This is a genomic window from Moellerella wisconsensis ATCC 35017 (assembly GCF_001294465.1).
Classification (GTDB): domain Bacteria; phylum Pseudomonadota; class Gammaproteobacteria; order Enterobacterales; family Enterobacteriaceae; genus Moellerella; species Moellerella wisconsensis.
Window position 1 is genome coordinate 115,344 of the sequence record NZ_LGAA01000009.1, and the last position, 53,774, is coordinate 169,117.

Below are 53,774 nucleotides of genomic sequence, written 5' to 3' on the forward strand. Positions count from 1 at the left end.
TAAGATTATGATAACTTTATGTTTACTATATAATACCTTTCATATCATCGGATGAGCAGGTTTATAACTGTTGATATTGCTATCGACAAAATAGATTTTCAGATATTAACGATATAATAAAAACAGCCGTATTATTATTTCTGGAGTTACTTTATGAACGAAGCACTTATTGCCAAATATTCTATTGGCGCGGGAATTATCGGTGCCTGTTTTGTGGCTTTTTTAGTTTTAGAATATTTTACGCATTTACGAAAAGCGAGAAGTCGCAATATTATTGTCCACATTACCCAAGCGATTATCTTATGTACGCTGGTTATGGTAATGGGACAATATGCACAAATGGCGATTACCGATTTTAATCTGCATTTAATTACGCCTCAACTTATTAATTTAATTACTGTTTCACTGATCGCCTTAATTTTAGTTAAGAAACTGTTTTTGCTGATTAATCGACTGGAAAAGTCACAGATTAAAAAAGGTAGCGACCCCACTTCGGCACGTATTATTTCCCGAGTATTTAAAATCACGATATTGGTAGTGATTATTTTATTATTCGGTGAACATTTTGGCATGAGTTTATCCGGTTTGATGACCTTTGGCGGTATTGGCGGTATTGCTATCGGTATGGCGGGTAAAGATATTCTAAGTAATTTTTTCTCCGGTGTGATGCTGTATTTCGATCGCCCATTTAATATTGGCGACTGGGTACGCTCTCCAGACCGACAAATAGAAGGCACTGTGGTCGAGATTGGCTGGCGTTTAACAAAAATTATGACGTTTGATCATCGCCCTTTGTATATTCCTAATTCAATTTTTTCATCTATTAGTGTGGAAAATCCGGGACGAATGACTAATCGCCGGATCGAAACAGAATTAGGTTTACGTTATGAAGACGCTGATAAAATTGGCGCTATCGTCGAAGATATTCAAACTATGTTAAAACAGAACGACAAAATTGATGGGAGTCAGACATTGCTGGTTTATTTTAATCAATTTGCCGATTCGTCACTTAATATTATGGTTTATTGTTTTACTAAAACCACCGTATGGGCAGAGTGGTTAGCCGCACAGCAAGAAGTATATTTAAAAATTATTGAAATTGTTCATAGTCATGGGGCGGATTTTGCTTTCCCGTCCAGAACTCTATATATCGAAAAAGATAATTAATTTCCTCCGCGTAGGGTCATAAATTAATGCCAATCTAGGATTAATTTATGATCTTGCGATTGGTTCTAATCATTTGTATTCCTCATATATAAATATTCATTTTTATTGGATAAATTACTAATTTTAATCTTGTTGGCAATCAAGTACATTGAGATCAAAATTTTCCCCTAATAATCATGAGCCAAATTAAAATGAAGCCAACTAAATGTTATCGATCTCGCAGATGCCCCATTAACTTAGATTGCGGCAGTGGTTCTTTCTATTGAAGATGCGTTAGCAGGGGAATAGCAACAGATAAATAATCATAGTTTTCAAATCCCCATATTTATATTGGCGCAGGTTTTTAATGCTAACCGCGCTATAACGGAGTAGCGATATTGCTGTCTTATTTCCCGTCATCGTGCCATATCGCACAGTCGCATCTGCTCTGATTGTTTGGTCTATGCTATAATCAGCCATCTTAATATTACTCATGACATTAGACACCAAGCATTAGACACTACACTCACTTTAAGGTGTCCTCAGCGGTGTCCGGATCAAGCTCAAATATACCCAAATAGGTCAAAATGCACGGAAATACGACAAATACAAACAACAGCGAAAACACGCTCCTCCAAGGTATTACAGGTTATAAAAATTTAAATCGTTTTTCTGTAGCGCCTATGCTCGATTGGACGGATCGTCATTGCCGCTATTTTCACCGAATTTTGACTAAAAATAGCTTGCTGTATACCGAAATGGTGACAACTGGCGCGATTATTCATGGCAAAGGTGATTATCTGGCTTACAGCTCTGAAGAGCATCCGGTTGCTTTACAATTGGGCGGAAGCGATCCGATGGCATTAGCGACCTGTGCTAAATTGGCGCAAGAGCGTGGTTATGATGAAGTTAATTTAAATGTCGGTTGCCCATCAGATAGAGTACAAAATGGGCGTTTTGGTGCGTGTTTAATGGGAGATGCCAATTTAGTCGCTGACTGTGTGAAAGCCATGCAAGATAGCGCTTCGATTCCTATTACGGTAAAAACTCGGATTGGGATTGATGAACAAGATAGTTATCAATTTTTATGCGATTTCATTGATACGGTCTCGACCAAAAGCGAATGTGAAATGTTTATTATTCATGCACGTAAAGCTTGGTTGTCCGGATTGAGCCCAAAAGAAAATCGCGAAGTTCCGCCGTTAGATTATCCGCGAGTTTATCAATTAAAACGTGATTTTCCTCAGTTAACCATGGCGATTAATGGGGGGATCAAAACGTTGGAAGAAGCCAAGCACCATTTAGCCCATCTGGATGGCGTGATGATAGGGCGTGAGGCTTATCAGAATCCGACTATATTGACCCATGTTGACCACCAGTTATTTGATCCTCAGCTGCCAGTGACTGATCCGATAGATGCGGTACGTAAAATGTATCCGTACATTGAAGCTGAATTATCGAAAGGGGCTTATTTAGGCCATATAACTCGACATATGTTGGGAATTTTCCAAGGTATACCTGGTGCCCGCCAATGGCGTCGATATCTCAGTGAAAATGCCCACAAAGCGGGCGCTGATTTAGCGGTGGTAGAACAAGCGCTACAATTTGTTATTCGTGATTAATTCATCCGTGGGATTTTGTATTTATTCTCAATGATTTTTCATGTAAATCAGCTAATGGGGCCTTCAGTAATATAATCTGCAGGCCTCAATTTTATTCTTCTATTCTTCTATTCTTCTATTCTTTTATGGTTATTTGATTATTATCTACCAGAGTTTCAAATTGTTGTCTGAAACTGGAAAATTGATAGAACATTTGACTGAGCATCGCCATCTTCATTATTTGTTGTTCTGCCACGGGCATGTTAGCGCTTTTTAGGGTTAAAAATGCACTGTCCATACTTTTTAAGGTTAAATTCATCGATTGTTGAATGGCGATAAATTGCGGCAATACGTTCTCTTGCTTCAGTAATGTCAGATATTTTTGTTGGGAAAAATCGTGAATTATTTCTATATCTAGGGCAGCGAGTTTTTTATTGGCATATAAATGGTCAAGCAGATGGCTTAATTTCGCAGAAGAGTTCATCAGGTTAATTCCTTTTAACGTGGCTGAAAATATTATTGCCATTGAAATCATGGAAGGAAAAGAAACTACTAAAAATGCGGACGATAAACAATCTGAAAACTAAGATAATCAACCGCTGTGATGACTATATGATGGGCTATTTCATGACAGCGGTTCACTCTATTTAGGGGGTTTTATCTTTAGTTACGGGATCAGTAAACACGCCCCTTGGGTTTGACGCTGTTCTAATAATCGGTGGGCGCTAGCCGCATCTTTTAGGGCGAACTTTTGGCGCTCAGGCACATCGACATTGATATGACCGCTGCTTATCATGTCAAATAATGCGCGACTGGCTTGATTGAGTTGTTCTCTGTTAGTCACATAGCCTGAAAGTGAAGGGCGAGTCACATACAGCGAGCCTTTTTTATTTAAGATGCCTAAATCGACCCCAGTAACCGGCCCCGAAGCGTTACCAAAGCTAACCATCAGTCCGCGTTGGTTTAAGCATTCCAGTGAATCAAGCCAAGTAGCTTGACCGACAGAATCATAAACTACATTAACTTTAGCGCCTTGTGTGAGTTCGAAAACACGCTGAGGAATATTTTCTTTTTGGTAATCAATCACCTCCCAAGCCCCGGCGGCTTTTGCTCGTTGCACTTTTTCGGCGGATCCTGCGGTGCCGATCATTTTTGCTCCCAGTGCTTTCGCCCATTGGCAAGCAATTAACCCCACCCCACCTGCGGCAGCATGAAAAAGAAAAATTTCATCTTGTTTAATCGCATAAGTTTGATTGAGTAAATAATAAACAGTCATGCCTTTGAGGAAACTGGCTGCGGCTTGCTCAAAGGAAATATGGTCAGGTAAATGTGCAACCGCATGTTGATCAACTTGATGGATCTCGCTATAAGCCCCTAAAGGAGATTGGGCATATACCACGCGATCACCGGGGTTGAAACCGAGCACATGCGCTCCAGTTTTAACCACCACGCCTGCGGCTTCTGTCCCCAAACCGCTAGGAAATTGTGCGGTAGGATATAATCCATTACGGACATAAGTATCGATATAATTGACCCCAATCGCATAGTTTTCGATGCGGATTTCATCCGGGCCTAAAGGTGCGGGAGTATATTCACAGAAAGATAATACCTCGGGGCCACCATACTCAGTAAATTCAATACGTTTAACCATTTCGCCCTCCTGAAAAAAACTGTCTGCATTAACCATATCAATAGAATAATAATAACGCGATTTTATTTAAGATTATCTTTAGCTCTGGTTTTACCGACGGCGTTACCAAAGTGGGGTTAGGGGTGAAAGAACATCCCTTAACAGATTAGATTAGCGTATACTATTGCGCTGTTATCAGTATTGAAATATGGGTGAAAATGTATGGCTAAAAAATATCCTTCAGATAAATCGATGAATGGACCCAGAGACCAACAGATGGAAGGGCTGAAAATGCCGCCTCATTCTCTGGAAGCAGAGCAATCGGTGCTGGGAGGGTTGATGCTGGATAATGAACGCTGGGATACCGTTTCCGAGCGTGTGACTCCGGCAGATTTTTTTAGTCGTCCGCACCGGATTATCTTTGCTGAAATGCAGCGTCTGCTTGAGCAAGGAAATCCGATAGATTTAATCACCTTGTCAGAGTCTTTAGAGCAACGGGGTGAGTTAGAGGGCGTGGGGGGGTTCGCTTATTTAGCCGAGCTTTCGAAAAACACCCCAAGTGCGGCTAATATCAATGCGTATGCAGATATTGTGCGTGAGCGCGCGGTGGTCAGAGATATGATCTCGGTTGCCAATGAAATTGCCGATGCCGGTTATGATCCTCAAGGACGCAGCAGCGAAGACTTATTAGATTTGGCCGAAAGTAAGGTGTTCCAAATTGCGGAATCCCGCGCCAATAAAGAAGATGGACCGAAAGGCATCGAAGCTATCTTGTCTGAAACGGTAGAGAAAATCGAGCAGTTGTACCAACAGCCGCATGATGGCGTTACCGGGGTTTCTTCGGGCTATCATGATCTCGACAAGAAAACCGCGGGTTTACAAAAATCAGATTTAATTATTGTGGCCGCACGTCCATCGATGGGGAAAACCACCTTTGCGATGAACCTGTGTGAAAATGCTGCCATGACAGAAGATAAACCGGTATTAATTTTTAGTCTTGAGATGCCCGGCAATCAAATTATGATGCGTATGCTGGCGTCGTTATCGCGGGTCGACCAAACGCGGATCCGTACTGGACAGTTAGATGATGAAGATTGGGCGCGTATTTCCAGCACCATGGGGATATTGATGGAAAAACGCAATATGTATATCGATGATTCTTCAGGATTAACCCCGACAGAAGTGCGTTCTCGAGCGCGACGCATCTATCGCGAACACGGTGGATTAAGTCTGATCATGATAGATTACCTGCAATTAATGCGAGTTCCTTCATTATCTGATAACCGTACGTTGGAAATTGCGGAAATCTCACGTTCATTAAAAGCTTTAGCTAAAGAGTTACAAGTGCCGGTAGTCGCACTTTCTCAGTTAAATCGTAGCCTTGAGCAACGTGCGGATAAACGCCCAGTAAACTCTGATTTACGTGAATCCGGTTCTATTGAGCAAGATGCTGATTTAATTATGTTTATTTATCGCGATGAAGTTTATCATGAAGGCAGTGATATGAAAGGTGTCGCCGAAATTATTCTTGGTAAACAGCGTAATGGCCCAATTGGTACCGTACGTCTTACCTTTAATGGGCAGTGGTCGCGATTTGATAACTATGCCGGCCCTGCTTATAGTGATGAATAGACTCAAGTTGATATAAATTTGTTATCGATAAGTCAGAGGCTCAGTCGTTGTAGATTGGTGGTGATCAGAGATTTAGTAGACTAAGTTCGCTCTGTTGATGAACTGATGTTTGTGTGCCGCGTTTTGCTGATTGAATTATTTTGACGCTAGAATCGATCTTTAATCAAATACTAGATCTTTAACCAAATAATAGATATTTAACCAAATAATAGATATTTAACTAAATAATAGATATTTAACTAAATAATAGATAGGAACAACGGTAAAATCATGAAAGCGGCAACCGCATCAATTGACCGCCGCGCTCTGCGACACAATCTGCAACGCGTTAAAGAACTGGCACCGAATAGCCGTCTTATTGCAATTGTTAAAGCAAACGCTTATGGCCATGGGTTAACAAAAGTAGGTTTGGCGGTACAAGATAGTGTGGATGGTTTTGGTGTTGCCCGGCTAAAAGAGGCGATTGCGCTCAGAGACCATGGAATAGAGAAACCGATTGTTTTACTTGAAGGTTTTTTTGAAGCTGACGATTTACCACACATTATCGATTTACGCATTGATACTGTGGTTCACAGTATCGAACAGCTTGAGATGCTTGAGCAATTACCGCTGAAATCGCCAGTAAAAGTGTGGATGAAGTTGGATACGGGCATGCATCGTCTGGGGGTTCTGCCGCAAGATGCAGAGGCATTTTATCAACGCTTAACTCAGTGCCATAATGTGCATCCCGCCGTAAATATCGTGAGCCATTTTTGTCAGGCTGACGATCCTAAACTCATCACTACAGCCAGCCAACTGGCTTGTTTTGAGCAATTCATTCGTGATAAACCGGGCGAAAAATCAATCGCTGCTTCTGCCGGGATTTTGCTGTGGCCACAAGCACATTACGATTGGGTTAGGCCGGGGATCATGATGTATGGTGCGTCGCCGCAAGAAGGCAAACTTGCGACTGATTTTGGTTTACAGCCAGTGATGACCCTGAAATCTACCCTAATCGCAGTACGTAAACATGCGGCTGGTGAATGTGTGGGTTATGGCGAAACGTGGTGCAGCCGACAGGATACCCGTCTAGGCGTTGTTGCAATCGGTTATGGCGATGGTTATCCACGTTGTGCGCCCTCGGGGACGCCAGTAATGATTAACGGGCGTAAAGTGCCGATTGTTGGTCGTGTTTCGATGGATATGATCACCGTTGATTTAGGGGTAGAGGCCACCGATAAGGTTGGCGATGAAGTGATCTTATGGGGTAAATCTCTGCCGGTAGAAGAAATCTCAGCACATACTGGGGTTATCGATTACGAGTTATTGACTAAATTAACATCAAGAGTATCAATGGAATATCTGGACGAATAGCTAGCAAAGCGTTATTTTCAAATAACGAAGTTAAAAAAATAAATCAGGGGAAATTTCTGTGTTCGAAAATATTGAAGCCTATCCGGGTGATCCGATCCTCTCGTTAATGGATGAGTTTAATAAAGATCCTCGCCGCCATAAAATTAATCTAAGTATCGGATTATATTATGATGGTGAAGGTCAAACACCGCAATTAGCCACGGTAGGTGAAGCGAAAGCGGCATTAGCACGACAGCCTGCTTGTGCCTCCCTGTATTTACCCATGGAAGGCTTGAAAGATTACCGAACAGAAATTCAAAAATTATTATTCGGGGATGATTGCTCGCTCATCGCCGAGCAGCGTATTGCGACAGTGCAGACCATTGGTGGCTCTGGGGCATTAAAATTAGGCGCTGATTTTTTAAATCGTTATTTCCCTGATTCCGAGGTGTGGTGCAGCAACCCAACCTGGGAAAACCACGGCTCAATTTTTGCCGGTGCGGGCACCAAAGTCCATTTTTATCCGTACTTTGATGAAGCGACTAAAGGGGTGAAATTTGCTGAAATGCTGGCAACTTTCCAGAAATTACCGGCTAATAGTATTATTTTACTGCATCCTTGTTGCCATAATCCAACCGGTTCAGATTTAACTTCTCGCCAATGGGATGAAGTCGTCAAAGTCGCTAAAGAGCGTCAATTAATTCCGTTTATGGATATTGCTTATCAAGGCTTTGCTGAAGGTATACAGCAAGATGCTTATGCCATTCGAGCGATGGCTCAAGCCGGTTTACCGGTGTTTGTGAGCAATTCATTTTCCAAAATTTTTGGCATTTATGGTGAGCGAGCAGGGGGACTCTCGGTTATCTGTAAAGATAAAGATGAGTGTGAACGTGTCTTAGGGCAATTAAAAGCCGGAGTGCGTCGTCTTTATTCTAGCCCACCATCTAATGGCGCAAAAATTGTGGCGCAGGTGTTGACTAATGACAAATTAAAAGCGCAATGGTTACAAGAAGTTGAACAAATGCGTTTGCGTATTATTGAAATGCGTACGGTTTTGGTCGATGAATTGAAACGCGCCTTACCCCACATGAATTTTGATCATCTGCTGCAACAACGCGGAATGTTTAGCTACACCGGTTTTAGCCAAGCACAGGTTGATAGACTGAAAAATGAACATGCCGTTTACTTAGTCGGTACTGGCCGAGTTTGTATGGCGGGAGTTAATCGGCATAATGTTCAGCGTATTGTCGAAGCATTTGCTGCGGTGTGCTAAGATAACTTTAAGTAATTAATTTAACTATAAAATTCCCCGCGTGGCGGGGAGTTTTAATAGTCACATTCAAGCCAAATTAATGCGGGCTTATACTGATTAGTATCCGCGCTGTAAAATAGGTTTTAAGAAACGTGCGGTATGTGATTGTTCACATTCAGCAACCTCTTCGGGAGTGCCCGCAACCAAGATCTGTCCGCCTCCGCTTCCGCCTTCAGGCCCGAGATCGATAATCCAGTCAGCGGTTTTGATAACATCCAAGTTATGCTCAATGACGATGATGGTATTGCCTTGGTCTCGCAGCTGATGCAGTACTTTGAGTAATTGCTGAATATCCGCAAAATGCAATCCAGTGGTTGGCTCATCCAGAATATACAATGTTTGCCCAGTGCCACGTTTGGATAATTCGCGCGCTAGTTTTACGCGCTGAGCTTCCCCGCCAGATAAGGTAGTCGCTGATTGCCCTAAACGAATATAAGACAAGCCAACATCGATAAGCGTTTGCAGCTTACGTGCCAGCGCCGGAACCGCATCAAAGTATTCACGCGCTTCTTCGATAGTCATATCCAGTACTTCGTGAATATTTTTACCTTTGTATTTAATTTCTAAGGTTTCACGGTTATAGCGTTTGCCTTTACATTGGTCGCACGGCACGTAGACATCCGGTAAAAAGTGCATTTCAACTTTGATAACACCGTCACCTTGGCAAGCTTCACAACGGCCACCTTTCACGTTAAAACTGAAACGCCCAGGCGTGTAACCTCGGGTTCTTGATTCTGGAACACCGGCAAACAGCTCGCGGATCGGGGTGAAAACGCCGGTATAAGTTGCTGGATTTGAGCGTGGTGTTCTGCCTATCGGGCTTTGATCAATATCGATAACTTTATCAAAATTTTCTAGCCCTTCGACATCGCGATAAGGCGCGGGAGTAATCGTTGTCGCGCCATTTAGCTGACGTTGAGCTATCGGGAAAACAGTGTCATTAATTAATGTTGATTTACCCGAACCTGAAACCCCTGTAATACAGGTAAATAATCCAACGGGCAGCTTGATGGTGACATCTTTGAGATTATTTCCTGTCGCCCCAATGACGGTTAGCATTTTGGATGTATCAGCGATAGCGCGTTGCTGTGGGATATCAATTCGTCTTTCGCCGCTCAGAAATTTACCGGTCAATGACTCAGGGTTGCCAATAATATCTTGCAGATTACCTTGGGCGACCACTTCACCGCCGTGTACTCCCGCGCCCGGGCCAATATCAATAATATGATCGGCGGCGCGAATCGCATCTTCATCGTGCTCAACCACGATGACGGTATTGCCTAAATCACGCAGATGGACCAGGGTTTCTAGCAGTCTATCATTATCGCGCTGATGCAAACCAATCGAAGGCTCATCTAATACATACATCACGCCGACTAAGCCTGCACCAATTTGACTCGCGAGGCGAATACGCTGAGCTTCTCCACCGGATAATGTATCTGCAGAGCGTGAAAGACTGAGATAATTTAGCCCGACGTTGACTAAAAATTTTAATCGATCGCTAATTTCTTTTAATACTTTTTCAGCAATTTGAGCTCGCTGTCCGCTTAATTTGAGATTACGGAAGAAATCCAGTGCATGACCGATGCTATATTCTGAGATTTCAGGCAAGGTGGTATTTTCAATAAAGACAAAGCGGGCTTCTTTACGCAAGCGGGTTCCGCCGCAAGAGACACATGCACGATTACTAATATATTTAGCCAGTTCTTCACGTACGGCTGAGGATTCAGTCTCTTTATAACGGCGATCCATGTTATTTAGCACCCCTTCAAAAGGGTGGTGGCGAACGGTCATATCACCACGATCATTCTGATATTTAAATTCAATACTTTCTTTACCCGAGCCATACAAAATAACTTGATGGATAGCGGGATCAAGAGTGTTATAAGGTGCTTCAATATCAAATTTATAGTGTTTGCTTAGCGATTGTAGCATTTGAAAATAATAGAAATTTCGACGATCCCAGCCCTTAATTGCGCCACCCGCGAGCGATATTTCCGTATTTTGGATCACCCGCTCAGGATCAAAAAATTGTTGCACACCTAAGCCATCACAGCTAGGGCAAGCCCCGGCGGGATTATTAAATGAAAATAAGCGCGGCTCTAATTCTGTCATGCTATAGCCACAGACTGGGCAGGCAAAATTAGCTGAAAATATGAGCTCCTCAACTTGAGGATCGTCCATATCAGCAATTACCGCAGTACCGCCGGATAATTCTAACGTAGTTTCAAAAGATTCAGCTAAGCGCTGGGCGATATCGTCGCGCACTTTAAAGCGATCAACCACGACTTCAATGGTATGTTTTTTCTGCAGTTCTAACTTAGGGGGATCAGAAAGATCGCACACTTCACCGTCGATCCGAGCACGGATATAACCTTGTGCTGCCAGACTTTCTAATAATTTAACATGTTCACCTTTACGATCCTTCACCACCGGCGCCAATAGCATCAAGCGCTGACCTTCAGGCAGGGCGATGACATTATCCACCATTTGGCTAACAGTTTGTGCGGCTAACGGGATATCATGATCTGGGCAGCGAGGCTCACCCACACGGGCAAACAATAAACGCAGATAATCATGAATTTCAGTAATAGTCCCAACCGTAGATCGCGGATTATGCGACGTAGATTTTTGCTCGATAGAAATTGCCGGCGATAAACCTTCGATATGGTCGACATCCGGTTTCTCCATTAATGAAAGAAACTGGCGGGCATAGGCAGAAAGCGATTCTACATAGCGGCGTTGACCTTCGGCATACAGTGTATCAAAAGCTAATGATGATTTTCCTGAGCCAGACAAGCCAGTAATGACTATCAGTTTGTCCCGGGGGATGATGAGATTGATATTTTTCAGATTATGGGTGCGGGCACCACGAACTTCGATGTTATCCATTTACCACTTCCCAGATGATTTGATAGTAAGCAGTTATAAGCGAACTATTATTATACAGTTAAGACTGAATGAATATACAGTGCTATTAGTGAATTTGGTTGAATTCTCACTCTATTTTCAAACGACAACTGCATTGATTATATTTTATCTAAGTATAAGGCTACCCTGATCATCAGCGGTTGTATACTTATCGAGATAATAGCTTGTGTCATCAGTGACAGCTTAAATTACAGAGTTAGTTTTTTTAATTTATCACCGATGCGAGTTAGTGAATAATGAATACTCAATAAATTTTTGCCATCCGCTACGCAAACTGAATTGTTATCATGTTCAATATCAGGCTCGCGTGATAAACTTAATCATCAAGCTATACCCATCATAGGTCAAATTGCAGACTGCTATTATAAATGTTGTGGTGCTCATCAGGCAGGCAACTTAGTGATGCATTTACTAAGTTTTATCTTCTTGAGACGCCGCTATTTTGGGCTTTCTAATGCGTTGGATTATTTAGGGTATGAACGATCTATTTTATTGCATCAGGAGTGTTAAATGGCCAGCAGAGGCGTAAATAAAGTTATTCTTATCGGTAATCTAGGACAGGATCCAGAAATCCGTTACATGCCAAATGGTGGCGCTGTAGCCAACTTAACTCTGGCAACTTCTGAAAGCTGGCGTGACAAATCGTCTGGTGAAATGCGTGAAAAAACCGAATGGCACCGTGTGGTAATCTTCGGAAAATTAGCCGAAGTAGCTGGTGAATATCTGAAGAAAGGTTCTCAGGTCTATATTGAAGGTTCTCTGCAAACGCGTAAATGGACAGATCAGAGCGGTCAAGATCGCTATACAACAGAAGTTGTTGTTAATATCGGCGGCAGCATGCAAATGCTGGGAGGCCGTGGTTCAGAGTCATCATCACAAAGCCAAGGCAATCAAGGCGGATGGGGACAACCTCAGCAGCCACAAGCTCAACAGCCGTCTGCGCCACAATTTAGCGGGGGTAGTGCACCATCTCGTCCGCAAGCATCAGCGCCACAGAGCAATGAACCTCCAATGGACTTCGATGACGATATTCCATTCTGAGTTAAATGTAAAAATATTGGCTTAATAATATTGTATGAAACCCCGATTTATCGGGGTTTTTTATTGAGGGCGTAGATAAAATAATCATCTTATGGCTTGAGATAGTTATACCGTGTTGAATATTTTTAGTGATAGAATTTATCACTAAATTATTTAATTTATTTGGTTATTTAATTGTCTGCATTATTTATGTTTTTTATTTAATGGTTTTCATACAATCACTATTATTTAATTAAAAAAATTAATAATTATTAATTTTAATCTGTGAAAAATAATTTTTTCATTAAAGACAATATCGTTAATATTATTAAATATAGAGGAATGAATATGCCGATATCTATACCGATGCCTACAAAGTCGATACCTACCAAAATAACTTTTTTTGAATGGTTGCTGCCATTAGTTATTTCAGGGAAAAAGATTATCACTATTCGTGATGAAGCAGAAAGCCACTATGTTCCGGGAACTATAGTTGAAGTTTCTGCATTAGAAACAGGAAAGTTTGCTTGTTTTATCAAAATACTCTCTGTTGCACCTTTAGCATTTGATGAGATTTCTGAATTTCATGCGGAGCAAGAATGTTTGCCGTTAGATAAATTAAAAACATTAATTAGTGATATTTATCCTAATATTGAAAAACTGTATGTCATCAATTTTGAATTAGTGAATGACTGATTTATCCATTATCTTTTCGTGACTCGATATTTTATATCGAGGTAGGAAGTGAATAATAAATGTGATGTTCATCGTGTTTTTTAGTTTATTTTTTATGGATGCTAAAAAAGCATTGTCATTGCCAAGAAGATGTGTTTTTTTAGTACAAGATTAAGTAACTAATACCATTAAAATTAACGCCATTAAAACAGGATTGACCCGTGAATTTAACGCCCCATCATTCAGCTCTACTATTCACCGCACCACGTGCTGCGGTAGTCGTGCGCGTGGTGGTGGTGGTCGGCAATGCGCCGTAACGGGTTGGATCACTCAGATTTCGAAACCCCGCCGGCGCACACCGAGCGGGGTTTTTTATTTTTATCCCCCCGCAAAAATGTGCCGGCCAGCGTGAAAGGATAGTAACTATGAGCGAGTCGGACATAACATCAGAACAGCGAAAACAGTTTACCGGTGCAGAGTTAATTGTTTATTTACTGGAACAGCATGGCATTACCACGGTGTCAGGTATTCCTGGTGGGGCCGCATTACCGTTTTATGATGCTTTAGGAAAAAGTAAAAAAATCCGTCATATTCTTGCAAGACATGAGCAAGGCGCTGGATTTATCGCGCAGGGAATAGCCAGAACCACAGGCAAGGCGGCGGTGTGTATTTCGTCCAGTGGCCCCGGCGCGACCAATTTAGTTACTGCCATTGCGGATGCTAAATTAGACTCGATTCCTTTGGTTTGTATTACTGGGCAAGTTCCTTTATCGATGATAGGTACAGATGCTTTCCAAGAGGTTGATACCTATGGTATTTCAATACCAATTACTAAACATAACTATCTGGTTCGGGATATTAAAGATTTACCGCAAGTGATAACTGATGCTTTCCGTATTGCGGAGTCAGGGCGTCCGGGACCGGTATGGATAGATGTTCCGAAAGATGTACAAACTGCGACTATCACCAGTGATCAATGGGCTAAAGTTCAAGAAAAGGATAAAGCCCCAACCTTTGATATGGAAGCAGTGATCCGCGCGGCCAATATGATCAACACCGCCAAATCTCCGGTGCTTTATTATGGCGGAGGAATTATTAGTTCTAATTCAACCAAGATGGCGATTGCTTTAGCTGAAAAAGCTAATTTACCGGCGACGATGACATTAATGGCGCTGGGTATTTTACCCAATCAACATCCTTTATATTTGGGAATGTTAGGGATGCACGCAGCAAGAAGTACCAATATGATCATGGAAGAATCGGATTTATTAGTCGTTATTGGTGCACGCTTTGATGACCGAGCGATAGGCCGCGCCGAAAAATTTTGCCCGAATGCTAAGATAATTCACGTTGATATTGATAAAGCTGAAATCAGTAAAATTAGAAAGCCAGATATTGCGATTAATGCTGATGCGGGGCAGATTTTGGCGCTGTTATTACCCTTAGTCAAACGTAATTCACGTGCGGAATGGTTAGCTCGGGTGAATAGATTAAAACAAGATTATTCGCTTGATTTATCTGAGGCACATAATCCCTTGCATCATTATGGTTTAGTGTTAGCCGCGGCTCGCGCGGCGGGTGATGAGGCCATTATTACCACGGATGTTGGCCAGCATCAGATGTGGGTTGCGCAGGTATATCCTTTATCTCGCCCCCGGCAGTGGTTGACGTCAGGAGGATTAGGAACGATGGGATTTGGATTACCTGCCGCAATAGGTGCAGCATTGGCAAATCCAGACGCTACCGTGCTGTGTTTCTCTGGTGATGGTAGCTTGATGATGAATATTCAAGAGTTAGCTACTGCTGCGGAACATCGATTGAATATCAAAATTATTTTAATGAATAATCAGGCATTAGGTATGGTACATCAGCAGCAAGAATTATTTTTTGAAAATCGAATTTATGCTGCTGCTTATCCTTATCAAACGGATTTTATTAAAATTGCTGCGGGTTTTGGTCTGGAAACTTGCGATTTGAATCAGCAAGAAAATCCTGAAACCGCGTTAAAAGAGATGATGAATAAGCCGGGACCGTGTTTGATCCATGCGTTAATTGATGTTAAGCAAAATGTTTATCCTATGGTTCCGCCGGGTGCCGCAAATATTGATATGATTGGAGCATAATTATGACGATAAAATCGACCGATATACAAAAAGCTGACGCTATGATTGCCGATTCGGTAGATCTCCAATCTGTAGATTCGCGCGCTATCGCTCTCGAGCTGATTGTGAGTAATCACCCCGGTGTCATGTCGCATATCTGTGGGCTATTCGCTCGTCGTGCCTTTAACGTCGATGCCATTTTATGTTTACCGCTAAAGCACACTAATCAAAGTCGTATTTGGTTATTAGTACAGAATGATGAGCGATTATCTCAGATGGTTAATCAGGTAGAAAAACTTGAAGATGTAAAGCAAGTTAGTTTTAGTGATGACTTAACTGTTTTTGACATCATGGAAAATTATCTGCACTAATTCCTAGTTTGGATATTCTTACTTGGATGGATAAAAATATTTTGCTATTCACTATTATGGATATAGGCCACTAATAAAATAAGGCGTAAATCTCTACTAGATTATGGGATCGGTTAAATTAATATTTATATATTTGATCGAGCCTTTAAATAAATGCTTTATTTTCTATTCTATTTATTTTATCGCTCTGGTTACTGATGCTTTACAGTGATCAGAGTGATATTATGACCGACATATTCTCTTAATTAAAGATATTTCCCCTTTGATATTGCTGGTAATGGCATTATTAATGGAATAAAAAACTATAGGTACTTGCTGGATAAGCAGGTTTATTTCAAAATGAATAGTGATAGTCGTCGTTTTCAGAATTTCCGTCGTTCCCCCTTTTTTGCTATTTTTACCATCACCGCCAGTATTGCTGTTATCGGCATCGTTATTGGATTAAGTATTCCAATGGTTGCCTTACGGCTCAATAACAACGGTATTAGCGAATTTTATATTGGGCTTATTTCTGCGGCGCCGGCATTTGGGATGCTACTCATTGCGCCCGCGGTACAAAAAATAGCCCAATTATCGGGCAAGCGTTACGCCATGTTAATTGCGACGATTATATCGGCGATTAGCTTATTACCTTTATTAAGCTCATTACCACTTTGGCTGTTATTCCCTTTACGTTTGATTACAGGATTAGCCAGTGGCGTGATGATTTGTTTGGGAGAAACGTGGATTAATGAGTTATCGCCAGAAAATCGTCGTGGGCGGATTTTGGCTATTTATACGACAGTATTTACCATTAGCCAGTTATTAGGCCCTTCTTTTATTGCATATTATGGCGTTGAAGATAAATCCCCTTTATTTATCTGTACGCTAATTCATCTATTCTCCGTCGTATTATTTTTATTAATGGAGCAAAAGGTTGGTGATAAAATTCCTGCGACCGCAACCCATGCTCAATTTTCTATTATTCAATTTATCAAAGTTGCGCCTGCGTTGTGTGCGGGGATCCTATTTTTTGCCTTTTTTGATGGCACTATTTTATCCATGTTCCCGATTTATGGTATCAGTATGGGGCATACCGAGACGATAGCCGCAATGATGATCAGTGCAATTTTAGCCGGAGATGCAGTAATGCAAATGCCGTTTGGTTGGCTGGCTGATCATATGAACCGCGGGAAATTATACCGCTGGTGCGGGGTCATTACGTTGCTAGCCAGTTTATTATTACCGTTTGTTATCACCAATCATTATCTTATTTGGCCGTTGTTAATTATTTTAGGCGCGACTGCTGGGGCTATTTATACGATTGCTCTGGTACAAATAGGACAATATTTTAGCGGTAATGATTTAATTGTAGCTAATGCGGCGGCGGCGATGCTATGGGGGATTGGTAATCTTTCTGGTCCATTATTATCAGGTGTTGCAACTTCGGTTTCACCGAGTGGTTTACCTATTTTATTAATTATTATGGCTGGATTATTTCTGTGGATAGTGCGAGGAAAATGTAGTCCAACTATAGAAGTTTGCCGTTAATAAATCTAGAAGCTTGCCGTTAATAATCAATCATTTTCATCATTACAGTTCTTCAATTAGGCCCCTATTTTTATTTAAAGTAGGGGCCTGATATATTTTTATGGCGTTATAGTTTGATAAACCACCAAATTTTCATGTTCTTCATCTGGTCGATGACCGGCCCAAATTAATTTCATACCTTCAGGCGCTGGCTGGATATATTTTGAAAAAGTAATTAGCCAGCGGCAGTGTTGTGGGCGATTAAATTGCGGTTGTCGATGATGTAAAATACCCGCAAAATAATAGAGCATAGGCGCTTCAGATTCGCCAATATTGTATGAAGCCATACAGTCGGTATCTTGATAATGCGTGGCGATATGTTGCTTCATATCGATAAATACTTGCTTGTAGCCTTTGGCATAATCAATCCAACCAACCAACAAAATATAAATAATTCCCCAGACCACTGTCATTCCCAGTAACCAATGCTGTATTGATTTTAATGCTGGATCGGCTGAAATAAAATAACGCCGAAATAGCCAAATCAGGGAAAGTAATAATGCTCCCCCACAAGCTAAAACAGAGAAATGCATTTCGTAACTCATCGGTAGCCATTTTTTGAATATTGATAATAATGGTTTGGTTGAATCTGATAGCGATAAAAAATATAAAACCCATACCAAGATGATCAATATAGACCAGAAAATAGTACTAAACCGGGTTACAGCAGTTAACATTTTTCTCGGTAATTGGCTAACAGGGAGTACGGCTAAAATTGCCATGGGGGCGATAAAAGGTAATAAATACAGTGCGCGTCCTGAGGCCGATATTTGCAATAAGATCACCCCTAAAATCGCAAAAATAGCCAGTAGAGATAATGATGAGCTTAATAAAATTTTTCGCGGCGAACGTAATAAAGCCCAAATAGCTAAGATGCCTGAGGGAAAAGCAAAAAATAACACGGCCGCAGGGATACGGGTTAGGTTAGCTTTTGCGCCTAGTTTATCGACGGAAAAACCGAAAAAACGGCCGAAGTTATTGATCCAAAACCATTCATAAAACTGTTCTGGATGTGAAAGATACAACATGACAGGCCAAGGTAAAATCAAGATTAAGGCGATAATTCCGGCTATTAATGCTGATAACCAGTAGCTCTTGCGACGACAACCAGGCTGGAAAATAGGGATAATTAGCAGAGTTAACCCAATAACACCGGGAACAAAGACTCCTTTTGCCAGCATGGCGAGGGTTAGGCCTAAGCTGAGCCACAGGATGGAATAGCCTAATTTTTGGCTTTTTATTAGCCCAGATAAACCATAAAGCGCCATGGTAGCGCCTGCAATAAGCGCAGTATCGGTAAACATATCGTGGCTATGGCGCAATAAACCTGGGGCACAGGCATATAAAGAAAATGCGAGCCAAATCCGTGGATCATTAAAGCTGCTGGCATCAAAGACACGGCGTGCCAGCAGAATAAAGAAGCTAAAATTGAGCAGAGAAAATAATAAAGTCGCGGTGCGTGCGGCATCATGCATTGGCATAATATCTGACAATAGATGAAGCATGATGGTCGCCGTCCAATAATAGATTGGCGGTTTTTCCATAAATGGCTCGCCAGCATTAGTGGGTACTAGCCAATTTGAGGTTTCATACATGGTTTGGATAATGCCAAAACTATAATTCTCATCTTGCTTCCAGGGGGTATGACCATAAATCCCAGGCAGTAAATAGATCATTAAAAATATAAAAAATAAAACCAGAACGAATATTTCTTTAGTCGTTAATTTCTTTATATTGGCTAGCATAACGATATTGAGTCAGTTAATTAGGTGGTATGTTTTGCGCACATTATAGGGAGTGAATTTATATTATCTATCAAAAAAATCCGTTTATTTTTATTTTTAAGACATTCTTTTATTGATTTTAAAGGTTATTTTTTTATTTATGTAAGTTATTAGTTAAATAGAGCTAATTATCTCTAATAATACTTAGAGGCGTTAACTAGAGGCGCTAACTATTTATTTTACGCCTCTGGCTGTCTTGTTTTTTATATAAAATCAATCAAATAACAATCAAACATGCTATTAATTATCCATAAAACATTAAATAATTAGGGCAGATAACACGGTATAAGTTTTTTTAGCGCTAGACTGACAGTTTTTTTACTGACACGGCATCTTTTTGAGTTAAAACACTTGATCATTGGGTGCGGTTCAACCGATAATTATTCGCCTCACGATTTATTCTCGTTTTTTATCGCTAAAGCCAAACGATTGCGTAGAGTGGTGAAACTGAATTTACCTCGGTTTCACTGATTTGATATTTAACCACGTAATCGATTCCGTAGTAGATATCACGGTTGTTATTTCGACATTGAACATTTAAGCAGGGGAACACCATGTCTGGTCATCAGGCTCCAACAAATTGCAAGCTGGATAAGTATTTTAAATTGACTGAACGCGGTACCACTGTACGCCGTGAAATTGTTGCTGGGCTCACAACATTTCTAGCGATGGTCTATTCCGTTATTGTGGTGCCAGGAATGTTGGGGCAGGCCGGTTTTCCGCCGACTGGCGTATTTATTGCCACCTGCTTGGTGGCAGGCTTTGGTTCTTTATTGATGGGGCTGTGGGCCAATTTGCCGATGGCAATAGGCTGTGCGATTTCATTAACGGCTTTTACCGCTTTTAGCTTGGTGTTAGGCCAGCAAGTTAGTATTCCTGTCGCATTGGGGGCCGTGTTCTTGATGGGGTGTATTTTTACCTTGATCTCAGTAACGGGGATACGTTCATGGATTTTACGCAATATGCCGATGGGGATAGCGCATGGTACTGGAATCGGTATCGGGCTGTTTTTATTATTAATTGCGGCTAATGGCGTTGGCTTAGTGGTTAAAAATCCACAAGCTGGTTTACCGGTGGCATTAGGTGAGTTTGTCTCTTTCCCGGTATTAATGTCATTAGCGGGTCTGGCGGTTATTTTTGGTTTAGAAAAGCGTCGAGTACCGGGCGGTGTGCTGCTGGTGATCATCGCTATTTCGATACTTGGACTCATTTTTGATCCCAACGTGAAATATCAAGGATTTTTTAAATTGCCATCATTGGGTGATGACGGGCTTTCTTTGCTGTTCAGTATGGATATTATGGGCGCGTTACAGCCGGTTGTGTTACCTAGCTTATTGGCGTTAGTTATGACTGCCGTATTTGATGCCACAGGAACTATCCGTGCCGTTGCAGGGCAAGCAAATCTATTAGATAAAGAAGGGCAAATTATTGATGGTGGCAAAGCACTGACCGCCGATTCTGTTAGCAGTATTTTTGCCGGTGCAATTGGTGCTTCACCTGCCGCGGTATATATTGAATCAGCCGCAGGTACTGCCGCCGGAGGCAGAACAGGATTAACCGCGACCGTCGTCGGCATTTTGTTCCTAATGATTTTATTTTTATCTCCGTTATCTTATTTGGTGCCGGCTTATGCAACAGCTCCGGCGTTGATGTACGTTGGCTTATTGATGCTTAGCAATGTATCAAAACTTGATTTTGATGATTTTGTTGATTCAATGTCCGGTTTATTATGTGCGGTGTTTATTGTTCTAACGTGCAATATTGTGACTGGGATCATGCTAGGATTTGCGGCTTTAGTGATTGGGCGTATTTGTGCCGGTGAGTGGAAGAAACTTAATCTGGGTACTGTGATTATCGCTGTGCTTTTAGTGGCATTTTATGCTAGTAATCTAGCTATATAATAAATATTATCGGGGGGATGATGATTTCTAAACACATCCCCCCATCTATTATCGCGATTAATCTTAAAATTCAAATTATTTCCCCGCCAAAGTCGTCGTTAAGGATAGAATATTAGTCAGCAGTGAAAAGCGTGGGAAAATTCGTTTTCCATCCCTTCCTCGCTTTACTGAAGTTTCATGGCTGGATTTTGCTATCTTAGAGGCAATCGTCAGGTCACAATTCATGGTTTAAGTCGTTGTATCGTTATCAGTAAGGGCAACATGGAAATTTTCTTTACTATTCTTATTTTAATTTTGGCCGTCTCTATTTCTGGAGTGGTAACTAAGGTTCTTCCCTTCCGTATACCGTTACCCATTGTACAGATTGCTATTGGTGCTGCATTGGCTTGGCCTCAGTTTGGCCTACATGTGACTTTTGATCCCGAACTTTTCCTCGTATTGCTTATCCCGCCACTGTTATTTGTTGATGGCTGGAAAACTCCGACCCGTGAATTTTTCCAAAATGGTCGTGAAATATTCATTTTAGTGCTAGTGCTGGTTTTAGTGACAGTCGTCGGAATTGGTTATTTAATCTATTGGATGATGCCAAGTATTCCGCTGATCGCTGCATTTGCACTGGCTGCTGTATTATCCCCTACTGATGCGGTGGCATTGTCTTCGATTGTCGGTAAAGGTCGAATGCCTAAACGGATGATGAGCATTGTAGAAGGCGAAGCATTAATGAATGATGCTTCAGGCCTGGTGGCGTTGAAATTTGCCGTTGCTATAGCCATGGGAACCATGGTGTTTACGGTCACTGGCGCGACCATTGAATTCTTTAAAGTCGCGGTCGGTGGCTTGCTGGCCGGGATAGGTGTTACGTGGATTTACAGTAAATCGTTGCGTTTAATGAGCCGCTGGAGCGGGGATGAGCCAGCGACACAAATTGTTTTCATGCTGCTGTTACCTTTCGCCTCTTACATGATTGCGGAACATATCGGTGTGTCAGGAATTTTGGCTTCTGTAGCTGCGGGTATGACGATTACTAAATCTGGGGTTATTCGCAATGCACCTTTGGCGATGCGTTTACGTGCTGATAGCGTATGGTCGATGTTGGAATTTGTGTTTAACGGTTTAGTATTCATCATGTTAGGGCTGCAATTACCGGGCATTTGGGAAACCTCGGTTATCCAAGCGGAGCTTGACCCAAGTGTAGAAACATGGATGTTGTTTACTGCGGTAGTCGCTATCTATTTTGCCTTATTAGTATTGCGTTTCAGTTGGTTATGGTTGATGAAAAAATTCAGCCTACTGTTCTTGAAAAAGAAACCGCTGCAATTTGCTAATTATACCACGCGTGAATTACTACTCTCCTCGGTTGCGGGAGTCCGTGGGGCGATAACCTTGGCAGGTGCCCTCTCTGTACCGCTATTTTTACCGGATGGTTCACCGTTTCCAGCGCGTTATCAGCTAATATTTATTGCTGCCGGTGTTATTTTATTTTCTATTTTTATCGGGGTTATTGCATTGCCACTGTTGCTACGTAATTTCAAATTTGGTGATAAAGAAGCCGATATTAATGAAATTCGAATGGCGAAAGCGGCTATGGCCGAAGTGGCGATCGTCAGTATGAATAAAATGGAAGAGCGCTTATCGGCGGATGCGGATGAAAAGCTCGATCCAGAAGATATCAGTGAAGTTGCTTCTAGAGTGATAGGGAATCTCCGGCGGCGAACCGCTGGTCAGGACGAAATGGAGCGTAATTTACTGATTGAAGATTTAGAGCGCAGATTCCGACTAACCGCACTGAGAGCTGAGCGAGGGGAACTTTACCATTTACGCGCAACGCGAAAAATTAGTAATGAAACTCTGCATATGATGTTAACAGACTTGGATTTACTCGAAGCGCTGTTAGTTGAAAAAGAACATTAACACGAGCTGTATATAGAATGTGGTTATTAGTCATCACGACGCTGCTTTGGGCAGCGTCTTTTAGTCTGATTGGCGAGTATTTAGCCGGTCAAGTTGATAGTTGGTTTTCAGTCTTAATGCGGGTCGGTTTGGCGGCGTTGGTATTTTTACCTTTTTTACGTTGGCGTGGTATTGCGTTTAAAGTGATTGCGTTGTACATGCTGGTAGGCGCTTGCCAATTAGGAATTATGTATTTATTCGTATTTCAGGCTTATAACTATCTAAGTGTGGCAGAATTCCTACTTTTTACTGTGTTAACACCGTTATATGTGACCTTAATTTATGATCTGCTTGAGAAGCAACGATTACGTTGGGGTTATGTGTTTAGTTCCTCATTAGCGGTAATTGGTGCGGCGATTATTCGTTATGATCAATTGAGTGAATCATTCTGGCTCGGTCTTATGTTTGTGCAGCTAGCCAATATTTCATTTGCGATAGGTCAAGTGGGCTATAAGCGTATGATGGAAATTCATCCTATGCCACAACGACAAGCATTCTCATGGTTTTATTTAGGCGCGACCGTGGTGGCATTGCTTGGTTGGGTATTTTTCGGTAATAAATTACTGCTGCCAACGACGACAGCACAATGGGTAGTATTGTGCTGGTTGGGCATTGGTGCCTCGGGTATAGGTTATTTCATGTGGAATTATGGTGCCACACAAGTCGATGCCGGTACCTTAGCTATCATGAATAACATGATGGTACCGGCAGGATTATTGGTCAACTTCGCTATCTGGCAGCAGCATCCAGATTGGCTAAGTTTCAGCATGGGTGCAAGTTTGATTGTCGCGTCGCTGTGGGTACATCGATGCTGGATCCTCTCACCGGTTTCACATAAGAAAGATGTTCAACAGCGTGCTGGCCAGCCGCGCGAGTAAATGACTCTATTGCTGGCTGTCGCTGCTCGCCTTCACGGCAGGCAGCGTATAGCCGGCTCCATAGCCCTTCTCCTAAGGTTTTGGTCACAATTAATCCTTGTCTTTCGAACGAGTCCACCGCCCAGTGTGGCAATGCTGCAATCCCCATTTTCGCCGCCACCATCTGAATTAATAATAATGTATTATCGACCGTTTTTATGTTTGGAGAGACTCCTGCTGGCTGTAAAAAATGCCGCCAGATATCAAAACGATGGCGTTGAACGGGATAGATAAGCAATGTTTCATCAATCAGATCTTGCGCTGTAATATGCAATTTATTCGCTAATGGATGGTCGTTCGACACAATTAGCCGAACTTCGTAATCAAACAGCGGTGTGTAATGCAGTGCTTGTTCATCCAGAATGTCGGATGTCATGACAATATCTAATTCTCGCGTTAATAATTCGGGTTGTGGCTCGAAGGTCACGCCAGATTTAAAATCAACCGCTACTTGTGGCCATGTTTCTCTAAATCGTTTTAATGCTGGCGTTAACCATTGAATACAACTGTGGCATTCAATCGCAATACGCAGTGTCGAGACACCGGGCTCGCTGCAGGTTCTCATCGCATCTTTGACCAGCGGTAAAATCTGTTGTGCGAGCTGTAATAAAACTTCACCTTGTGGCGTAAAACGCAGTGGCTGACTTTTACGTACAAATAATTTAAATCCGAGACGATGCTCTAAATCACTGAATTGATGTGATAGAGCCGACTGCGTCTGATGCAGGTGGATTGCTGTTGCTGCTAATGAGCCGTGTTGGCTGAGCGCATGCAATGTTTTTAAGTGTTTTAATTCGATCATGAGAAACCTTCACGGTGACAATGAATAATTTGCGCTTGAGCTTTATACACTACCTGTTGATTATAGATGTGTAAACATCTAGACGGCTAAATATTCTAAGGGGTCACTATGTCAGTTATTAATCACACACTAGGTTTTCCACGTATCGGTTTGAAAAGAGAACTAAAAAAAGCACAAGAGAGCTATTGGGCCGGTAAAATAAATCAACAACAATTAATTGAAACTGGACGTGAATTACGTGCACGTCACTGGCAACAACAGCACGATGCTGGCGTGGATTTACTTCCGGTGGGTGATTTCGCTTGGTACGACCAAGTATTAACCACCAGTTTATTGGTCGGCAATGTACCACCACGCCATGCAAATCAAGATGGAAGTATTGATCTCGATACATTGTTCCGTATTGCTCGTGGTCGTGCGCCAACAGGCGAGCCAGCAGCAGCGGCAGAAATGACTAAGTGGTTTAATACTAACTATCATTATATCGTGCCAGAATTCCAGCAAGGTCAAGAATTTAGCGTGTCGTGGACTCAGCTATTTGATGAAGTCGATGAAGCACTGGCGTTGGGCCATAAAGTAAAACCTATATTAATTGGCCCGGTTACCTATTTATGGTTAGGAAAAGTAAAAGGTGTGGCTTTTGATCGCCTAAGTTTGTTAGAGAAACTGTTGCCTGTATATCAACAAGTGTTGGAAAAACTGGCCGCCAAAGGCATTGAATGGGTACAAATTGATGAGCCGGCATTAGTGTTAGATTTGCCACCAGAATGGCAAGCGGCTTATTCAACAGCTTATGCTGCATTAGAAGGCAAAACCAAATTATTGCTGACCACATATTTTGATAGCATTGGGCATCATCTTGATTTAATTAAATCATTACCGGTTCAAGGGCTACATATTGATTTAGTTGCCGGTAAAGATGATTTGCAGAAGGTGAATAAAGCATTACCCGCAGAATGGCTGCTATCACTGGGTTTGATAAATGGACGTAATGTTTGGCGCGCAGATTTAAGCGAAAAACGAGAAAAAGCTAAAACATTGCTGGGTAAGCGTCAAATTTGGATCGGAACGTCATGTTCGTTACTGCACAGCCCGATTGATTTAAATGATGAAACTGGTTTAGATAAAGAAGTAAAAAGTTGGTTTGCTTTCGCATTACAAAAATGTGAGGAATTAGCATTATTGACGGCCGCATTAAATAATGATAACGCTGAAAATATTGCTAAATTAGAGGCTTACAGCGCACCGATTCGTGCTAGAAAAACCTCAACACGGGTTAATAATGCGGCGGTTGCCGCGCGTTTAGCGGCGATAAAGGTCGGTGATGTAGAGCGTAATAGCGCATACGTTGAACGTGCGAAGCAACAACGCGCGCGTTTTACTCTCCCATTATGGCCAACCACGACGATTGGCTCATTCCCGCAAACGGCAGATATTCGTACACTGCGCTTAGATTTTAAAAAAGGCAATGTTGATATTCCAAGCTATCGTACCAGCATTAGTGAACATATTAAGCAGGCGATTAGAGAGCAGGAATTGCTGGATATTGATGTTTTGGTTCATGGTGAAGCTGAACGTAACGACATGGTCGAATATTTTGGTGAGCATTTCGATGGCTATGTATTTACTCAAAATGGTTGGGTTCAAAGTTATGGATCGCGTTGTGTTAAGCCGCCAGTCATTATTGGGGATATTAGTCGTCCTGAAGCGATTACGGTTGAATGGGCGAAGTATGCGCAATCACTGACTGAAAAACCGGTTAAAGGCATGCTTACTGGCCCGGTGACCATTCTTTGTTGGTCATTCCCACGTGAAGACGTTAGCCGTGAAACCATTGCTAAACAAATTGCTTTAGCGCTGCGTGATGAAGTGGATGATTTACAAAAAGCGGGCATTGGCATTATTCAAATCGATGAACCTGCATTACGCGAAGGGCTACCGTTGCGCCGAGATGAATGGCAAGATTATCTTAAATGGGCGGTTGATGCGTTTAAACTGAGTGCCGCTATTGCTGAAGATGACACTCAAATTCACACTCATATGTGTTATTGCGAGTTCAATGACATCATGGATTCGATTGCCGCGCTGGATGCAGATGTGATAACCATTGAAACCTCGCGTTCAGATATGGAATTACTGGAATCGTTTGAACACTTTGATTATCCAAATGAAATTGGTCCCGGCGTATATGATATCCACTCGCCGAATGTTCCGAGCGTAGAATGGATTGTGGCATTGTTGAGAAAAGCCTCTGATCGCATTGCGGTTGAACGGTTGTGGGTAAATCCAGACTGTGGTTTGAAAACCCGTGGTTGGACAGAGACGCGTCAAGCACTGGCCAACATGGTGGCAGCGGCAAAACAATTACGCAGTGAAACTAAAGTTTGAAGTTTGTATGAAAGTTAAATATAGAATTAATAGTTAATAATAGAGACATGTAACAATTAATATATTTATTCAAATGCCCATCAATATTATTGATGGGCATTGTTTTATTTATTAAATAATAAAAATTACTTTATATATAAATATATATTGTGTATGTTTATTTTAATGTAACACTTTAGTGGTATTATTGGTTACTCTAATATGCTTAATAATTAAAGTAAGCTATTAATTATAAATAATTTGGTTTTGTTGTTGTATTTTTAATTAATTTTTTGAATGTTAAATTTATCTCTGATTATTAAAAAATCTTTTAATTTCAATTTGTTGCGTTTATCTTTTTTGATTTTAATTGTTATTAATAATAAGGATTAAATATCTAATGTTACTTTTTTTGATTTTAAACAATATAGAAGCGATCTAGGCTGATATTCTTCTGCTCAGTTTTTACAAAAATAAAAAAAGAGGAAGCAATGAATCTCAGCCGTAGACAGTTTTTTAAAATCTGTGCCGGCGGAATGGCGAGTACCACAATTGCAGCTTTAGGTTTTATGCCGGGCTTGGCGATGGCCAATGTTCGAGAATATAAATTACTGAGATCGAAAGAAACCCGCAATACTTGTACTTATTGTTCTGTTGGCTGTGGATTATTAATTTATAGTATGGGCGATGGCGCGATGAATGCAAAATCGTCTATTTTTCATATTGAAGGTGATGCTGATCACCCTGTTAACCGTGGCGCATTATGCCCAAAAGGGGCAGGGCTTATCGATTATATTCATAGTGAAGGGCGCTTACGTTATCCTGAATATCGTGCTCCAGGGTCTAATAAATGGCAGCGTATTAGCTGGGATGATGCCTTTTCCCGTATTGCTCGTTTAATGAAAGACGATCGCGATACTAATTTTATTGAAAAAAATAGCCAAGGAACCTCGGTAAACCGTTGGTTATCTACCGGTATGCTGTGTGCTTCTGCCGCCAGTAATGAAACAGGCATATTAACTCAAAAATTTACTCGCTCGCTCGGTATGCTAGCGGTTGATAACCAAGCGCGTGTCTGACACGGACCAACGGTAGCAAGTCTTGCTCCAACATTTGGTCGCGGTGCGATGACCAACCACTGGGTTGATATTAAAAATGCCAACGTTATCATGGTGATGGGTGGGAATGCCGCAGAGGCACATCCTGTCGGATTCCGCTGGGCCATGGAAGCGAAAAATAACAATGATGCAACATTAATTGTTGTTGATCCGCGTTTTACGCGTACGGCATCAGTCGCCGATCATTACGTGCCTATTCGCTCCGGAACAGATATTACCTTTTTATCTGGCGTTTTGCGTTATCTCATTGAAAATAATAAAATAAATGTAGAGTATGTCAAGCACTATACCAACGCCTCTTTGTTGATTCGAGACGATTTTAGTTTCGATGACGGGCTATTTAGCGGCTATGATGCAGAAAAACGCCAGTACGATAAAACCAGTTGGAATTATCAATTTGACGAGAACGGTTTTGCCAAACGCGATGACAGTTGGCAGCATCCTCGCTGTGTATGGAATTTATTAAAGCAGCATATCTCTCGTTATACTCCTGAAATTGTTGAGAACATTTGTGGAACATCACAAGCTGATTTTCTGAAAGTCTGTGAAATCCTTGCGACAACGTCAAGTGCCGATCGCACAACAACCTTTTTATATGCACTGGGTTGGACGCAACATACCGTCGGCTCGCAAAATATCCGTACTATGGCAATGATCCAATTATTGCTTGGCAATATGGGTATGGCGGGAGGCGGTATTAATGCTTTGCGCGGTCACTCAAATATTCAGGGATTAACCGATTTAGGATTACTTTCCACGAGTCTACCGGGCTATTTGAGCCTGCCTTCTGAAAAACAAACTAACATTGAAAGCTATTTGCAGGCCAATACCCCTGTAGCTACTTTACCGAATCAGGTTAACTACTGGAGTAATTACCCCAAATTTTTCGTCAGTTTAATGAAGTCATTTTATGGGGATGCGGCGCAAAAAGACAATCAATGGGGTTTTGATTGGTTGCCAAAATGGGATCAATCTTACGATGTGATTAAATATTTTGACATGATGAGTAAAGGCCAAGTAACCGGTTATATTTGTCAGGGCTTTAATCCCGTCGCATCGTTCCCGGATAAAAATAAGGTGGTTAGTTGCCTCAGTAAGTTAAAATATTTGGTCATTATTGATCCTTTAGTCACTGAAACCTCGACTTTTTGGCAGCATCACGGCGAAATGAACGACGTCGATCCTGCTACCATTCAGACTGAAGTTTTCCGTCTTCCATCGACTTGCTTTGCCGAAGAAGACGGCTCTATCGCTAACTCTGGACGTTGGTTGCAATGGCATTGGAAAGCTGCGGATGCCCCGGGCGAAGCGCGTAACGACGGACAAATATTAGCGGGATTACTGGATAAAATTCGTCAATTATATGCTTCAGAAGGCGGTAAAGGGACTGAGCCGTTAATGCGTATGCGTTGGGATTATAAACAGCCATTTCATCCAGAATCAGAAGAAATGGCTAAAGAAAATAATGGAATAGCGTTAGTTGATTTGTATGATGCCGATGGCAATTTACAAGCTAAAAAAGGCCAGTTATTGAATTCTTTTGCTTTATTACGGGATGACGGTTCTACCGCTTCTTCGTGCTGGATTTATAGCGGTTGCTGGACCGAGCAGGGCAATCAAATGGCCAAACGCGATAATAGTGATCCATCGGGGCTGGGGAATACTCTCGGTTGGGCTTGGGCATGGCCATTGAATCGCCGAATTATTTATAACCGTGCCTCTGCGGATCCTCAAGGAAAACCCTGGGATAAAAATCGGGTTGTTATCGAGTGGAAGGGTAACAAATGGGTCGGCAATGACGTTCCTGATTTTAATACCTCTGCACCGGATGTAGGAACTTCACCTTTTATTATGCAACCTGAAGGGTTGGGACGATTATTTGCCATTGATAAAATGGCTGAAGGGCCGTTCCCTGAACATTATGAACCGGTTGAAACGCCTTTAGGGACTAATCCACTGCATCCTAATGTGGTCTCTAACCCGGCCGCGCGTATTTTCTTAGAAGATCAACAACGCTTGGGGAACCACCAAGATTATCCTTATGTGGGAACCACTTATCGCTTAACTGAACATTTCCATACTTGGACCAAGCATGCGCGCTTAAACGCGATTGCTCAGCCAGAACAATTTGTTGAAATTAGCCAAACGTTAGCACAACAAAAAGGTATCAATAACGGCGATAAAGTCACGGTCAGCAGTAAACGCGGCTTTATTCGTGCTATTGCCGTTGTTACCGCGCGCTTGCAAGCTTTGCACGTGGATGGAAAATCGATTGAAACTATCGGTATTCCTATTCACTGGGGCTTTGAAGGTCAGGCGCAAAAAGGATTTATTGCTAACACATTAACGCCATCAGTGGGTGACGCAAATTCTCAGACACCTGAGTATAAAGCGTTTTTAGTTAACATTGAGAAGGCGTAGAGGAGGAAATTATGTCCATGCAATCTCAAGACATTATTAAACGTTCTGCGACCAATAGCATTACGCCTCCTCCTCAGGTGCGAGACGATAAATTTGAAGTCGCTAAGCTGATCGACGTATCTACCTGTATTGGCTGCAAAGCGTGCCAGGTAGCTTGCTCTGAATGGAATGATATCCGTGACGACGTCGGTCATTGTACCGGGGTTTATGATAATCCGACGGATCTAAGTGCGAAATCATGGACGGTAATGCGTTTTAGTGAAACCAAAGAAAACGGTAAATTAGAGTGGCTGATCCGCAAAGATGGCTGTATGCACTGTGCAGAACCGGGCTGTTTAAAAGCATGCCCATCGGCGGGAGCGATAATCCAATATGCCAACGGGATAGTTGATTTCCAATCAGCGCATTGTATTGGCTGCGGTTATTGTATTGCTGGTTGTCCTTTCAATATTCCACGCCTTAATCCCAAAGATAATCGCGTATACAAATGCACCTTATGTGTCGACAGGGTGAGCGTAGGGCAAGAGCCTGCGTGTGTTAAAACCTGCCCGACCGGTGCAATTCATTTCGGAACTAAACGGGATATGCTTGATATCGCAGAGGAACGAGTCGATAAGCTGAAAAAACGCGGTTTTGCGCAAGCAGGTGTTTATAATCCCTCCAGTGTCGGCGGGACGCATGTTATGTATGTGCTGCAACATGCCGATAAGCCTCAGCTTTATCACGGGTTACCTAAAGATCCACACATTGATACTCCGATTGATTTATGGAAAGGCATCTTGAAGCCACTCTCAGTCGTCGGGTTTATTGCGACTTTTGCCGGGCTAATTTTCCACTATGTAGGTATTGGCCCGAACAAAGAAGTCAGCGATGAAGACGAGGAGGACGATAATCATGACTAAACAGAGCAAAATGATTGTTCGGACGAAGTTTATCGACCGAGCGTGTCACTGGCTGGTGGTGATCTGCTTTTTCTTGGTTGCCTTATCGGGATTGGCGCTGTTTTTTCCGACATTACAATGGCTAACTGAAACTTTTGGTACGCCACAAATGGGGAGGATCCTGCATCCTTTCTTTGGTGTGTTGATTTTTATTGTACTGATGTTCATGTTTGCACGCTTTGTGAAACACAATATTCCCGATAAACAAGATGTACCGTGGATAAAAAATATTGTGGAAGTCCTTAAAGGCAATGAGCATCACGTTGCCTATGTCGGGAAATACAATGCCGGGCAAAAAATGATGTTCTGGAGCATCATGAGCATGATTTTTGTCTTGCTGATCACCGGTGTGATTATCTGGCGTCCATATTTTGCTGATTTCTTCCCTATGTGGACAGTTCGCTGGAGCCTGTTTATCCATGCGGCCGCCGCGATCATTTTGATCCACGCCATATTAATCCATATGTATATGGCTTTCTGGGTCAAGGGATCGATAAAAGGTATGGTCGAAGGAAAAGTGAGCCGTCGATGGGCGAAAAAACATCATCCGCGCTGGTATAAAGAAGTTGAAGCTAAAGAAGCTCAGCAGAAAAAAGCAGAATAGATCGAATGTTTTAAACCACTCATAATTGATCCGCTGTTCACGCTCTATCGAGTAAAGTTATGGCGGATTTTTTATTTTGCGCTGAGCCTGAAGGCAGGTCAGCAAGAATCAAGCGGTGGTGAAGAATAGGCTGAAGATTATCGGTTATTAACGTAATTGCTATTCAATCGATGAGATTGATTTTCAGCCCTATTCTATTTCTATTTTTTATCGATTTACCCTATCGGTATACTATTAAGCCCAAAAATACTTAGGCCACAAGGTTAACCGAACAATTTCTCTTTCAGCATATTCATGCCAATTGTGGATAAATCGAGATCAGCGGGAACTTCACCATTAGGGGTGGCGTTATCAATCAAGCGGGGTAAATATTTTGCGACTAAAGATGTCGCTTCGGTGGTATCGATACCGACTTTATCCGCCAGTTGCTGAATATCAACATTACCGAAGATTTGTGTTAGCTGGCTGACACTGACTGGTAAGTTTTCTGAATTACCAATCCATGACTGAATTAACTCTCCCAATCCTTGTTGATTAAATTTCTCAATCAGACCTTGGATCCCACCTTGTTTTTCAATCCAACTAATTACTGATTGAAATTGGTTCATTTTATCGCCAGCAACCATGGTGACTAGCTGATCAAATAAGCCCATGTTGACTCCTTATTAAAGCAATGAGTGACTCAAATGTTAAATCATGAGTCAAAGAGTGGGCTATTTTCAGCAATTTCTGGCTGGCGTCAATCAGAAAACTGAATTTTTACTGTTTTTACTTATATACACTTATTTTGAGATTTAACTGGTTATACTCTCTGTAGCTGAAGTTGAATTAAATCTGAACGATAGCTGAACTATGGTGATTTAGATCTCATATTTATGAAAATGTTACTTATTACTTTTTATAATTAGTGACGGGCGTCACTAACTTTATGGCTGAGTGACGTTATATTATCCACATGAGATGTAATTTTATGAATTTACTGCGTTAAGGAGTCTGAAATGTCTGATGTTTTCCACTTGGGTTTGAAAAAAAGCGACTTACAAGGTGCAACACTGGCGATAGTTCCGGGAGATCCAAAACGTGTTGAGAAAATTGCTCGTTTGATGGATAACCCTGTTCATCTGGCTTCATTACGTGAATTTACTTCATGGCGTGGCGAAGTTGACGGTAAAGCGGTCATTGTTTGCTCAACCGGGATCGGAGGTCCATCAACCTCTATCGCTGTTGAAGAGTTAGCACAGTTGGGGATTAATACCTTCCTGCGTATTGGTACTACCGGTGCAATTCAAGAAAATATCAATGTTGGTGATGTGTTAGTTACGACGGCATCAGTCCGTTTAGACGGTGCTAGCCAACATTTTGCTCCATTAGAATATCCGGCGGTTGCTGATTTTGAATGTACTAACGCGTTGTATGCTGCCGCAAAAGATGCCGGTGCCGTGGTTCATGTCGGTGTAACTGCATCTTCAGATACTTTCTATCCAGGACAAGAACGTTACGACACTTATACTGGTCGTGTTGTTAGCCGTTTCAAAGGTTCAATGAAAGAATGGCAACAAATGGGTGTTATGAACTACGAAATGGAATCAGCCACATTATTAACTATGTGCTCGAGCCAAGGCTTACGCTCAGGTATGGTTGCGGGTGTTATTGTTAATCGCACACAACAAGAAATACCCAACGAAGAATTATTGAAAAAAACCGAAAGCAATGTGTTAGGCATTGTGGTTGACGCCGCTCGTCGTTTATTGAAATAAATAATTTTTAGCGGGTTAGGTTACTGGTGGTTAACTGTGCTCAGTTTGTCGCCAGTAACATTCCGGATTAAAAGAAACTATTCTTCCTCAATATCTATTGTCTATTTGTTTTCTGTTCTCTCTCGTTCACTTATTTTATTCTGCTAAAAATCTGTTAATGTCATTATTTCTGATAAAAATATTATAAGAGGAATTATGTCTACATTAACTGAGCTACATTCATCGGTCTTACCTCTGCAAGGCGGAATTAACTTTCGTGACTTAGGCGGCAAAACGCTGGCCAACGGGACGAAGATTAAGCCGGGTTTACTATTTCGCGCGGGAGCTTTAGACCAATTGACCTCCGATGATTTAGTTTTCTTACAGTCACAAAATTTGTACCAAATTCTGGATTATCGTGATGCGGTAGAGACTAAAGATAAACCTGATAAGATCTGGGACGGCGCGGCTTATTTTCATGCGCCAGCCAATCCTTTAGCTAAAAAAGTGAGCGCTAACTTAGAAAAACTCACGCCAGATATTTTAGAACAATTTGATCCCCAAGCTTTTATGTTTAAATTATATGAGCTACTGCCTTTAAATAACCCGGCCTATCATCAATTGGTCAGCTTGCTTAAACAGCCGGAAAAAGGAGGAATTGTTCAACATTGCGCGGTGGGTAAAGACCGAACAGGCGTGGGGGCAGCGTTGGTGTTATTGGCGCTAGGCGCTGATTTGGATACAGTGATGGAAGATTATTTGCTAACTAATCAAACCTTAGCATCTTATCGTCAACATTTACTTGAACAGCATGCCGAAACGATGAGCGCAAGTATCGTAAAAAAATTCGAATATGTTTATTCAGTTCGTGAAGATTTTTTGCTAACCGCACTAGAAAGTATTAATCGGCATTACGGCAGTATTGATACTTGGTTAGCGACAGATTTTGCCCTCGATACCGTTGCCAGACAGTCACTGCAAGATTATTTTCTTGAGTAATATTTTCTTGGATTATGTGATTGTTTATTCTTAGTTCATTGAGGTTAAGTTAGGATTATCGCCATGCAATATAAATTGCTGGCGTAGCCTATTGGGCTTAATTAATCCATTAATGAGAGTAAATCCATTATTAATCAATAATATAAATTATTCCTCGTACTTAACCTCCAGTAATTATGCTGATTCAAATGAATGATTTATCTATTATAGGGAGAGATCCGTTGACGCTACACGATATAGTTACCCTAATCACTGATTTTACTCGGCAACATGAAATATGGGCGTTACCGATTATATTTCTACTCGCTTTCGGTGAATCATTAGCTTTTATCTCACTATTATTACCCGCAACGGTCATTTTGTTGGGCATGGGGGCGCTGATTGGTGAAAGCGGCCTAGCGTTTTGGCCTATTTGGCTGGTGGCTGCGCTTGGTGCTTTCTTTGGTGATTGGCTGTCTTATTGGTTTGGATTTCACTATAAAGATAATGTTCGGGGGATGTGGCCGATTTCTCGTAAGCCGCAAATGATTGATCGAGGACACCGGTTTTTTGATAAATGGGGTGTCTGGGGCGTTTTCATTGGCCGTTTCTTTGGTCCGTTTAGAGCGGTGATCCCATTGATTGCTGGTATTTGCAGTATGCCACAGCGATATTTTCAAACAGCTAATTTATTGTCAGCTATGATTTGGGCGTTTGGTATTTTAGCGCCAGGGGCATTTGGATTACGCTGGATTGCAGGTTGGATGTAAAAATAGCGAGCTGGTTGGCAAATATTGGAAGATAGGGAATTCACCTCTGGACACTTATCTCGTATCCTTTTACTTTATTGTATAGCTGCTAATAAGATACACCCTAAGCTATTTATTAAGCTATCAAGCAAAATTATTTATAACTTAAACGATGAAATAAAATGACCAAGTTGAGAAGATATTATCAGCTTAGTTGAATAGCGATTTAGAGTAAATTGGCATTGTGGATAGTATTAGGCCACGGATAGCTTAATGGCATATTTATGTCATTGAAAATAGTTTTAAATCTAAGGAAATCATGGTGGATACCTCTTTATTGTATGCAGTTATAGGCACGTTATGCGGTATTTTGCTCGGTGCAATAGTTGTATGGTGGTCTATCTCGCAAAAAATAAATGATAAGGATAATGAATTACGCGAGGTGAGTCGTTTATTGGCCATGAGTGAGGAGAAAAATATCCACCTTACGCATTGGAAAGATGAATCCATTCGTTTAGATCAAGAGTTGCGAACTCAGCGAGATATCAATCGTGAGCAAGAAGTTGAATTACGCGAAATAGCCACGCGATTAGAGCAAACTCAATTAGCGTATGAAGAAAAACAACGGATACTAATCAATAGTGAACAACGATTAAACACTCAGTTTGAAAACTTAGCTAATCGCATTTTTGAACAGAATGAGCGGCGTACAACAGAACATAATCGTCAAAGTTTGATCTCTTTATTAACGCCATTTCGTGAACAGTTGGACGGTTTTCGCCGGCAAGTACAAGACAGTTTTGGGCAAGAAGCTCGCGAACGACACACGTTGGCTCACGAAATTCGTCAGTTACAACAATTAAATAGCCTGATGGCAAAAGAAGCGGTTAATCTCACCCGCGCATTAAAAGGCGACAATAAAATCCAAGGTAATTGGGGCGAGACTATTTTAGCGCGGATTTTAGAAGCTTCTGGTTTGCGCAAAGGCTATGAATTTGAAACCCAGGTCAGTATTAATACTGGGCATAATAGCCGTTATCAGCCTGATGTTATTATTCGTTTACCCGAAGGCAAAGATATTGTTGTTGATGCTAAAATGTCGCTTACTGCTTATGAGCAGTATTTTAATAGTGACGATAGTGAAATTCAGGCACAAGCACTACGCAGCCACATAGCATCAATTAGAAATCATATTAAGTTATTGAGTAATAAAGATTATCATCAATTACCGGGGCTTCGGTCATTAGACTATGTATTGATGTTTATTCCTGTGGAACCCGCGTATTTGGTGGCACTGCGAGAAGCGCCTGGATTACTTGATGAAGGACTAAAACATAATATTATGCTTGTTTGCCCATCAACATTATTAGTTGCTGTCCGTACGATTAATAACTTATGGCGTTATGAACGTCAAAGTCAAAATGCACAAGAAATTGCGACAAGAGCTGCTAAAATGTATGACAAAATGCGTTTATTTGTTGATGATATGCAGCTCTTAGGAACTAGCTTGACTAAAGCACAGGCGACTTATCAATCAGCAATGAAACGTTTAGCTGAAGGACGAGGGAATTTGATCAGTCAAGCTGAAGGATTTCGTGAATTAGGCGTCGAAATAAAGCAGCCTATAGATCCTCTGCTGGCAGATAAAGCGACCGGGTCATATTGTGCGGGATCATCGAGTTCCTAATAGGGTTTTAGCGCAAAGACTGTTACAATTCTCACCAAAGTTTGAAATATAAGCAGGCATACATAAATGGCAGATCAATCTAAAGAAACCACTGATTTTGGTTTCCGCAAAGTAGGCAAAAATGAAAAAGAAGGCCTAGTTGCGAATGTTTTTCACTCTGTAGCTTCAAAATATGACTTAATGAATGATGTTATGTCATTTGGCATTCACCGTATTTGGAAGCGTTTTACTATTGAAGCCAGTGGTGTCCGACGTGGGCAGCGTGTGCTTGATCTGGCGGGTGGAACTGGTGATTTAACCGCTAAATTTTCTCGATTGGTTGGTGAAAAAGGTGAAGTTGTTCTTGCCGATATCAACGACTCGATGCTTAAAATGGGACGCGAAAAACTGCGTGACTCGGGGATTGTTGGCAACGTAAATTATGTTCAAGCCAATGCAGAAGAATTACCGTTCCCTGATAATTATTTTGATTGTATTACTATTTCGTTTGGTTTACGTAATGTAACGGATAAAAATAAAGCCTTACGCTCTATGTTCCGTGTGCTAAAACCCGGCGGACGTTTATTAGTCTTGGAATTTTCTAAACCTATCTTCCAGCCGCTAAATAAAGCCTATGATACTTATTCTTTCCATATCCTCCCGCGTATTGGTCAAGTGATTGTTAACGATGCAGATAGTTATCGCTATTTAACGGAGTCTATCCGTATGCATCCAGACCAAGAAACCTTGAAGTCGATGATGGAAGATGCCGGTTTTGATCAAGTCTCTTATGACAATATGACTGGCGGTATTGTTGCTTTACACAAAGGATTTAAATTTTAAGATGGATATGCCATCAGCATCAGCAAAAAATACTATTTTAAATCATGTGGCTATCTATTCAGCTGCCACTGCGTTAATGGAAACCTGTTTAAATAGATTGCTATTTAAAGAGGGGGTCTTAAAGCCAGCGAGAACCCGTCTCACGGGTAAGACAATGTCTATTGATTTAAAAGAGTTGGATAAAGCATTAACACTGGTGTTTAGCGATAACCATGTTGATGTCTTAAGCCAATGGAGCGAGCCTGCTGATTGCACCCTCAGAACCTCTGTTTTTACATTGATTAAACTGAAAGATAAGCAGCAACTTTCACGACTGATCAATCAAGGTGATGTGGTTATTGAGGGTGATATGCAAGTTGTTCAACATTGGTCTACTTTGTTGGATTTAGCCGAGTGGGATCCCGCGCATTATTTAGCCCCTTATATTGGCGATGTTGTTGCTGAAGGCATTAGCCAATTTTTGCGCAAAGGGACGGGGCTTGCGGCGCATTTACTCTCTCGTCAGAAAACTTATGTGCAAGAAACGCTTATTGAAGAGTGGAAAATGGCCCCCGGGCCTCTGGAATTAATGCATTTTAGCTCTCAAGTAGAGCAGGTATCGACTGAACTGTCTCAGCTTGAACAACGCTTGAAACAGCTGGAGGAGAAGCATGACACCCGGTGAATTAAAACGACTTTATTTCATTATTCGGGTATTTCTCTCTTATGGGTTGGATGAATTAATACCAAAAATTAAATTAACTATCCCTTTGCGTATCGGACGTTACGGTTTTTTTTGGATTAAAAATCAGCATAAAGATAAAGAGTTAGGTCAACGATTAAGACTCGCATTACAAGAGCTTGGGCCGGTTTGGATTAAGTTTGGTCAGATGCTTTCTACTCGACGCGATTTATTTCCTCCGGCGATAGCTGACCAACTGAGTCTATTGCAAGATAAAGTCGCTAGCTTTGACGGCAAATTGGCGCGCCAATATATTGAAGACTCCCTCGGTGGATCGTTAGAAAACTGGTTTGATGATTTTGATGAGACTGCACTTGCTTCAGCTTCTATTGCTCAGGTGCATACCGCTAAATTAAAAGAGAATGGCAAGCAAATTGTCATAAAAGTTATTCGCCCAGATATTCTTCCGGTGATCAAGGCTGATATGCGTCTAATGTATCGCATTGCAAGCTGGGTTCCTCTCTTGCCTGATGGTCGACGTCTGCGGCCGAAAGAAGTTGTGAAGGAATATGAAAAAACGCTAATAGATGAGTTAAATTTATTACGTGAATCAGCCAATGCGATTCAATTACGCCGTAACTTTGAAAACAGCGCAATGCTGTATATTCCTGAAGTCTACTCTGATTATTGCCGTGAGAATGTCATGGTAATGGAGCGTATCTACGGCATCCCAGTTTCCGATATTCAGGCGCTGGAAGCTCAGGGAACCAATATGAAGCTGCTAGCGGAAAGAGGTGTAAAAGTCTTCTTTACTCAAGTATTTAGAGATAGCTTCTTTCATGCGGATATGCACCCAGGCAATATCTTTGTAAGTTATGATCACCCAGAAGATCCGCTGTATATTGGTATCGACTGCGGTATTGTTGGTTCATTAAATAAAGAAGATAAACGCTATTTGGCTGAAAACTTTATCGCTTTTTTTAATCGCGATTATCGTAAAGTCGCTGAGCTGCATGTGGATTCGGGTTGGGTTCCTGTCGATACTAATGTTGAAGATTTTGAATTTGCTATTCGTACGGTATGTGAGCCGATTTTTGAAAAACCATTATCAGAAATTTCATTTGGCCATGTGTTATTAAATTTATTTAATACTGCCCGTCGCTTTAATATGGAAGTTCAGCCGCAACTCGTTTTATTGCAAAAAACATTATTATACGTTGAAGGATTAGGTCGCCAGCTCTATCCGCAGCTCGATTTATGGAAAACAGCTAAACCTTTCCTTGAGGATTGGATTTTAAGCCAAGTTGGGCTTCCTGCTATCACTAAAGCGCTAAAAGAAAAAGCACCTTATTGGGCTGAAAAAATGCCTGAGATCCCTGATTTAATTTATGGCGCGTTGCGTCAGCATAAATACCTGCAAAATAGTCTTGATGGATTATCAAAAGAGCTTAAAAATCAGCGGGTGAACCAGCGAAAGTCACAATATCTATTAGGAATAGGTGCAACATTTATTTTATGTGGTAGTTTGTTCTATCTTTCCGATTCAATAAAAATATCTGCTGCGTTTATGTTTGCAGGGGCGCTGTCTTGGTTGTTAGGATGGTGTAAATCAGGGAAAAACTGAGGTAAGTTTGTTTTCAAACAAACTTACTAGCATGTTAACTGTTTCCGTATTTAATTTGGGTTGTATATAATGGGCTCATTAGTCTTGATCCCACTTCTATAGAGGTAAAAACGATGGAATCAACAATCGCAATGGCAGCTTTCGGAAGCCCATGGCAGCTTATTATTATCGCTCTTTTAGTTATTTTAATTTTCGGCACTAAAAAATTGCGTTCTCTGGGATCCGATCTTGGTGAATCCTTAAAAGGCTTCAAAAAAGCTATTAATGATGAAGATACCAATAAAGCCGACAAATCAGAACAAGCTAATGATGCTGACTTTGAAACTAAAAATATCGCTCAACAGAAAACAGCCGATAAAGCTGATAGCAGTGTTGAGAGCAAAAATAAACAGTAGGGTTAAACCGTGTTTGATATAAGTTTTCCTGAGTTACTCTTGGTTGCGGTGATTGGCCTGGTTGTTTTAGGGCCAGAACGCTTACCTGTAGCTGTAAGAACAGTTGCCGGTTGGATCCGAGCGATGCGTTCTCTTGCTGCCAATGTACAAAATGAACTCTCGCAAGAGTTTAAATTGCAAGAGCTACAGGAAAGCCTGAAAAAAGTTGAGGAAAAAGCGGGACTACAGGCGCTTTCTCCTGAACTGAAACAGTCTATGGATGAGCTTCGGCAAGCTGCTGAGTCACTGAAACAAAGCTACAGTTCATCGGCTGAAAGCATTAGCGATGAATTGAAAAAAGCGACAGAGTTAACTGAAAACTACGACGTTGCCGTAAAACAAGCTAGTGATCCTGAAGAAACATCAAACGAAAATGATCCTGATCCTGAGGTCGCCGCCAAAATGGCTTCTGTGGTAGAGACTGAATCTATCTTAGAGCCTGCCCATACTCCGGCAGCACCAGACAAATTAGCTACCTCAGAAGTAAAGAAAAGTTCTCATCAAAATCATAGTGAAAACTAAAACATGGCTGTTAATGATACACAACCGCTCATTAGTCATTTAATTGAGTTAAGAAAACGTTTACTCAACTGTTTAATTACCGTATTGGTGGTTTTCTTTGCTCTTGCCTATTTTTCTAATGATATTTATCGATTAGTTGCCGCGCCGTTAATTGATAAATTGCCTATGGGCTCCCAGATGAGTGCAACTGATGTTGCCTCGACCTTTTTTACCCCCATTAAGCTGACAATCATGGTTTCCGTTTTTCTTTCGGTACCTATGATTTTATATCAAATTTGGGCATTCATTGCGCCGGCATTATATAAACATGAACGCAGATTAATGCTGCCATTACTGGTTTCCAGTAGTTTTCTCTTTTATTTAGGCATGGCGTTTGCTTATTTTGTGGTGTTTCCATTGGCGTTTGGTTTTTTCGTTAAAACAACGCCAGAAAGTGTTAATTTTATTCCTGACATCAGTAAATATTTAAGCTTTGTCATGACCCTATTTATGGCATTCGGTGCTGCATTTGAAGTGCCTATTGCCATCATTTTACTGTGTTGGACCGGTGTGACTACGCCACAGTCGTTGAAACGTAAACGACCTTATATTTTGGTAGGCGCATTTATTGTTGGAATGTTTTTAACTCCGCCGGATGTGCTGTCTCAAACATTATTGGCCGTACCTATGTATTTACTGTTTGAGCTAGGGGTATTGCTATCTAATTTTTATGTGGGTAAGAGCCGCAAAGATTACCAGAATGAGCAAGCAGAAAATCAAGACGACTGACATAGCCCTTTCAAGCTGATAAAAAAAACCGCTGATGAGATTAATCGCGGTTTTTTTTATGGATGGCGTAAAAATCAGTAAGTGGCAAAATTTAGTTATCTAGTTTTTTAAACAGACGGTTATCTAACGATTTTGGTACATTTTGATTTAAGATATTCAGAAATAGTATCGAACGTTTCTCACCATCCGGTTCTTTATAAATAGCTTCAATACCAGCAAAAATACCCTCGAGTATAACCACTTTATCGCCATCAATCGGAGTTGATGGTTCGGTTAGTGATTGAGACATTGCTAAAGCAAAGGTTTCAATAAGCTTATCCGGGACTACGGTTGGGTATTGACCAAAGCGAACAAAATGACTGACTCCACGCGTTGATTGAATAGTTGTAGTATGAATTTTCTCATGATCAAATTTCACAAATAGATAATTAGGAAATAGTGCCTCGATTACTTTAGCTCGTTTTCCTCTGACCACTTTTTCTATTTCAACCATTGGGGTCATACAGTCAACAAATTGACGGGTCAGATGCTCGATTGCCCTATCTATCTGGCCACGTTTGCAGTAAAGAAGGTACCATTTTTCCATCATATTCGGCTCTTTAGTAAAATATCTTCACCATGATAACAAATCAGTCTATAAAAAGGTGACTAAAATATATTAAGCATTATTATGCGATAAGCTAAGTTTAAATAAGCTAATCTTTTGATTGGCATATACAGTTATTATTAAGGAAATACAATGGATATTTTTTTATTAAGTAATGGTAAATTACCCGATAATTCGACTTGGTTAAGCTATGCTCTACCCCGTATCCATTCGATGATTGAGCGGCGTAAAATAACTCGAGCCCTGTTGATCCCTTATGCAATATTACGAGGGTCTCATGATGAGCGAGCTAAAGAATTAACCGTGGCTTTAGGAATTAATGTTACTTCTATCGAACATTTTGCTGATCCTGTTCAAGCGATTGAACAAGCTGAATGCATTTTGATCAGTGGGGGAAATACATGGCAGTTAAATCAATGTTTGCATCAGTATAATTTGATTGTTCCTATTCAGCGAGCCGTACGTGAACGCCAAGTGCCTTATATTGGATGGAGTGCCGGTTGTAATGTTGCGACACCGAGCATTCGTACTACGAATGATATGCCGGTTAGCAATACGGTGGTTATGCCTTCTTTGGGATTATTTCCTTTACAAATTAATCCTCATTATATCGACAGCCATCTTAGTGGACACATGGGCGAAACTCGAGATGAGCGTTTAGCTGAATTTTGTATTATTAACCCGACTGAACGGGTTGTCGCACTGCGGGAGGGCAGCGGACTACAAATTGAAGGCAATAAATTGAGTTACTTTAGTGCTAAGCAGCAAGGATTTAAATTATTTCAGCATAACCAAGTCTTTGACGAGCAATTTGATACTCACGCGTTAGCCAAATATGTTCCCTTTGAATGTCAGTAAAAATAATCCGGTCTTTATAAATAAAACATCTTATTATTCAATGGATAGCTAGATAACTTGTAACACCTACAGGACGCTTTATAATGAAGTTCCTCCTGCAAACATAAAAAGAGCATGATGAAATACCGCGACCTCAGAGAATTCCTTTCACTATTAGAAAAGAAAGGCGAATTAAAACGCATCACCATGGAAGTTGACCCCTACCTGGAAATGACGGAAATCTCCGACAGAACGTTGCGAGCAGGTGGGCCGGCATTATTGTTTGAAAATCCTAAAGGCTACGACATGCCGGTATTGTGTAATTTATTTGGTACTGCCAAACGAGTAGCAATGGGCATGGGACAAGACGATGTTAAAGCGCTTCATGAAGTCGGCAAGTTATTGGCCTTTTTAAAAGAGCCAGAGCCGCCAAAAGGATTTCGTGATTTATTCGACAAAATGCCCAAATTTAAGCAAGTGTTGAATATGCCGGTGAAACGATTGAACTCAGCCCCTTGCCAAGAACAGATATGGTCAGGAGATGAAGTTGATTTATCTCGAATTCCGGTCATGCATTGTTGGCCAGAAGACGCGGCACCATTAATTACATGGGGGCTTACGGTAACTCGAGGTCCTTATAAAGAGCGTCAAAATTTAGGCATTTATCGGCAGCAAGTGCTGGGTAAAAATAAATTAATTATGCGTTGGCTATCTCATCGTGGCGGCGCGTTAGATTTTCAAGAGTGGTGTGAAGCCCATCCCGGTGAGCGTTTCCCTGTTGCGGTCGCTTTAGGTGCCGATCCTGCCACCATTCTTGGCGCAGTCACTCCAGTGCCTGATACATTATCAGAATATGCGTTTGCTGGATTATTACGCGGTAATAAATCGGAAGTGGTTAAATGTATTTCTAATGATTTAGAAGTACCTGCAGGCGCTGAAATAATTTTAGAAGGCTATATTGAACCGGGCGAAATGGCACCTGAAGGTCCTTATGGTGACCATACTGGTTATTATAATGAGATTGATCACTTTCCTGTTTTTACGGTTACGCATATCACTCAGCGCCCTGATCCTATTTACCATTCTACTTATACCGGGCGACCACCGGATGAGCCGGCCGTTCTTGGTGTGGCTCTAAATGAAGTTTTGGTTCCTATTTTACAGAAACAATTCCCTGAGATTGTTGATTTTTATTTACCCCCAGAAGGTTGTTCATATCGCTTAGCGGTGGTTACAATGAAAAAGCAATATGCGGGGCATGCTAAGCGCGTCATGATGGGTGTTTGGTCCTATCTGCGCCAGTTTATGTATACTAAATTTGTTATTGTTTGTGATGATGATATTAATGCGCGTGATTGGAATGATGTAATGTGGGCGATAACCACCCGTATGGATCCTGCGCGTGACACCATCATGATGGAAAACACCCCGATTGACTATCTTGATTTTGCTTCACCGGTGTCTGGTTTAGGTTCAAAAATGGGATTAGATGCCACCAATAAATGGCCTGGCGAAACCAACAGAGAATGGGGCAGACCGATTGTAATGACGGAAGAAATCAAATCTCGTGTGGATACCATTTGGGATCAATTAGATATTTTAGATAAATAAGAGGGATTGATGACAATGCTAAGCTGTAAGGTAACTTCCGTTGAATCAATAACAGAGACTGTTTATCGCGTAATTTTATTACCTGCAGGTCCCTTTGATTTTAAGGCTGGCCAGTATCTTATGGTCGTGATGGATGAACGCGATAAACGCCCATTTTCAATGGCATCGACCCCATCAAATAAAGAAACTATCGAGTTACATATCGGGGCCTCTGAAATTAACCTTTATGCAATGGCGGTGATGGATAGAATTTTAGATCAACGTTGCATTGATATTGATATCCCGCATGGTAAAGCATGGTTTCGTGAAAACAGCCGTAATCCTATGATCTTAATTGCCGGAGGCACTGGATTCTCCTATACCCATTCAATTTTACTGGCCGCTTTGATTGAGGATCCTGCCCGTGAAATTACCTTTTACTGGGGAGGGAGAGAACTGGCTCATTTATATGATCTCGGTGAACTGCAAGCTTTGTCAGAACAGCACCCTAATTTAAAAATTATTCCGGTTGTTGAACAGCCTGAAGAACATTGGCGGGGGCGTACTGGAACGGTACTTAGTGCTGTGTTAGATGATTTTGGTGATTTGGCGAACCATGAAATTTATATTGCAGGCCGTTTTGAAATGGCGAAGGTAGCTCGTGAGCGTTTTTGTAATGAACGTAATGCCGATAAAGAAAAATTATTTGGCGATGCTTACGAATTTATTTAGCTATTATATTTAGCTATTATAATTATTTAGAGTCGCTAATTCTTGCGTAAAAAGCCCGCCCCTGACTCGGCGGGAAATAAAACAACGTACTGACAAACAGCGAAATCAAATAATTTATTTTATATATTTCGAGTTACAGATGAAGTTATCTATCTGCAACTCGAATATTAGGATTACAGTCGTTCAATAATGGTTGAGATGCCCTGTCCTAGTCCGATACACATGGTTGCTAGGCCAAATTGCCCTTGTTGCCGCTCTAGTTGATTCAATAATGTAGTGGTTATGCGCGTCCCAGAACACCCTAAAGGATGGCCGAGTGCAATTGCACCACCCTGCAAATTTACTTTTTCTTCGATTGTACTTTCAGATAATTTAAAGCCTTTCATGCAAGCTAAAGACTGTGCTGCAAAGGCTTCATTTAATTCGATAACATCAATATCTGCTAGTGATAATCCAGCACGTTTTAATGCGATTTCAGAGGCAGGAACTGGACCATATCCCATGGTTGAAGGATCACATCCAATAACCGCCATTGAACGGATCCGGGCGCGAGGTTTTAAACCATTTGCACGGGCATAACTTTCGCTGGTGATTAACATGGCAGATGCACCATCCGATAGCGCTGACGAATTACCGGCTGTCACAGTACCATTGACGGGATTAAATGCGGGGCGCAGCGCTGTAAGATCATTCAGATTAGCATCGAATCTGATAACTTCATCATAATCGATAGAAATCAAATTTCCTTCGCTATCATGCCCTTCAATAGGCACAATTTCATTAGTAAACTGTCCTTGTTTTGTCGCTTCAGCAGCTTTGACATGTGAACGTAATGCGAAGGCATCTTGTTGTTGACGACTAATTTTATATATCGTTGCTAGCATCTCTGCGGTTAATCCCATCGCACCAGCTGCTTTGGCAATTTTGAGCGCAATTTTAGGGTTAAAATCTACCCCATGTGTCATGGGAATATGCCCCATGTGTTCAACGCCACCAATCAGTATAGAATGTGCGTCACCTGTCATTATGAGTCTGCTCGCATCATGAAGCGCTTGCATTGATGATCCACACAGCCGATTCACGGTTACTGCCGGGACAGAATGTGGAATATCGGTTAATAATGCTGCATTGCGAGCAATATTAAATCCTTGTTCTAATGTTTGTTGTACGCAACCCCAAATAATATCGTTTAACTCACTTTTATCGGCATTGGGATTACGCAGGAAAATCGCTTGCATTAAATGAGCAGAAAGATCTTCAGCGCGAACATGGCGAAATACGCCACCTTTAGAACGACCCATTGGTGTACGAATCGCATCGACTATGACAACATTTTCCATGTTCTTAACCCCTCATCGATTTTTTTACATTAATAGCAACTGTGGCAGGTTGCGGATAATAACGGTTATTGGTTATTGATCGCTGTTTTAATCCTTCAGGGACTTGATATAAAGGTCCTAAATATGAATATTGCTCGGTAGATTGTACATAGTTAGCTAGACCAAGCGTCTCGATATAACGGAAAATCCCTCCGTGAAATGGCGGAAAACCTAAGCCATAAACGAGAGCAATATCGGCCTCTGCGGGTGATTGAATAATGCCTTCTTCCAAACAACGAACGACTTCATTTATCATTGGGATCATCATTCTTTGAATTATTTGCTCTGAAGTGAATGATTTTTTCGGCTGCTGATTAGGATTAATTAACTGTTCGACGATAGGATCGGCCAATTTAATCGGTTTTCCTTTTTTATCTTTTTGATATTGATAAAAACCTTGGTTATTTTTTTGTCCAAATCGTTGTTGTTCATACAGAATATCAATAGCATCCCGCGTTGATTTAGTCATACGTTCAGGAAAACCTACAGCCATTACCTGCTGGGCATGATGTGCGGTATCAATTCCAACTACATCTAATAAATAAGCGGGACCCATTGGCCAGCCAAATTCTGTCTCCATTACCTTATCGATTTGGTTAAAATCTGCTCCATCTTGCAGTAATAAACTGAATCCAGCGAAATAAGGAAATAAAACACGATTAACAAAAAATCCAGGACAATCATTAACGACTATTGGTGTTTTTCCCATTTTGATGGCGTAGGCAACTACTTTTGCTAGAGTGTCATCAGAGGTTTTTTCGCCGCGAATAACTTCAACTAATGGCATGCGATGCACTGGATTGAAAAAGTGCATACCACAAAAATTTTCAGGCCTGAGAAGTGCATTAGCCAGTTTAGTGATTGGAATTGTTGATGTATTTGAAGTGATAATAGATTCGGGGGAGATTAATGCTTCAGCCTCGGCTAAAACGGCGGCTTTGATTTTAGGATTTTCTATCACCGCTTCAATAACGATATCAACATCTTTACTGCCATGATAGTCAAGAGATGGGTGAATAGATGAGAGTATTTTTGCCATTTTTAATGCAGATAATTTACCGCGTTCGAATTGATTATTAAGCAACTTTTCTGCTTCTTGTATTCCAAGTTGTAGAGAATGATCGTTTATATCTTTCATCAGCACAGAAACGCCTTTGCTGGCTGATTGATAGGCAATCCCCCCCCCCATAATTCCGGCTCCTAATACCATGACTTTATTGGGTGGGCTCTCCTGCTGTGTATATTTCTTGTTTAAGGTTTTAATATATTGATCATTTAGAAATATGCTAACCAGGGCTTGCGCTACGGTGCTATGAGCTAATGGTATAAAGGCCGCGGTTTCATGTTGTAAGGCTTCATTACGCGCACAATTTGCTGCTTTTTCAATAGTAGTAACAGCTGTTAATGGGGCAGGATAATGCTTTCCGGCTACTTTTATAACCATGCCTTTGGCAACATTAAAACTCATAGACTGTTCTAGCGGGCTTAATTGGAGTGGTGATAGCTTTGGCTGTCGTGCTTTCTTCCAATCAATAGATCCAGCAATCGCTTGTTCAATCAGCTTTAAGGCTGAACGTTGTAATTGTTCAGTGGCGACAATAGCATTTACTAATCCTAGTTTTAATGCCTCATTAGCGCCAATATCTTTACCTGCAGTAATAATTTCTAATGCATTATCGCAGCCAATTAATCGAGGTAAACGAACAGAACCGCCAAAACCAGGCATGATCCCAAGTTTGGTTTCTGGTAATCCGATACGGGCATCTGGTGTAACAATACGAAAATCAGTAGCTAGAACACATTCACACCCGCCACCGAGGGCGTAACCATTAATTGCACTTACCGTAGGTATAGGTAGGTCTTCGATTCGATTAAAGATACCGTTGGCATATTTTAGCCATTCAATAAGTTGTTCTTTGGGGGCATCGAACAGTGATAAAAACTCTTTGATATCCGCACCGACAATAAATGCCGATTTTGTTGAGCGTAAAATAAGACCTTGTAACTCGGGGTGTTGTTCAAGAATGGCGACAGCTTCATCTAGAGAAGCAACCGTCTGTGTATCCAGTTTATTGATAGGACCTAAAGCATTAAATATTAGCTCTGCAATTCCCGTTTTAACCCAGCGGACTTCAATAGTATCACTTTGATAAAGCATGCCGTTCTCCTTATGATGATTTTATCATCTGGTACGACCAGATACGGTGAGTGTGATTTTATTGTTAAAGAAATGCAAACGAATAATTAATAATCTGGAACAAGGATCACAGCATAAAAGGAGTTAAAATAGATGAGTTATATTAATTTTTTATTCAAATCATAAAATTAGCTCTAGTTTCATATGATCTCATACCAGAGAGCGAGACTAACGTGCTAAGCTTGAGATCTATGAAAAAATATAAAGGTTAAATGAAATGGAAAAATTGGCGGTCCTTTACTCTGAACATATCAATACCTTACAGCAAAGAACGCAGCAAGTTTTACAGCGCAGTGAGCTAGATGCAGTGCTTATCCATTCGGGTGAACCACGGCGTATTTTTCTAGATGATAGTGACTACCCATTTAAAGTTAATCCACATTTTAAAGCTTGGGTGCCTGTCACCGATGTGCCACATAGTTGGTTATGGGTTGATGGTATAAACAAGCCCAAATTATGGTTTTATTCACCAGTTGATTATTGGCACAGTGTAGAGCCGTTACCTAATGCCTTTTGGACTAATGAGATTGAGCTGATTCCATTAAAGAATTCAAATGAAATCAATGAATTATTAGGCCAGTTTTCTAAAGATAATGTGGCGTATATTGGCGAAGCCATAGATAAAGCCAGCGCTTTAGGCATTAAACAGCAAAATATCAATCCACAATCAGTCGTTGATTATTATCATTATTATCGCTCTTATAAAACAGACTATGAGCTGTACTGTATGCGAGAAGCGCAAAAAATGGCGGTGAATGGTCATCTTTCAGCATTTGAAGCATTTCAGGCTGAAATGAGTGAATTTGATATTAATATCAGCTATTTACAAGCCACAGGGCATCGTGACACTAATGTTCCTTATGGTAATATTGTTGCCTTGAATGAAAATGCCGCAGTACTGCACTATACCAAACAGCAACAGCGAGTTCCGAGTGAATTTAGAAGCTTTCTGATTGATGCTGGGGCTGAATATAATGGCTATGCCGCTGATATTACCCGGACTTATGCGGCTAAACATAAAAGTGATTTTGCAGCTTTAGTCAAAGATTTAAACGAACAACAGCAAGCATTGATTAATTCGATTAAAGCCGGCGTCAGATATACTGATTATCATATTGATATGCACCATAGAATCGCTAAACTTCTTAAAAAACACGACATAATTAAAGGATTAAGCGAAGAAGTTATGGTTGAACAGGGGATAACAACTCCATTCCTTCCTCACGGATTAGGTCATCCTTTAGGATTGCAAGTTCATGATGTTGCTGGTTTTATGCAAGATGAAAACGGTACTCACTTAGCTGCGCCAAAAATGTATCCTTTCCTACGGTGCACCCGAGTGATAGAGCCGAAAATGGTGTTAACTATCGAGCCCGGATTATATTTTATCGAATCATTGCTGGCATCATGGCGTGAAAGTGAGTTTAAAACACATTTTAATTGGCATAAAATTGAACAAATGAAACCTTATGGCGGCATAAGAATCGAAGATAATATTGTTATTCATCATAACCGTATTGAGAATATGACCCGAGATTTGCAGCTACCCTAATGCGACCTTATTTAATTCCGGCTGAGCCGGTCTCATTTACTGAGGAAATAAAAAAAAGCCGTTTTATTACCTATTTAGCGCATACAGAAGGTACTGAAGCGGCAAAAAAATTTATTGAATCAATAAAAACGCAGTATCCTGATGCCCGGCACCATTGCTGGGCATTCGTCGCTGGTCGGCCAGATGACTCCCAGCAGCTGGGTTTTTCCGATGATGGTGAACCAACAGGAACGGCGGGGAAACCGATGATTGCTCAGCTACTGGGCAGTCAAATTGGTGAAATAACTTGTGTTTGTGTACGCTATTTTGGCGGGATCAAATTGGGTACTGGTGGATTAGTTAAAGCTTATGGTAATGGCGTACAACAGGCGCTAAAACTGTTACAGACAAAAACAAAAATACCGCAAAAAATTTTCCATCTTAGCTGTGATTACTCACAGATTAGTTTGGTTGAACAATTTGTTTCACAAAGTGAAGGGCAAATAATAAACAGTGAATACGGTGAATCTGTCGCACTACAAATATCACTCCCTGCTACGTTAGAAGCAGAATGCGGTGATAAGTTACGCGATATGAGCCGTGGAACACTTGAATTAGTCCCAGAAACTTAATCACATTGGTTGGCAAGGAACCTGCTCCATGCATTTTCGTGCGATAACCCGTATTGTCGGGCTACTTGTTATTATTTTTTCTTTTACCATGGTTATTCCAGGGGTAGTGGCATTAATTTATCGTGATGGTGCCGGGCGAGCATTTAGCCAGACCTTCATTGCTGCACTATTAATTGGCCTTTTCTTATGGATACCAACACGTAATAGCAAACATGAATTAAAAGCCAAAGAAGGTTTTTTGATTGTCGTGCTTTTTTGGACGGTACTAGGCAGTGTTGGGGCGTTACCGTTTATTTTTTCAGAGAAGCCTAATCTCTCCGTGACTGATGCTTTTTTTGAATCTTTTTCGGGATTAACGACGACAGGTGCGACAACATTAACTGGCCTTGATACGTTGCCTAAAGCGATTTTATTTTACCGACAAATGCTCCAGTGGTTAGGTGGGATGGGGATCATCGTTTTAGCGGTCGCTATTTTGCCTTTACTTGGGGTTGGGGGGATGCAGCTTTATCGTGCTGAAATGCCCGGGCCATTGAAAGATAATAAGATGCGCCCCCGTATCGCAGAAACAGCAAAGACACTGTGGTTGATTTATGTCTTGTTAACGATTGTTTGTGCGTTAGCGTTATGGGCAGCGGGTATGGATGTCTTCGATGCTATTTCGCATAGTTTTTCAACGATAGCGATTGGTGGGTTTTCAACCCACGATGCCAGTATTGGCTATTTTAATAGCCCAGCAATCAATACTATTATTGCCGTATTTTTAATTATTTCTGGGTGTAACTTTGGTCTTCATTTTGCGTTATTAACTGGGCGTAGCTTAGGAATATATTCGCGTGACCCAGAGTTTCGTATGTTTATTGGTTTCCAGCTGGCGCTGGTTATTATCTGTACCGCGGTGTTGGTTTACCATTCGGTCTACGATAGTTTTGGACAAACGCTTGATCAAGCTTTCTTTCAGGTCGTATCAATGGCAACAACTGCCGGCTTTACCACCGATAGTTTTTCTGGTTGGCCTTTATTTTTGCCTATTTTGTTGCTATGCGCTGCTTTCGTCGGAGGGTGTGCGGGATCGACGGGAGGAGGACTCAAGGTTATTCGAATCTTAATGCTATTTTTACAGGGGTCGCGAGAGCTAAAAAGATTGGTTCATCCAAACGCCGTCTATACCATCAAATTAGGCCAACGAGCGCTACCTGAACGTATAATTGAAGCTGTGTGGGGATTTTTTTCTGCCTATGCGCTGGTTTTTATCATTAGCTTATTACTGCTTATTAGTACCGGAGTTGATGAATTTTCTGCATTTTCAGCCATTGCAACAACATTAAATAATTTGGGACCCGGTTTAGGTACGGTTGCTGATAACTTCACATCGATGAATCCTGTAGGCAAATGGATTTTAGTAGTGACTATGCTGTTTGGGCGTCTCGAAGTATTTACTTTATTAGTATTATTTACCCCAACATTCTGGCGTGACTAATAACGGTTATAGCTATATATAAGAAGAAGGTGAAAAACAATGAATTACTTATTACTCTATTCCAGTACTGATGGGCAGACAAAAAAGATTATATTAAAAATGGCTGAGCAACTGCGTACTTTAGGTGGGCAGTGTGACATTCGTGATTTGAATAATGACAAAAACTTTAACTTATCCAGTTATAGTAAAGTTATTGTCGGAGCATCAATTCGTTATGGCCACTTTAATAAGGCGTTGATGAATTTTACTAAGACGCATCAAAAACAGTTAAATACTCTTTCGAGTGCTTTTTTTGGTGTCAATTTAACTGCGCGTAAAGCAGGAAAAGACTCGGCTGAAACGAATGTCTACGTTAGAAAGTTTCTGGAAAAGACACCTTGGCAACCCTCTATAGTCGGTGTATTTGCCGGTGCACTGTTTTATCCACGTTATGGCTGGTTCGATAAAAAGATGATCCAGCTTATAATGAAAATGACAGATGGTGAAACAGATACGACTAAAGAAGTTGAGTATACTGACTGGAATAAAGTAGCCAGTTTTACTCAGCAATTTTTTGATTTTAAAGGGTGAAAAAGCAGCAATACGTATTATAAATGCCCTTTTTGGGTGAAAATGATGCAAACGGAAATAAAAATGTAATTTTTGCTTGCCAGGATTTAATAAGCTCCCTATAATCCGCTCC

At 41.2% G+C, this 53,774-nt stretch carries 44 protein-coding genes; 35 read left to right on the top strand and 9 right to left on the bottom strand.

Annotated features, from left to right (window positions below; all coding sequences use genetic code 11):
• The first annotated feature begins 153 nt into the window (after positions 1 to 153).
• Positions 154 to 1,167 carry a mechanosensitive ion channel family protein gene (locus M992_RS04675; RefSeq protein WP_053907526.1) on the top strand — a complete coding sequence of 338 codons (1,014 nt, stop codon included), beginning with the start codon at positions 154 to 156 and terminating at the stop codon, positions 1,165 to 1,167.
• A 566-nt stretch (positions 1,168 to 1,733) separates the two neighbouring features.
• Entirely contained in the window at positions 1,734 to 2,768 is a 1,035-nt protein-coding gene (gene dusA / locus M992_RS04680) for a tRNA dihydrouridine(20/20a) synthase DusA (RefSeq protein WP_047254985.1), read from the top strand.
• A 115-nt stretch (positions 2,769 to 2,883) separates the two neighbouring features.
• Here dusA and M992_RS04685 read toward each other — a convergent pair whose 3' ends face one another.
• Together M992_RS04685 and M992_RS04690 are read right to left on the bottom strand one after the other, a co-directional pair.
• Entirely contained in the window at positions 2,884 to 3,231 is a 348-nt protein-coding gene (locus M992_RS04685; protein ID WP_047254986.1) for a hypothetical protein, read from the bottom strand.
• 183 nt (positions 3,232 to 3,414) lie between these two features.
• On the bottom strand, positions 3,415 to 4,398 hold the full coding sequence (locus M992_RS04690) for a quinone oxidoreductase (RefSeq protein ID WP_047254987.1): 984 nt from the start codon (positions 4,396 to 4,398) through the stop codon (positions 3,415 to 3,417).
• A 201-nt stretch (positions 4,399 to 4,599) separates the two neighbouring features.
• On the opposite strand from M992_RS04690, the gene dnaB reads away from it, so the two are divergent.
• The 3 genes from dnaB to M992_RS04705 all read left to right on the top strand — a co-directional run bounded on the left by dnaB (position 4,600) and on the right by M992_RS04705 (position 8,614).
• Positions 4,600 to 6,009, top strand: a complete 1,410-nt coding sequence (gene dnaB / locus M992_RS04695) for a replicative DNA helicase (protein WP_047254988.1) — start codon at positions 4,600 to 4,602, stop codon at positions 6,007 to 6,009.
• Positions 6,010 to 6,279: 270 nt separating this feature from the next.
• Positions 6,280 to 7,362 carry an alanine racemase gene (gene alr, locus M992_RS04700; protein WP_053907527.1) on the top strand — a complete coding sequence of 361 codons (1,083 nt, stop codon included), beginning with the start codon at positions 6,280 to 6,282 and terminating at the stop codon, positions 7,360 to 7,362.
• A 58-nt stretch (positions 7,363 to 7,420) separates the two neighbouring features.
• Positions 7,421 to 8,614, top strand: coding sequence for an amino acid aminotransferase (locus M992_RS04705; RefSeq protein ID WP_047254990.1), 1,194 nt, complete (start codon positions 7,421 to 7,423; stop codon positions 8,612 to 8,614).
• 96 nt (positions 8,615 to 8,710) lie between these two features.
• Here M992_RS04705 and uvrA read toward each other — a convergent pair whose 3' ends face one another.
• Positions 8,711 to 11,545, bottom strand: coding sequence for an excinuclease ABC subunit UvrA (uvrA, locus tag M992_RS04710; RefSeq protein ID WP_053907528.1), 2,835 nt, complete (start codon positions 11,543 to 11,545; stop codon positions 8,711 to 8,713).
• A gap of 549 nt (positions 11,546 to 12,094) precedes the next feature.
• Here uvrA and M992_RS04715 point away from each other — a divergent pair.
• The 6 genes from M992_RS04715 to M992_RS04735 all read left to right on the top strand — a co-directional run bounded on the left by M992_RS04715 (position 12,095) and on the right by M992_RS04735 (position 17,282).
• The gene (locus tag M992_RS04715; RefSeq protein WP_047254992.1) at positions 12,095 to 12,625 is read left to right on the top strand and encodes a single-stranded DNA-binding protein; all 531 of its coding nucleotides are present in this window, start codon (positions 12,095 to 12,097) and stop codon (positions 12,623 to 12,625) included.
• A gap of 327 nt (positions 12,626 to 12,952) precedes the next feature.
• Positions 12,953 to 13,300 (top strand): N(4)-acetylcytidine aminohydrolase, encoded by a 348-nt coding sequence (gene yqfB / locus M992_RS04720; RefSeq protein WP_082120768.1) that lies wholly within the window; start codon positions 12,953 to 12,955, stop codon positions 13,298 to 13,300.
• 200 nt (positions 13,301 to 13,500) lie between these two features.
• A complete protein-coding gene (ivbL, locus tag M992_RS15050; RefSeq protein ID WP_134473623.1) occupies positions 13,501 to 13,596 on the top strand; it encodes an ilvB operon leader peptide IvbL in 96 nt (31 codons plus the stop codon).
• Positions 13,597 to 13,704: 108 nt separating this feature from the next.
• Positions 13,705 to 15,402 (top strand): acetolactate synthase large subunit, encoded by a 1,698-nt coding sequence (gene ilvB / locus M992_RS04725; protein ID WP_053907529.1) that lies wholly within the window; start codon positions 13,705 to 13,707, stop codon positions 15,400 to 15,402.
• A 41-nt stretch (positions 15,403 to 15,443) separates the two neighbouring features.
• Positions 15,444 to 15,752: an acetolactate synthase small subunit gene (gene ilvN, locus M992_RS04730; RefSeq protein WP_053907580.1), complete on the top strand. Its 309-nt coding sequence runs from the start codon at positions 15,444 to 15,446 to the stop codon at positions 15,750 to 15,752.
• Positions 15,753 to 16,091: 339 nt separating this feature from the next.
• Positions 16,092 to 17,282: an MFS transporter gene (locus M992_RS04735; RefSeq protein ID WP_047254995.1), complete on the top strand. Its 1,191-nt coding sequence runs from the start codon at positions 16,092 to 16,094 to the stop codon at positions 17,280 to 17,282.
• Between the two features lie 98 nt (positions 17,283 to 17,380).
• Here the strand turns inward: M992_RS04735 and M992_RS04740 are convergent, their stop codons facing one another.
• Complete coding sequence (locus M992_RS04740; protein WP_053907530.1) at positions 17,381 to 19,066, bottom strand: ArnT family glycosyltransferase; 1,686 nt, start codon at positions 19,064 to 19,066, stop codon at positions 17,381 to 17,383.
• Positions 19,067 to 19,659: 593 nt separating this feature from the next.
• On the opposite strand from M992_RS04740, the gene M992_RS04745 reads away from it, so the two are divergent.
• The 3 genes from M992_RS04745 to M992_RS14650 all read left to right on the top strand — a co-directional run bounded on the left by M992_RS04745 (position 19,660) and on the right by M992_RS14650 (position 23,834).
• Positions 19,660 to 21,006, top strand: coding sequence for an NCS2 family permease (locus M992_RS04745; protein WP_053907531.1), 1,347 nt, complete (start codon positions 19,660 to 19,662; stop codon positions 21,004 to 21,006).
• A 261-nt stretch (positions 21,007 to 21,267) separates the two neighbouring features.
• Entirely contained in the window at positions 21,268 to 22,917 is a 1,650-nt protein-coding gene (locus M992_RS04750; protein WP_053907532.1) for a Na+/H+ antiporter, read from the top strand.
• A 17-nt stretch (positions 22,918 to 22,934) separates the two neighbouring features.
• Positions 22,935 to 23,834 carry a carboxylate/amino acid/amine transporter gene (locus M992_RS14650; RefSeq protein WP_072165918.1) on the top strand — a complete coding sequence of 300 codons (900 nt, stop codon included), beginning with the start codon at positions 22,935 to 22,937 and terminating at the stop codon, positions 23,832 to 23,834.
• Here M992_RS14650 and metR read toward each other — a convergent pair.
• Positions 23,719 to 24,675 carry an HTH-type transcriptional regulator MetR gene (metR, locus tag M992_RS04755; protein ID WP_053907533.1) on the bottom strand — a complete coding sequence of 319 codons (957 nt, stop codon included), beginning with the start codon at positions 24,673 to 24,675 and terminating at the stop codon, positions 23,719 to 23,721. The genes M992_RS14650 and metR overlap by 116 nt on opposite strands.
• A 108-nt stretch (positions 24,676 to 24,783) precedes the next feature.
• Between metR and metE the strand changes: the two genes are divergently transcribed.
• The 4 genes from metE (at position 24,784) to fdnI (ending at position 32,126) form a co-directional block, all read left to right on the top strand.
• Entirely contained in the window at positions 24,784 to 27,063 is a 2,280-nt protein-coding gene (gene metE / locus M992_RS04760; RefSeq protein ID WP_053907534.1) for a 5-methyltetrahydropteroyltriglutamate--homocysteine S-methyltransferase, read from the top strand.
• Positions 27,064 to 27,533: 470 nt separating this feature from the next.
• The gene (gene fdnG, locus M992_RS04770; RefSeq protein WP_147638154.1) at positions 27,534 to 30,581 is read left to right on the top strand and encodes a formate dehydrogenase-N subunit alpha; all 3,048 of its coding nucleotides are present in this window, start codon (positions 27,534 to 27,536) and stop codon (positions 30,579 to 30,581) included.
• Positions 30,582 to 30,592: 11 nt separating this feature from the next.
• A complete protein-coding gene (gene fdxH / locus M992_RS04775; protein WP_167308876.1) occupies positions 30,593 to 31,483 on the top strand; it encodes a formate dehydrogenase subunit beta in 891 nt (296 codons plus the stop codon).
• Complete coding sequence (gene fdnI, locus M992_RS04780; RefSeq protein ID WP_053907537.1) at positions 31,476 to 32,126, top strand: formate dehydrogenase-N subunit gamma; 651 nt, start codon at positions 31,476 to 31,478, stop codon at positions 32,124 to 32,126. The genes fdxH and fdnI overlap by 8 nt, the downstream gene beginning before the upstream one ends.
• A 263-nt stretch (positions 32,127 to 32,389) precedes the next feature.
• Here the strand turns inward: fdnI and M992_RS04785 are convergent, their stop codons facing one another.
• Complete coding sequence (locus M992_RS04785) at positions 32,390 to 32,779, bottom strand: YidB family protein (RefSeq protein WP_053907539.1); 390 nt, start codon at positions 32,777 to 32,779, stop codon at positions 32,390 to 32,392.
• Positions 32,780 to 33,124: 345 nt separating this feature from the next.
• On the opposite strand from M992_RS04785, the gene udp reads away from it, so the two are divergent.
• The 10 genes from udp (at position 33,125) to tatC (ending at position 42,107) form a co-directional block, all read left to right on the top strand.
• Complete coding sequence (gene udp, locus M992_RS04790) at positions 33,125 to 33,883, top strand: uridine phosphorylase (RefSeq protein ID WP_047254674.1); 759 nt, start codon at positions 33,125 to 33,127, stop codon at positions 33,881 to 33,883.
• Between the two features lie 195 nt (positions 33,884 to 34,078).
• Positions 34,079 to 34,861 carry a tyrosine-protein phosphatase gene (locus M992_RS04795; RefSeq protein WP_053907541.1) on the top strand — a complete coding sequence of 261 codons (783 nt, stop codon included), beginning with the start codon at positions 34,079 to 34,081 and terminating at the stop codon, positions 34,859 to 34,861.
• A gap of 221 nt (positions 34,862 to 35,082) precedes the next feature.
• On the top strand, positions 35,083 to 35,610 hold the full coding sequence (locus M992_RS04800) for a DedA family protein (RefSeq protein ID WP_053907583.1): 528 nt from the start codon (positions 35,083 to 35,085) through the stop codon (positions 35,608 to 35,610).
• Between the two features lie 301 nt (positions 35,611 to 35,911).
• Positions 35,912 to 37,276, top strand: a complete 1,365-nt coding sequence (gene rmuC / locus M992_RS04805; RefSeq protein ID WP_072165920.1) for a DNA recombination protein RmuC — start codon at positions 35,912 to 35,914, stop codon at positions 37,274 to 37,276.
• Between the two features lie 66 nt (positions 37,277 to 37,342).
• Positions 37,343 to 38,098 carry a bifunctional demethylmenaquinone methyltransferase/2-methoxy-6-polyprenyl-1,4-benzoquinol methylase UbiE gene (gene ubiE / locus M992_RS04810; protein ID WP_047254677.1) on the top strand — a complete coding sequence of 252 codons (756 nt, stop codon included), beginning with the start codon at positions 37,343 to 37,345 and terminating at the stop codon, positions 38,096 to 38,098.
• 1 nt (position 38,099) lies between these two features.
• Positions 38,100 to 38,762: a ubiquinone biosynthesis accessory factor UbiJ gene (locus M992_RS04815; RefSeq protein ID WP_053907546.1), complete on the top strand. Its 663-nt coding sequence runs from the start codon at positions 38,100 to 38,102 to the stop codon at positions 38,760 to 38,762.
• Entirely contained in the window at positions 38,749 to 40,383 is a 1,635-nt protein-coding gene (ubiB, locus tag M992_RS04820; RefSeq protein ID WP_053907547.1) for a ubiquinone biosynthesis regulatory protein kinase UbiB, read from the top strand. The genes M992_RS04815 and ubiB overlap by 14 nt, the downstream gene beginning before the upstream one ends.
• Positions 40,384 to 40,496: 113 nt before the next feature.
• Positions 40,497 to 40,778: a twin-arginine translocase TatA/TatE family subunit gene (tatA, locus tag M992_RS04825; protein WP_053907549.1), complete on the top strand. Its 282-nt coding sequence runs from the start codon at positions 40,497 to 40,499 to the stop codon at positions 40,776 to 40,778.
• A 9-nt stretch (positions 40,779 to 40,787) separates the two neighbouring features.
• Entirely contained in the window at positions 40,788 to 41,339 is a 552-nt protein-coding gene (tatB, locus tag M992_RS04830; RefSeq protein ID WP_053907551.1) for a Sec-independent protein translocase protein TatB, read from the top strand.
• Between the two features lie 3 nt (positions 41,340 to 41,342).
• Positions 41,343 to 42,107, top strand: a complete 765-nt coding sequence (tatC, locus tag M992_RS04835; RefSeq protein WP_053907554.1) for a Sec-independent protein translocase subunit TatC — start codon at positions 41,343 to 41,345, stop codon at positions 42,105 to 42,107.
• A 91-nt stretch (positions 42,108 to 42,198) separates the two neighbouring features.
• Here tatC and rfaH read toward each other — a convergent pair whose 3' ends face one another.
• On the bottom strand, positions 42,199 to 42,693 hold the full coding sequence (rfaH, locus tag M992_RS04840) for a transcription/translation regulatory transformer protein RfaH (RefSeq protein WP_053907586.1): 495 nt from the start codon (positions 42,691 to 42,693) through the stop codon (positions 42,199 to 42,201).
• A 153-nt stretch (positions 42,694 to 42,846) separates the two neighbouring features.
• Here rfaH and pepE point away from each other — a divergent pair, with 153 nt between their 5' ends.
• From pepE to fre, 3 genes are all read left to right on the top strand, one after another.
• Positions 42,847 to 43,572: a dipeptidase PepE gene (pepE, locus tag M992_RS04845; protein WP_053907555.1), complete on the top strand. Its 726-nt coding sequence runs from the start codon at positions 42,847 to 42,849 to the stop codon at positions 43,570 to 43,572.
• A 117-nt stretch (positions 43,573 to 43,689) separates the two neighbouring features.
• On the top strand, positions 43,690 to 45,162 hold the full coding sequence (gene ubiD / locus M992_RS04850; protein WP_047254685.1) for a 4-hydroxy-3-polyprenylbenzoate decarboxylase: 1,473 nt from the start codon (positions 43,690 to 43,692) through the stop codon (positions 45,160 to 45,162).
• A gap of 9 nt (positions 45,163 to 45,171) precedes the next feature.
• A complete protein-coding gene (gene fre, locus M992_RS04855; RefSeq protein ID WP_047254686.1) occupies positions 45,172 to 45,873 on the top strand; it encodes an NAD(P)H-flavin reductase in 702 nt (233 codons plus the stop codon).
• Positions 45,874 to 46,046: 173 nt separating this feature from the next.
• On the opposite strand, the gene fadA is transcribed toward fre, so the two are convergent.
• Both fadA and fadB read right to left on the bottom strand, forming a co-directional pair.
• On the bottom strand, positions 46,047 to 47,213 hold the full coding sequence (gene fadA, locus M992_RS04860) for an acetyl-CoA C-acyltransferase FadA (protein WP_053907557.1): 1,167 nt from the start codon (positions 47,211 to 47,213) through the stop codon (positions 46,047 to 46,049).
• A gap of 4 nt (positions 47,214 to 47,217) precedes the next feature.
• Positions 47,218 to 49,410 carry a fatty acid oxidation complex subunit alpha FadB gene (fadB, locus tag M992_RS04865; protein ID WP_053907558.1) on the bottom strand — a complete coding sequence of 731 codons (2,193 nt, stop codon included), beginning with the start codon at positions 49,408 to 49,410 and terminating at the stop codon, positions 47,218 to 47,220.
• Between the two features lie 256 nt (positions 49,411 to 49,666).
• Here fadB and pepQ point away from each other — a divergent pair, with 256 nt between their 5' ends.
• Genes pepQ through hemG form a run of 4 tightly spaced genes read left to right on the top strand, consistent with a single transcriptional unit; the run spans position 49,667 to position 53,662 of the window.
• On the top strand, positions 49,667 to 51,001 hold the full coding sequence (pepQ, locus tag M992_RS04870) for a Xaa-Pro dipeptidase (protein ID WP_053907561.1): 1,335 nt from the start codon (positions 49,667 to 49,669) through the stop codon (positions 50,999 to 51,001).
• Positions 51,001 to 51,612, top strand: coding sequence for an IMPACT family protein (locus tag M992_RS04875; RefSeq protein WP_053907563.1), 612 nt, complete (start codon positions 51,001 to 51,003; stop codon positions 51,610 to 51,612). The genes pepQ and M992_RS04875 overlap by 1 nt, the downstream gene beginning before the upstream one ends.
• A 28-nt stretch (positions 51,613 to 51,640) precedes the next feature.
• Positions 51,641 to 53,092, top strand: a complete 1,452-nt coding sequence (trkH, locus tag M992_RS04880) for a Trk system potassium transporter TrkH (RefSeq protein WP_053907565.1) — start codon at positions 51,641 to 51,643, stop codon at positions 53,090 to 53,092.
• Between the two features lie 39 nt (positions 53,093 to 53,131).
• Positions 53,132 to 53,662 carry a menaquinone-dependent protoporphyrinogen IX dehydrogenase gene (gene hemG, locus M992_RS04885; RefSeq protein ID WP_053907567.1) on the top strand — a complete coding sequence of 177 codons (531 nt, stop codon included), beginning with the start codon at positions 53,132 to 53,134 and terminating at the stop codon, positions 53,660 to 53,662.
• Positions 53,663 to 53,774 lie beyond the last annotated feature (112 nt).

Bases quoted from the DNA above. Each gene is read 5' to 3' on its own strand.
- M992_RS04675 (WP_053907526.1), top strand. From the start codon at position 154: ATGAACGAAGCACTTATTGCCAAATATTCTATTGGCGCGGGAATTATC.
- dusA (WP_047254985.1), top strand. From the start codon at position 1,734: ATGCACGGAAATACGACAAATACAAACAACAGCGAAAACACGCTCCTC.
- M992_RS04685 (WP_047254986.1), bottom strand. From the start codon at position 3,231: ATGAACTCTTCTGCGAAATTAAGCCATCTGCTTGACCATTTATATGCC.
- M992_RS04690 (WP_047254987.1), bottom strand. From the start codon at position 4,398: ATGGTTAAACGTATTGAATTTACTGAGTATGGTGGCCCCGAGGTATTA.
- dnaB (WP_047254988.1), top strand. From the start codon at position 4,600: ATGGCTAAAAAATATCCTTCAGATAAATCGATGAATGGACCCAGAGAC.
- alr (WP_053907527.1), top strand. From the start codon at position 6,280: ATGAAAGCGGCAACCGCATCAATTGACCGCCGCGCTCTGCGACACAAT.
- uvrA (WP_053907528.1), bottom strand. From the start codon at position 11,545: ATGGATAACATCGAAGTTCGTGGTGCCCGCACCCATAATCTGAAAAAT.
- M992_RS04715 (WP_047254992.1), top strand. From the start codon at position 12,095: ATGGCCAGCAGAGGCGTAAATAAAGTTATTCTTATCGGTAATCTAGGA.
- yqfB (WP_082120768.1), top strand. From the start codon at position 12,953: ATGCCGATATCTATACCGATGCCTACAAAGTCGATACCTACCAAAATA.
- ilvB (WP_053907529.1), top strand. From the start codon at position 13,705: ATGAGCGAGTCGGACATAACATCAGAACAGCGAAAACAGTTTACCGGT.
- ilvN (WP_053907580.1), top strand. From the start codon at position 15,444: ATGATTGCCGATTCGGTAGATCTCCAATCTGTAGATTCGCGCGCTATC.
- M992_RS04735 (WP_047254995.1), top strand. From the start codon at position 16,092: ATGAATAGTGATAGTCGTCGTTTTCAGAATTTCCGTCGTTCCCCCTTT.
- M992_RS04740 (WP_053907530.1), bottom strand. From the start codon at position 19,066: ATGCTAGCCAATATAAAGAAATTAACGACTAAAGAAATATTCGTTCTG.
- M992_RS04745 (WP_053907531.1), top strand. From the start codon at position 19,660: ATGTCTGGTCATCAGGCTCCAACAAATTGCAAGCTGGATAAGTATTTT.
- M992_RS04750 (WP_053907532.1), top strand. From the start codon at position 21,268: ATGGAAATTTTCTTTACTATTCTTATTTTAATTTTGGCCGTCTCTATT.
- M992_RS14650 (WP_072165918.1), top strand. From the start codon at position 22,935: ATGTGGTTATTAGTCATCACGACGCTGCTTTGGGCAGCGTCTTTTAGT.
- metR (WP_053907533.1), bottom strand. From the start codon at position 24,675: ATGATCGAATTAAAACACTTAAAAACATTGCATGCGCTCAGCCAACAC.
- metE (WP_053907534.1), top strand. From the start codon at position 24,784: ATGTCAGTTATTAATCACACACTAGGTTTTCCACGTATCGGTTTGAAA.
- fdxH (WP_167308876.1), top strand. From the start codon at position 30,593: ATGTCCATGCAATCTCAAGACATTATTAAACGTTCTGCGACCAATAGC.
- fdnI (WP_053907537.1), top strand. From the start codon at position 31,476: ATGACTAAACAGAGCAAAATGATTGTTCGGACGAAGTTTATCGACCGA.
- M992_RS04785 (WP_053907539.1), bottom strand. From the start codon at position 32,779: ATGGGCTTATTTGATCAGCTAGTCACCATGGTTGCTGGCGATAAAATG.
- udp (WP_047254674.1), top strand. From the start codon at position 33,125: ATGTCTGATGTTTTCCACTTGGGTTTGAAAAAAAGCGACTTACAAGGT.
- M992_RS04795 (WP_053907541.1), top strand. From the start codon at position 34,079: ATGTCTACATTAACTGAGCTACATTCATCGGTCTTACCTCTGCAAGGC.
- ubiE (WP_047254677.1), top strand. From the start codon at position 37,343: ATGGCAGATCAATCTAAAGAAACCACTGATTTTGGTTTCCGCAAAGTA.
- M992_RS04815 (WP_053907546.1), top strand. From the start codon at position 38,100: ATGGATATGCCATCAGCATCAGCAAAAAATACTATTTTAAATCATGTG.
- ubiB (WP_053907547.1), top strand. From the start codon at position 38,749: ATGACACCCGGTGAATTAAAACGACTTTATTTCATTATTCGGGTATTT.
- tatA (WP_053907549.1), top strand. From the start codon at position 40,497: ATGGAATCAACAATCGCAATGGCAGCTTTCGGAAGCCCATGGCAGCTT.
- tatC (WP_053907554.1), top strand. From the start codon at position 41,343: ATGGCTGTTAATGATACACAACCGCTCATTAGTCATTTAATTGAGTTA.
- rfaH (WP_053907586.1), bottom strand. From the start codon at position 42,693: ATGGAAAAATGGTACCTTCTTTACTGCAAACGTGGCCAGATAGATAGG.
- pepE (WP_053907555.1), top strand. From the start codon at position 42,847: ATGGATATTTTTTTATTAAGTAATGGTAAATTACCCGATAATTCGACT.
- ubiD (WP_047254685.1), top strand. From the start codon at position 43,690: ATGAAATACCGCGACCTCAGAGAATTCCTTTCACTATTAGAAAAGAAA.
- fre (WP_047254686.1), top strand. From the start codon at position 45,172: ATGACAATGCTAAGCTGTAAGGTAACTTCCGTTGAATCAATAACAGAG.
- fadA (WP_053907557.1), bottom strand. From the start codon at position 47,213: ATGGAAAATGTTGTCATAGTCGATGCGATTCGTACACCAATGGGTCGT.
- fadB (WP_053907558.1), bottom strand. From the start codon at position 49,410: ATGCTTTATCAAAGTGATACTATTGAAGTCCGCTGGGTTAAAACGGGA.
- pepQ (WP_053907561.1), top strand. From the start codon at position 49,667: ATGGAAAAATTGGCGGTCCTTTACTCTGAACATATCAATACCTTACAG.
- M992_RS04875 (WP_053907563.1), top strand. From the start codon at position 51,001: ATGCGACCTTATTTAATTCCGGCTGAGCCGGTCTCATTTACTGAGGAA.
- trkH (WP_053907565.1), top strand. From the start codon at position 51,641: ATGCATTTTCGTGCGATAACCCGTATTGTCGGGCTACTTGTTATTATT.
- hemG (WP_053907567.1), top strand. From the start codon at position 53,132: ATGAATTACTTATTACTCTATTCCAGTACTGATGGGCAGACAAAAAAG.